Source organism: Pseudomonas poae (assembly GCF_001439785.1).
GTDB lineage: Bacteria > Pseudomonadota > Gammaproteobacteria > Pseudomonadales > Pseudomonadaceae > Aquipseudomonas > Aquipseudomonas poae.
Window position 1 is genome coordinate 230686 of record NZ_JYLI01000004.1, and the last position, 57671, is coordinate 288356.

At 61.8% G+C, this 57671-nt stretch carries 46 protein-coding genes, 2 tRNA genes and 2 pseudogenes (2 of these 50 only partly in view); 35 read left to right on the plus strand and 15 right to left on the minus strand.

Annotated elements, in window-relative coordinates; translation table 11 throughout:
• Together parC and TU75_RS06455 are read left to right on the plus strand one after the other, a co-directional pair.
• Positions 1-60 carry the 3' end of a DNA topoisomerase IV subunit A gene (gene parC / locus TU75_RS06450; RefSeq protein ID WP_003236276.1) on the plus strand. It extends 2205 nt beyond the left edge of the window, so only the last 60 of its 2265 coding nucleotides appear in the window; its start codon lies beyond the left edge, outside the window; its stop codon occupies positions 58-60.
• Positions 61-236: 176 nt separating this feature from the next.
• Entirely contained in the window at positions 237-944 is a 708-nt protein-coding gene (locus TU75_RS06455; RefSeq protein WP_080627561.1) for a PqiC family protein, read from the plus strand.
• A gap of 207 nt (positions 945-1151) precedes the next feature.
• Here the strand turns inward: TU75_RS06455 and TU75_RS06460 are convergent, their stop codons facing one another.
• Positions 1152-2684 (minus strand): AhpA/YtjB family protein, encoded by a 1533-nt coding sequence (locus TU75_RS06460; protein WP_060548485.1) that lies wholly within the window; start codon positions 2682-2684, stop codon positions 1152-1154.
• A 133-nt stretch (positions 2685-2817) separates the two neighbouring features.
• Between TU75_RS06460 and serB the strand changes: the two genes are divergently transcribed.
• Positions 2818-4032, plus strand: coding sequence for a phosphoserine phosphatase SerB (gene serB / locus TU75_RS06465; protein WP_060548486.1), 1215 nt, complete (start codon positions 2818-2820; stop codon positions 4030-4032).
• A gap of 68 nt (positions 4033-4100) precedes the next feature.
• Here serB and asd read toward each other — a convergent pair whose 3' ends face one another.
• The 3 genes from asd to TU75_RS06480 are packed head-to-tail and all read right to left on the minus strand — an operon-like array spanning position 4101 to position 7386.
• Positions 4101-4961, minus strand: a complete 861-nt coding sequence (gene asd, locus TU75_RS06470) for an archaetidylserine decarboxylase (RefSeq protein WP_060548487.1) — start codon at positions 4959-4961, stop codon at positions 4101-4103.
• A gap of 16 nt (positions 4962-4977) precedes the next feature.
• Positions 4978-5793 carry a rhodanese-like domain-containing protein gene (locus tag TU75_RS06475; protein ID WP_003236266.1) on the minus strand — a complete coding sequence of 272 codons (816 nt, stop codon included), beginning with the start codon at positions 5791-5793 and terminating at the stop codon, positions 4978-4980.
• A gap of 57 nt (positions 5794-5850) precedes the next feature.
• Entirely contained in the window at positions 5851-7386 is a 1536-nt protein-coding gene (locus TU75_RS06480) for an HDOD domain-containing protein (protein ID WP_060548552.1), read from the minus strand.
• Positions 7387-7552: 166 nt separating this feature from the next.
• On the opposite strand from TU75_RS06480, the gene motA reads away from it, so the two are divergent.
• Complete coding sequence (gene motA / locus TU75_RS06485) at positions 7553-8404, plus strand: flagellar motor stator protein MotA (protein ID WP_003236261.1); 852 nt, start codon at positions 7553-7555, stop codon at positions 8402-8404.
• Between the two features lie 3 nt (positions 8405-8407).
• Positions 8408-9424 carry a flagellar motor protein MotB gene (motB, locus tag TU75_RS06490; RefSeq protein ID WP_003236260.1) on the plus strand — a complete coding sequence of 339 codons (1017 nt, stop codon included), beginning with the start codon at positions 8408-8410 and terminating at the stop codon, positions 9422-9424.
• A 215-nt stretch (positions 9425-9639) separates the two neighbouring features.
• On the opposite strand, the gene rsgA is transcribed toward motB, so the two are convergent.
• On the minus strand, positions 9640-10671 hold the full coding sequence (rsgA, locus tag TU75_RS06495; protein ID WP_003236258.1) for a small ribosomal subunit biogenesis GTPase RsgA: 1032 nt from the start codon (positions 10669-10671) through the stop codon (positions 9640-9642).
• A 108-nt stretch (positions 10672-10779) separates the two neighbouring features.
• Between rsgA and orn the strand changes: the two genes are divergently transcribed.
• Both orn and TU75_RS06505 read left to right on the plus strand, forming a co-directional pair.
• A complete protein-coding gene (gene orn, locus TU75_RS06500) occupies positions 10780-11322 on the plus strand; it encodes an oligoribonuclease (protein WP_060548488.1) in 543 nt (180 codons plus the stop codon).
• A 140-nt stretch (positions 11323-11462) separates the two neighbouring features.
• Positions 11463-12077 carry a trimeric intracellular cation channel family protein gene (locus tag TU75_RS06505; RefSeq protein ID WP_060548489.1) on the plus strand — a complete coding sequence of 205 codons (615 nt, stop codon included), beginning with the start codon at positions 11463-11465 and terminating at the stop codon, positions 12075-12077.
• Here TU75_RS06505 and queG read toward each other — a convergent pair.
• Positions 12071-13138 (minus strand): tRNA epoxyqueuosine(34) reductase QueG, encoded by a 1068-nt coding sequence (gene queG / locus TU75_RS06510; RefSeq protein WP_060548490.1) that lies wholly within the window; start codon positions 13136-13138, stop codon positions 12071-12073. The two genes, TU75_RS06505 and queG, sit on opposite strands and share 7 nt — an antisense overlap.
• A 63-nt stretch (positions 13139-13201) precedes the next feature.
• Between queG and TU75_RS06515 the strand changes: the two genes are divergently transcribed.
• The 13 genes and pseudogenes from TU75_RS06515 to TU75_RS28490 form a co-directional block, all read left to right on the plus strand.
• Positions 13202-14062 (plus strand): NAD(P)H-hydrate dehydratase, encoded by an 861-nt coding sequence (locus TU75_RS06515; RefSeq protein WP_060548491.1) that lies wholly within the window; start codon positions 13202-13204, stop codon positions 14060-14062.
• A complete protein-coding gene (gene tsaE / locus TU75_RS06520; protein ID WP_003236251.1) occupies positions 14050-14520 on the plus strand; it encodes a tRNA (adenosine(37)-N6)-threonylcarbamoyltransferase complex ATPase subunit type 1 TsaE in 471 nt (156 codons plus the stop codon). The genes TU75_RS06515 and tsaE overlap by 13 nt, the downstream gene beginning before the upstream one ends.
• A gap of 15 nt (positions 14521-14535) precedes the next feature.
• Complete coding sequence (locus TU75_RS06525; protein ID WP_015373631.1) at positions 14536-15957, plus strand: N-acetylmuramoyl-L-alanine amidase; 1422 nt, start codon at positions 14536-14538, stop codon at positions 15955-15957.
• Positions 15957-17873, plus strand: coding sequence for a DNA mismatch repair endonuclease MutL (mutL, locus tag TU75_RS06530; RefSeq protein ID WP_060548492.1), 1917 nt, complete (start codon positions 15957-15959; stop codon positions 17871-17873). Before TU75_RS06525 ends, mutL begins: the two co-directional genes overlap by 1 nt.
• Positions 17873-18844: a tRNA (adenosine(37)-N6)-dimethylallyltransferase MiaA gene (miaA, locus tag TU75_RS06535; protein WP_060548493.1), complete on the plus strand. Its 972-nt coding sequence runs from the start codon at positions 17873-17875 to the stop codon at positions 18842-18844. The genes mutL and miaA overlap by 1 nt, the downstream gene beginning before the upstream one ends.
• Positions 18845-18938: 94 nt before the next feature.
• Entirely contained in the window at positions 18939-19199 is a 261-nt protein-coding gene (gene hfq / locus TU75_RS06540; RefSeq protein WP_060548494.1) for an RNA chaperone Hfq, read from the plus strand.
• A 12-nt stretch (positions 19200-19211) separates the two neighbouring features.
• Positions 19212-20513 (plus strand): ribosome rescue GTPase HflX, encoded by a 1302-nt coding sequence (gene hflX / locus TU75_RS06545; RefSeq protein WP_003236243.1) that lies wholly within the window; start codon positions 19212-19214, stop codon positions 20511-20513.
• A 96-nt stretch (positions 20514-20609) separates the two neighbouring features.
• Entirely contained in the window at positions 20610-21785 is a 1176-nt protein-coding gene (gene hflK / locus TU75_RS06550) for an FtsH protease activity modulator HflK (RefSeq protein WP_003236241.1), read from the plus strand.
• Positions 21785-22651, plus strand: a complete 867-nt coding sequence (gene hflC, locus TU75_RS06555) for a protease modulator HflC (RefSeq protein ID WP_003236240.1) — start codon at positions 21785-21787, stop codon at positions 22649-22651. The genes hflK and hflC overlap by 1 nt, the downstream gene beginning before the upstream one ends.
• 303 nt (positions 22652-22954) lie before the next feature.
• Positions 22955-24142, plus strand: coding sequence for an ATP phosphoribosyltransferase regulatory subunit (locus TU75_RS06560; RefSeq protein WP_003236238.1), 1188 nt, complete (start codon positions 22955-22957; stop codon positions 24140-24142).
• A gap of 54 nt (positions 24143-24196) precedes the next feature.
• On the plus strand, positions 24197-25486 hold the full coding sequence (locus TU75_RS06565; RefSeq protein WP_003236236.1) for an adenylosuccinate synthase: 1290 nt from the start codon (positions 24197-24199) through the stop codon (positions 25484-25486).
• A gap of 1115 nt (positions 25487-26601) precedes the next feature.
• A pseudogene (locus tag TU75_RS28485) lies at positions 26602-26655 on the plus strand (hypothetical protein); the annotation flags it as partial.
• A 390-nt stretch (positions 26656-27045) separates the two neighbouring features.
• A pseudogene (locus TU75_RS28490) lies at positions 27046-27561 on the plus strand (methyl-accepting chemotaxis protein); the annotation flags it as partial.
• A 107-nt stretch (positions 27562-27668) separates the two neighbouring features.
• Here TU75_RS28490 and TU75_RS06575 read toward each other — a convergent pair.
• From TU75_RS06575 to TU75_RS06590, 4 genes are all read right to left on the minus strand, one after another.
• Positions 27669-29222, minus strand: a complete 1554-nt coding sequence (locus tag TU75_RS06575) for an ABC transporter permease (protein WP_060548496.1) — start codon at positions 29220-29222, stop codon at positions 27669-27671.
• Positions 29222-30247, minus strand: a complete 1026-nt coding sequence (locus tag TU75_RS06580; protein ID WP_003236230.1) for an extracellular solute-binding protein — start codon at positions 30245-30247, stop codon at positions 29222-29224. Before TU75_RS06580 ends, TU75_RS06575 begins: the two co-directional genes overlap by 1 nt.
• A gap of 144 nt (positions 30248-30391) precedes the next feature.
• Positions 30392-30478, minus strand: a tRNA-Leu gene (locus TU75_RS06585).
• A 154-nt stretch (positions 30479-30632) separates the two neighbouring features.
• Positions 30633-30719, minus strand: a tRNA-Leu gene (locus TU75_RS06590).
• A gap of 225 nt (positions 30720-30944) precedes the next feature.
• Here TU75_RS06590 and rnr point away from each other — a divergent pair.
• The 7 genes from rnr (at position 30945) to dnaB (ending at position 38220) form a co-directional block, all read left to right on the plus strand.
• Positions 30945-33575, plus strand: coding sequence for a ribonuclease R (gene rnr, locus TU75_RS06595; protein WP_003236228.1), 2631 nt, complete (start codon positions 30945-30947; stop codon positions 33573-33575).
• Positions 33572-34333: a 23S rRNA (guanosine(2251)-2'-O)-methyltransferase RlmB gene (gene rlmB, locus TU75_RS06600; protein WP_003188074.1), complete on the plus strand. Its 762-nt coding sequence runs from the start codon at positions 33572-33574 to the stop codon at positions 34331-34333. The genes rnr and rlmB overlap by 4 nt, the downstream gene beginning before the upstream one ends.
• A 305-nt stretch (positions 34334-34638) precedes the next feature.
• Complete coding sequence (gene rpsF / locus TU75_RS06605) at positions 34639-35061, plus strand: 30S ribosomal protein S6 (protein WP_003236224.1); 423 nt, start codon at positions 34639-34641, stop codon at positions 35059-35061.
• 28 nt (positions 35062-35089) lie between these two features.
• Complete coding sequence (rpsR, locus tag TU75_RS06610) at positions 35090-35320, plus strand: 30S ribosomal protein S18 (RefSeq protein WP_002551829.1); 231 nt, start codon at positions 35090-35092, stop codon at positions 35318-35320.
• 36 nt (positions 35321-35356) lie between these two features.
• On the plus strand, positions 35357-36250 hold the full coding sequence (locus TU75_RS06615) for a YybS family protein (protein WP_003236222.1): 894 nt from the start codon (positions 35357-35359) through the stop codon (positions 36248-36250).
• An 18-nt stretch (positions 36251-36268) separates the two neighbouring features.
• Positions 36269-36715, plus strand: a complete 447-nt coding sequence (rplI, locus tag TU75_RS06620; protein ID WP_003171376.1) for a 50S ribosomal protein L9 — start codon at positions 36269-36271, stop codon at positions 36713-36715.
• A gap of 110 nt (positions 36716-36825) precedes the next feature.
• A complete protein-coding gene (gene dnaB, locus TU75_RS06625) occupies positions 36826-38220 on the plus strand; it encodes a replicative DNA helicase (protein ID WP_003236220.1) in 1395 nt (464 codons plus the stop codon).
• Here dnaB and TU75_RS06630 read toward each other — a convergent pair whose 3' ends face one another.
• Positions 38221-42084 (minus strand): dermonecrotic toxin domain-containing protein, encoded by a 3864-nt coding sequence (locus TU75_RS06630; protein WP_060548497.1) that lies wholly within the window; start codon positions 42082-42084, stop codon positions 38221-38223.
• A 184-nt stretch (positions 42085-42268) separates the two neighbouring features.
• Here TU75_RS06630 and TU75_RS06635 point away from each other — a divergent pair, with 184 nt between their 5' ends.
• From TU75_RS06635 to TU75_RS06665, 7 genes are all read left to right on the plus strand, one after another.
• A complete protein-coding gene (locus TU75_RS06635; RefSeq protein WP_003236217.1) occupies positions 42269-44572 on the plus strand; it encodes a YgiQ family radical SAM protein in 2304 nt (767 codons plus the stop codon).
• A 218-nt stretch (positions 44573-44790) separates the two neighbouring features.
• Positions 44791-45708, plus strand: coding sequence for an Ssp4 family T6SS effector (ssp4, locus tag TU75_RS06640; protein ID WP_003236214.1), 918 nt, complete (start codon positions 44791-44793; stop codon positions 45706-45708).
• Positions 45708-46151, plus strand: coding sequence for a hypothetical protein (locus TU75_RS06645; protein WP_003236212.1), 444 nt, complete (start codon positions 45708-45710; stop codon positions 46149-46151). Before ssp4 ends, TU75_RS06645 begins: the two co-directional genes overlap by 1 nt.
• Positions 46152-46295: 144 nt before the next feature.
• Complete coding sequence (locus TU75_RS06650; RefSeq protein WP_060548498.1) at positions 46296-46604, plus strand: hypothetical protein; 309 nt, start codon at positions 46296-46298, stop codon at positions 46602-46604.
• 186 nt (positions 46605-46790) lie between these two features.
• The gene (locus tag TU75_RS06655; protein WP_060548499.1) at positions 46791-50081 is read left to right on the plus strand and encodes a transglutaminase family protein; all 3291 of its coding nucleotides are present in this window, start codon (positions 46791-46793) and stop codon (positions 50079-50081) included.
• A 159-nt stretch (positions 50082-50240) separates the two neighbouring features.
• Entirely contained in the window at positions 50241-52727 is a 2487-nt protein-coding gene (locus TU75_RS06660; protein WP_003236205.1) for a circularly permuted type 2 ATP-grasp protein, read from the plus strand.
• A complete protein-coding gene (locus TU75_RS06665) occupies positions 52727-53617 on the plus strand; it encodes a transglutaminase family protein (RefSeq protein WP_003236203.1) in 891 nt (296 codons plus the stop codon). The genes TU75_RS06660 and TU75_RS06665 overlap by 1 nt, the downstream gene beginning before the upstream one ends.
• 36 nt (positions 53618-53653) lie before the next feature.
• Here the strand turns inward: TU75_RS06665 and TU75_RS06670 are convergent, their stop codons facing one another.
• Entirely contained in the window at positions 53654-53836 is a 183-nt protein-coding gene (locus tag TU75_RS06670; protein WP_003236202.1) for a hypothetical protein, read from the minus strand.
• Positions 53837-54057: 221 nt separating this feature from the next.
• On the opposite strand from TU75_RS06670, the gene azu reads away from it, so the two are divergent.
• Positions 54058-54504 (plus strand): azurin, encoded by a 447-nt coding sequence (gene azu / locus TU75_RS06675; protein ID WP_015373641.1) that lies wholly within the window; start codon positions 54058-54060, stop codon positions 54502-54504.
• Between the two features lie 109 nt (positions 54505-54613).
• Here azu and nadE read toward each other — a convergent pair whose 3' ends face one another.
• From nadE to TU75_RS06690, 3 genes are all read right to left on the minus strand, one after another.
• Positions 54614-55441, minus strand: coding sequence for an ammonia-dependent NAD(+) synthetase (nadE, locus tag TU75_RS06680; protein WP_060548500.1), 828 nt, complete (start codon positions 55439-55441; stop codon positions 54614-54616).
• A 3-nt stretch (positions 55442-55444) separates the two neighbouring features.
• Entirely contained in the window at positions 55445-56659 is a 1215-nt protein-coding gene (pncB, locus tag TU75_RS06685) for a nicotinate phosphoribosyltransferase (RefSeq protein ID WP_003236196.1), read from the minus strand.
• Between the two features lie 207 nt (positions 56660-56866).
• Positions 56867-57671 carry the 3' portion of a LysR family transcriptional regulator gene (locus tag TU75_RS06690; RefSeq protein WP_003236193.1) on the minus strand. The gene runs 86 nt beyond the window's last position, so only the last 805 of its 891 coding nucleotides appear in the window; the start codon falls outside the window, past its right edge — the gene reads right to left on this strand; it ends in the stop codon at positions 56867-56869.

The following is a 57671-nucleotide window of genomic DNA, read 5'->3' on the forward strand; positions in this document are numbered from 1 at the left end:
AACAAATTGCCACGTGGCTTCCAGCGTGTGGATGCTTTACTCGTGGAAACACCCGTTTAACGCGGTTTAGAGCCCTTGATCTAGGATTTAAGCGGTAGATCGGTGCTTTGGCGCTGGAGTCATGGCGCATATTCACGGATGATATGGCCTTTCCAGCGCCGGCGTGGCCGAGCGTGTTTAGGTTATTTTTAGTATTACATTGTGGTTCGCCTAGTGGCCGCCACCTGGATGGGATGATGACTGCTCCACGCCTTCCTCTATTTTTGATGCTCGCTGGCCTGTTGGGGCTGGCGGGTTGCAGCACGCACCAACCGGTGTCGCTGTACCAGCTGGACAGCGGAAGTCCGGCTCAGCCCGCACAAGCTGCTGGCATGGCTGTATTACTGGGTCCGGTGGTGGTCGCCGACTACCTGCAACGCGAGACCCTGCTGCAACGTCAGAACGACGGCAGCCTGCAAGGTTCCCTGGATGGTCGTTGGGCAGGCAGCCTGTCGTCCGACATCAACCAGTTGATGCTGCGCCAGGTGGCCGGTCATCTCGACAGCCAGCGCGTGGTGCTGGCGCCTGCGCCTACCGGCTTTACCCCGGATGTGCAGGTGCTGTTGACCATTACCCGGCTTGACTCCGGCGAATCGCAGCCGGCGATCCTCGATGCGCAGTGGCGCTTGATCGACCGCCGCGGTCAGGTGCGCGATAACCGTATCGTGCATCTGCAGGAACAACATGCTGGCACCACCGCGTCCCAGGTCCAGGCCCAGGGCGTGTTGTTGCAGCAATTGGCGCAGCAGTTGTCGGTGGCCCTCAAGCCGTTGGCCAACCAGCCGCCGATTGCCGAAGCCACGCGCAGGCAGGCCCCGGCACAGGCCAAGCCGGCCGCACCGGAAAAGCCGAAGATGCCGATGGCCACGCCGATTCGTACGGATATGGAAGTGTTCAGGTTCTGAGCCAACACCGCTCCAACAAAAAGGCCCGCTGAGTAAGCGGGCCTTTTGTTTGGCGAAGATTAAAGTTGGGTTGTAGATCACATGTGGGAGCGGGCTTGCTCGCGAACGCGGTGTCGCAGTCGCCTTGTGTATTGACTGTCACACCGCCTTCGCGAGCAAGCCCGCTCCCACAAAAGTCCCACTCTTTAGTGAACGCTGCCGTGGGGCTCAGGGCTTGTTGCGGGTCTCGTGCATTCGCGCCAATTGACGTTCCAGCATCGATGGGTACGGCTCCATCAACCGCTCCACGCAGCTGGCGCCCTCAGGGCTGGCGATCGGGCGAATGCGCGCGCGCTGGCGGATCAGCCCGTCTTCACTGATCTTGCGTTCCACCAGCAGCAGGTTGCGGCTGTGTTGAGACAGTGCCAGCGCATCCTGAGCGATTTCGGTCAGCAGCAGGTCGATCTGGCTCATGCCGAACAGATCGTCGCCGACGGTCAGGCCCAGCTGCAATTGCAGGGTGATGCCACTGTCGGCCACTTCGATCTGCAGTTCATGCCCCAGGGCGCGCAGCAGCTCACCGCAGCAAATGGCATTGGTCAGGTAGTCTTCGCCGCTGTCTTCGCTGTGGAACAGCATCAGCGTGCTGCCGTCGTTCAGGGTGTGCAGCTCGCTTTGGTACAGCGATGCGGCCTGGTCGAGGCAGTCGCGGTAGCGTTCCAGCAGTTCGGTCAGGCGCGCTCGGGGCAGGCGGCGCAGTTGCTCCTGGGAGCCCAGTTGTACGGCGAGAACGGCGCTGTGCTGCGGCTCGGTGTTTTTCACCACTGCCGCTTTTGGCGCCACCGCAGGGTTGGCAGCCGAGGTGTCGCGCAGATCAGCGAACGGGTCTTCGTCGTCCAGTTCGTCTTCCTGGGCCCGGATTACCTGGCGCGGTGCTGGCTTGGTGCTGGCGACCGGGGCGCTTTCGTCAAAACCGGGGTCGCGCAGGTCACGGACTTCAAACTCGGGTTCGTCGTCGTAATCGGTGTCGTCGTAATCGGGCTCGGGTTCAACCTCGGGCACCACCGGCTCCGGCGCAAAGCTGGCGTGAAGCTGGCGCGCAAGGTCGCCGATCTCATCCTGGCGGTCGGTGGCCGGGGTGTGCTCGTCGATATCGCGCAGCCAGATGCGCAGCTGCATCAATGGCGTGGAGATATGCCGCCCCAGACGCAGGCTCAAGGCCAACGCCAGTGCCAGCAGAATCGCGCTGAGGATGCCCATGCTTTGCAGGCTGATGGTCATCGGCTGCTGGAATTGCTGCATGTCCAGGCTGATTCGAAGCTGGCCGGCCTTCACATCCTGAAACGTGATATTGCTCTGGTACAGGCCTTCGGCTTCGCCCAGCAGGCCATTCTTCGGGCGCTGCCCGGCTTCGGCCATGATCCGGTTGTCCACGCTGTAAATGGCCGCGTGGGCCACCAGCGGGTTTTTGGTCAGGTTATTGAGCAGCACGTTGAGGCTGAGGATGTCATTGGACACCAACAGCTCGGTCGCCGAGGTGGCGGTCTGGGTCGTCAGGCTCTCGCCCAGGGCGTCAGCCTGCTCATGCATGGCCTGCTTGAACTGCAAGCCCATCACGCAGGCGTAGATCACCAGGGCCAGGGCGACCAGGATCACGTTATGGCTGGCGATGCGTAATGCTATCGGTACACGGCGATGGCGCAGTGCACGGAAGATCAGCAGGAAGAAGTTATCGGTTTTTACTGGCGTGGGCCGGTTCACTTGCGCTCGGCTCTTGGTCCGTGAAGTTGACGCGCAGTATAGCGACAGGCCCTGTACCGGCAAAGCGCTCGCTGTGCCCGATGGTCACTGAAAGTGGGTAGAATGCGGTTTTTTTCCAGCCTGGGGGTGCGCCTTGCGCGAAATTGTCCTGATAAACATCACCGGCGTTGACCGCCCGGGTCTCACCGCGGCCATTACCGGCGTTCTGGCCCAGGGTGGGGTGAACATTCTCGACATCGGCCAGGCTGTGATCCACGACACCCTGTCGTTCGGCATCCTGGTGGAAATTCCGGGCAAGGAACAGGCCGAGTCCCTGCGTACCGACATCCTGTCTGCCGCGCAAGAATGGGAGCAGCAGGTGCGTTTCACCGCGCTGTCCGAAGCGGACTACCAGCATTGGGTGGACGGCCAGCGCGACAAACGCCACATCGTGACGCTGCTGAGCCGCAAGGTCACGGCCGAGCAATTGCAGCGCGTCAGCGCGATCACCGCCCATCATGCCCTGAATATCGACCATATCGACCGTTTATCCCGACGCGTGCCTCTGGACATGCCGAGCGACCTGGGCAAGGGCTGCATCGAGTTTTCCGTACGCGGCGAACCGGCCGACCCGCAGGCCCTGCGCGCTGAGTTTCTCAGCGTGGCGCAGGAGCTGAATGTCGATATCGCCTTCCAGGAAGACTCGCTGTACCGTCGCAACCGCCGTTTGGCAGTGTTCGACATGGACTCCACGCTGATCGAGGCCGAAGTCATCGACGAACTGGCCAAAGCCGCCGGCGTGGGCGAACAGGTCTCGGCCATCACCGAGCGCGCCATGGCCGGCGAGCTGGATTTTCGCGCCAGCTTCAAGGAACGCCTGGCGTTGCTCAAAGGGCTGGATGTCAGCGTGCTGGATTCCATTGGCGCCTCGCTGCGCCTGACCGAAGGCGCGGAAATCCTGTTCGCCGAGCTCAAGCGACTGGGCTACAAGACCGCGATCCTGTCCGGCGGCTTCACCTACTTTGCCAAGCAATTGCAGGCCAAGCTGGGCATCGACTATGTGTTCGCCAATGAGCTGGAAGTGGTGGACGGCAAGGTGACCGGTGTGGCGGTTGAGCCTATTGTCGATGCTCAACGCAAGGCGGACCTGCTCAGGGAGTTGGCGCACAAGGAAGGCTTGCGATTGGAGCAGACCATTGCGGTGGGCGACGGCGCGAATGACTTGCCGATGCTGGCGATTGCCGGCCTGGGTGTGGCGTTCCGTGCCAAGCCGCTGGTTAAACAGTCGGCCAAACAGGCGATTTCGACATTGGGGCTGGATGGGGTGTTGTATCTACTGGGCGTTCGCGACCGCGACGGGCAGTTGTAACCCGTAATCAAAGAAATAACGCGGTCAATGTGGGAGCGAGCAAGCCCGCTCCCACATTTGGTTTTGCGTCAGGCTTTAGGCAAGGCGATACCTTGGCCCATCTGCACTGGCGTACCTGCCACCAGCTCTTCTGCCCACTTCACCTGATCCGGCCCGAACAGCACGATGGCGGTCGAACCCAGCTTGAAGCGGCCCAGTTCGGCACCTTTCTCCAGGTGAATCGGCGCGCGTGCAGCTTCGTCGTAACGGAAGGTTTTCAGCTCACGCTTTGGCGGCGTCACCAACCCGGCCCATACGGTTTCAATCGACGCCACAATCATCGCGCCCACCAGTACCACTGCCATCGGGCCGCGCTCTGTGTCGAAAATGCAGGCGACACGTTCGTTGCGCGCAAACAGCTCGGGCACGTTTTCGGCGGTGGTCTGGTTGACCGAGAAAATGCGCCCTGGAATGTAGATCATCTCGCGCAGGGTGCCGGCCAGTGGCATGTGCACGCGGTGATAGTCCTTCGGCGACAGGTACACGGTGGCGAAGTCACCGCCCATGAACGGCGCAGCCACGGCCGCATTACCGCCCAGCAGCTCCAGCACGCTGAAACTGTGGCCCTTGGCCTGGAAGACCCGGCCATGCTCGATCGGACCAAGCTGGCTGACCGCGCCGTCGGCCGGGCTCAGCACCGCGCCCGGCGTCTGGTCCAGTGGGCGCGCGCCGTCTTTCAAGGCGCGGGTGAAGAAGGCGTTGAAGTGCTCGTAAGCCGTCACGTCCTCCACCAGGGCCTGGGACATGTCCACCTGATAGCGCTTGGCGAACCAAGTGGTGAAGGCATTCTTGAACCAGCGCACACGACACTCGGCAATGCAGCCGGCCAGGCGCGACAGCAAGTGGTGTGGCAGCAAGTACTGGCTGAGGATAAACAACTGCTTTTTCATTAACTGTCCTTAAACCTTAAATCTCAACGGGGGTGTCGGGGTGGTTGCCCCATTCGCCCCAGGAACCGGCATAACCTTTGACTCGCGGATAACCGAGCGCCTTGGCCACGAGGTAGGTGAAGCCAGAGCGGTGGTGAGTCTGGCAGTGGGTGATGATTTCCTTGTCGCGGGTAAGCCCCAGGTCTTCGAGGACCTGCGGCATGTCGCGGCGGATGCGCAGGCTGCGCGCCTTGTCCATGCCGGCGGTCCATTCGAAATTGACTGCGCCGGGGATGTGGCCGCCCTTGGCTGCCAGTACCTTTTCGCCGGAGTACTCCAGCGGGCCCCTTGCGTCCCAGATGCCCAGGTCGGCGGCGCCGAGGCGGCTTTGCAGGTATTCGCGGGTGGCGATGGGGCCGTCGTGCAGTGTGAGGCTGACTGGACCGCCGGCGGGGGCGGGTACGTCGGTGGACAGCGGGTGTTTTTCTTCCAGCCAGGCCAGCAGGCCGCCGTCGAGGTAGTGGTACTTCTGGTGTCCGATCACGTCGAGCAGCCAGATGAAGCGCCCGGCCCAGCCGCCCCCTTCGTCATCGTAGACCACGTAGGTGGCGTCCGGGGTGTGGCCCAGCTCGCCGAACAGTGTTTCCAGGTCGGCTTTGTTCGGCAGCAGGCCCGGCGCCGGTGGCTGGCCCAGTTGGGTGCGCTTGGGATCAACGAAATGCGCGCCGGGGATATGCCCCTGGGCGTAGCGGGCGGCACTGGTGAGGTCCACCACAATCAGGTGCTCGGCATCCAGTTGACCAAGCAGGTCGCTGGATTCGATCACCAGCGGCAAGCCAGAGAAGTCAGGCATGTGAGGTCTCCTGGGCACAAAAGTGGGTGATAAAGGAGGGCGATTGTAGCGCAAGCATCAGGCGCTGCGGTTGGTAAAGCAGTGCAGGGCCTTCTCGATACATTGGGCGGTTTTGCCGAAGGCCTGCACGGTGGTTTCCGAAAACGGCCCGCCGCCCTGGTCGGCAATCATCAGCATGACCACCTTGCCATTGCAGCTCACCGAGCGCAGCAGCAGGTGTTCGCCGGCGAACAGGCGGCGCAGGATCGGCGGCAGCAAGGCCGAGAATTGCGCATGGTTATCGGGCGTGAGGCGCACCTGGGCGGACTTCTCCAGCAGGCGCTGCAGCAGCGTGCTGTTGACCACGTCCAGACTCAGGTTGGCTGCGTCTCGCGGCAGGCCGTCGACCTGGTGCACGCGCAAGGTGCTCTGGGCGCGATCCGTCATCAGCAGCATCACCCGTTGCATGCCGCTGGCCACCAGCGCGTCCTTGGCGCAGGTGGTCAGGTGCATCGCGTTGGCGAAGCGGCTCGGCTCCAGCAGCAACTCGGTGCAGTGCCTGCGCCACACGGCGAGCGCTTCGGCGGTGGGCGGTGGCGCCGGCAGCAGACCGCGATGAACCCTCTGCACATGCCACGGCCAGATCAGCGAGAGCGCCGGGTGCCAGAGGTCGGGCATCAGCGTCGTGCGGGCGCTGGTGACGGATTGCTGGTGAGCCTGTTGCTGCACGTCGGCCAGCGGCTGTTGCAGGTATAGCGCGGTGAGGTATTGCCAGCGCTCGGCGTGCGGGCAGGTCCAGGACTCCTGTGCCGACAGCGCCAGGCCATTGGCCAGCAACACGGTATTGGCCGGCTGGTTGAGCCAGCGACGCAGGTTGGGCTCGGCGTCGAGCAATTGCTGATGGCGCAGCGCGTCATCCTCGCGGGCAATGCGCAGGGCCTTGACCAGCAGGCGCTTCTCGTTGCGCAGCAGCGTATAACCCTGGGAGACCCAGACCGGCAGGTGCCAGGCTTCGGTCAGGCCCAGGCACAGGTCCAAAAGGCGCACGCCGAACACCTGTTGCTCGACGGCGCGGGCACTCTCGCCTTTATGGATAACCCGCAGTTCCCACTCTTCCAGCAGCTTGGGGTAGGCCACGGCCATCGGCCACAGCGGCGACAGAAAAAGCAGGCTGCCCCAATGAATGTCCTGCCACAGGCGCGCCAGACGGCTGGCGAACAAGCCGCTGGCCTGCTGGGACGCGTGTTGGCTCACCAGCAGCAATTGGCGCAAGGCCAGCGGGATTTCCTGGGCGGGCACCGAGGGCAGGCGCGCGAGCAGTTCTTCGGCGCGCTTGAGGCCCAGGCGGTTGAGCGCCACTTCGAGGTTTTCCGCCGGTTCCGTCATGCTGCCCTGGGTGTGGCTGTTGGCTTCGCGCATCACGCTGAGTACCAGCGCGGGGCTGTTTTGCATCAGTTCGGCAATATCTCGCAATGAACTGCGGCTGTCGCGAATGGCCTTGCACACGCGCTCATGGGCGGCCTGGGGCACGGGCAGCAGCACCTCGTCCAGGCGCTTGATCCAGGCGGCGAGGGTGGAGGGTTTGGCACTTGGGACGTTGGTTTCATTAGCCATCATTGGGGCGCGATCATCACTTGCGTTCAATACGCCCGGAACGGGCTGAGTTGGCTTTTCGCCTTAACGGGCTATAGTCTGGCGCAGTTTTGCCGATAAGTAGAACAAGAGTTTTCAGCTGCACCCACTATGTCCATGAACCCGACGGCGCAAGTACAGATCCCCTATGGCTAAAATTATCGGCATCATTGTCGTCATCGCAAGTGTGCTCGGTGGGTACGTCCTGTCCCACGGTAAAATTGCCGCCTTGATCCAGCCTTTCGAAGTGCTGATTATCGGCGGTGCCGCGTTTGGCGCATTTCTGCAGGCCAACCCCGGCTACATGACCATGCACGTGATCAAGAAATCGGTGGGCATGTTCGGCTCGCGCTTTTCTCACACCTTCTATCTGGACGTGCTGGGGCTGGTCTACGAGATCCTCAACAAGAGCCGTCGCGAAGGCATGATGGCTATCGAGGGCGACATCGAAGACGCCGCGGCCAGTCCGATTTTCGCCAAGTACCCGACAGTGCTCAAAGACGAGCGCCTGACCGCGTATATCTGTGATTACCTGCGCATCATGTCCTCTGGCAACATGGCTCCCCACGAGTTGGAAGGCCTGTTCGACATGGAACTGTTCAGCCTCAAGGAAGAGCTTGAGCATCCATCCCATGCCGTAACCGGTGTGGCTGACGGCATGCCCGGTTTCGGTATCGTGGCAGCGGTGCTCGGCATCGTGGTGACCATGGCCTCCCTCGGCGAAGGTGACCAGGCGGCCATCGGCATGCACGTGGGTGCGGCGCTGGTGGGCACCTTCTTCGGTATCCTGGCGGCGTATGGTTTCTTCGGCCCGCTTGCCACCTGCCTGGCCCACGATGCCAAGGAAGAGGTCAACCTGTACGAAGCCATCAAGGCCAGCCTGGTAGCGTCGGCATCCGGCATGCCGCCATCGCTGGCCGTGGAGTTCGGCCGCAAGGTGCTCTACCCCAAACATCGCCCGAGTTTCTCCGAGCTGGAGCAAGCGGTTCGCGGTCGCTAAGCCATGGAAAACAACCAGCCGATAATCATCAAGCGCGTCAAGCGCTTCGCTGCGGGGCACCATGGTGGCGCCTGGAAGATCGCCTTCGCCGACTTTGCCACGGCGATGATGGCGTTCTTCCTGGTGCTGTGGCTGATGTCCACCGCCACGCCGGAACAGAAGATCGCCATTGCCGGTTACTTCAAGGACCCGATTGGCTTCTCGGAAAGCGGTACGCCCTTTGTGATCGACCTGGGCGGTTCACCGCAGTTGGCGCCGGAACGCACCATCAATCCGGAGGTGCAGACCGAGTCGCCGCAGGACAAGATTCCCGTGGAGCGCGATACCGTCGAGAGCATGGCCGAACAGGTCGAGCAGGAGCGCCTCGAGTTGTTGCTGCAGGAATTGCAGAACAAGGTCGAAGAGAACCCTCAGTTGCTCAAGTTCAAGGATCAGATTTCGTTCGAGATCACCCCGGAAGGCCTGCGCATCCAGATCACCGACGCCGCCAACCGGCCGATGTTCGACTCCGGCAGCGCACGCCTGAAACCGTACTTTGAAGACATCCTGCTGGCCATGGCCGACACCATCAAGGCGGTGCCGAACAAGATCAGCATCAGTGGCCACACCGACGCCAAGCCCTACGCAGGGCAGGGTGACTTCGGCAACTGGGAGCTGTCGGCCAACCGCGCCAACGCCGCCCGGCGTGCGCTGGTCGCCGGCAGTTACCCCGACCCGCAAGTGGCGCGTGTGGTGGGGTTTGCCTCTTCGCAGCTGTTCGATAACAAGGACCCCTTCAATCCGGTCAACCGGCGCATCGATATTGTCGTGCTGACCAAAAAGGCCCAGCGCGCGATTGAAGGCGACCAGCCGCCACTGCCACCCGCCCAGGGTGAAGGCGCACCGGGCGAGGTGCCGACCGACCCGAATGCGATTCCGCCAGGGCAGGAGCCGTTGCCGGCCCATGAGCTGCGCCAGAAGCTGAACCTGTTCGATGATGGTGGGGTGAAGGATCCTACGGTGCCTGGGACGGGGTCGTAGGTGATTCTCACGTGCCGTATCAAGTAAAAAACGCTCCGATTGCTCGGGGCGTTTTTATTTGTGTTCAGAGGGGTAGATAAGCCTTGATGCCGCTGACGAAGCTGGCTTGCGTGTACCAGCCACCCAGTGGGTCCTGATCCTTGATGCCCACCCCTGTTAAAGCAATGGACCAGGGGGGGCACGGCTCATTTTATCTGTATCAAGAAAATGCCTGGTCAGTAACTGCTCTCAGGCAAGCTCGCAATAATCGACCGATAGCTGTTCATCCGCTGCTGTTGCACGCGCCCGTCTTCCAATGCCTTGAGCAACGCACACCCAGGTTCGCGGTCGTGTTTGCAGTCGCGGAAGCGGCAGGTGCCGATCAGGTCGTTGAACTCGATGAAACCCGCTTCCACATCGCTGCGGCTGACGTGGCCCAGGCCGAATTCACGAATGCCGGGGGAGTCGATCAACTCGCCGCCACCGGGGAAGTGAAACAGGCGCGCGGTGGTGGTGGTGTGGGTGCCCTGGCCGGACAGCTCCGACAGCGGGCCGACGCGGGTGTCGACTTCCGGCAGCAGGCTGTTGACCAGCGACGACTTGCCTACGCCAGACTGGCCGACAAACACGCTGATACGCCCGTCCAGCTGCTGTTGCAGCTGTTCCATGCCATCGCCGTGATGGGCCGACACTTCCAGCACCGGATAACCCAGTGTGCGGTACACCGCCAGCAGCGCATTGAGCGCCGGGGCATTCTGGTCGTCGATCAAGTCGAATTTGTTCAGCAGCAGCAGCGGGCGAATGCCGGCATGCTCGGCCGCGACCAGGTAGCGGTCGATCAGGTTGGCATGGGGCTCGGGCAGCGGGGCGAACACGATCACGATCATGTCGACGTTGGCCGCTACCGGCTTGAGCTGACCACGGCTGTCGGGGCGGCGCAGCTCGGTAGTGCGCGGCAGTTGCGCGACGATGACGCCGATGCCCTGGTTGCCGGCACGCCACACCACCTTGTCGCCGGTGACCAGCGCCGGCAGGTTGGCACGCAAGTGGCAGCGCGACACTGAGCCGGCGAGTTCGCCTTCCAGCGCCTCCACTTCGACCTGCACACCAAAGTGCGCGATCACCAGGCCCGTCTGTTCCGGGCCGAGGTCGCCGCCCTCAAGCGCTTCCACGGCGGAGGATTCACGTTTGGCGGCACGCGCAGCGCGTTCGCCTTGAATCTTTTCGATGCGCCAGTTTTGGCGACGGTTGAGCTGGCGTTTGGCCATTGGTGTTCCGTGTCGATAATGCAAAGATAGGGTAAAACGGTCGCGAGTCTAGCACGCCGCCGCCTGCTAAACTGCGCGGCTACGCCAAGGTGCCAAGAGAATCAAGCCATGCTGAACCCACAGAACCTGATTTGGATCGATCTGGAAATGACCGGTCTGAACCCCGACACCGACGTCATCATCGAGATGGCGACGATTGTCACCGACAGCAACCTCAATACCTTGGCCGAAGGTCCGGTGATCGCCATACACCACAGCGACGCGGTGCTGGCCACCATGGACGAGTGGAACACCCGGACCCACGGCAATTCCGGGCTGACCCAGCGTGTGCGCGACAGCCGCATCAGCATGGCCGAAGCCGAAGCCGAAACCATCGCGTTTCTGGAAAAGTGGGTGCCCAAGGGCAAGTCGCCGATCTGCGGCAACAGCATCTGCCAGGACCGGCGCTTCCTCTATACGCACATGAAGGGGTTGGAGAGTTACTTCCACTATCGCAACCTGGATGTGTCCACCTTGAAAGAGCTGGCTGCGCGCTGGGCGCCCGAAGTCAAGGACAGCTTCCACAAAGGCAGCACGCATCTGGCGCTGGATGATATTCGCGAGTCGATTGCCGAGTTGCAGCATTACCGCAAGCATTTCATCCAGGCTTGATTCCGGGGCGCCTGAACCGGCGCCATCGCAGGCAAGCCAGCTCCCACACTTGACTGTGTTCACACATCAAAAGGTGGGAGCTGGCTTGCCTGCGATGAAGTCAACGCTGTTTACCGCCCTCCCATGCAAGGACCGCCCGCATGCTGCTGATGCTCTACCTCATCGCCATCACCGCCGAAGCCATGACCGGCGCATTGTCCGCAGGCAGACGCGGCATGGACTGGTTTGGTGTGGTGCTGATCGCCTGTGTGACGGCATTGGGCGGCGGATCGGTGCGCGATGTGCTGCTCGGCCACTACCCGCTGACCTGGGTCAAGCATCCGGAATACCTGATATTGACTTCGATCGCCGCGCTGGTGACGATCTTCGCCGCACCGCTGATGCGCCGCCTGCGCTCGCTGTTTCTCGCGCTGGACGCTGTGGGGCTGGTGGCCTTTACCCTGATCGGCTGCATGACCGCCCTGGAAATGGGCCACGGCATGCTGGTGGCTTCGGTCAGCGGCGTGATCACCGGAGTGTTCGGCGGTATCCTGCGGGACATCTTCTGCAACGACATTCCGCTGGTGTTCCGCCGTGAGCTGTACGCCAGCGTGTCATTCCTCGCCGCGTGGTTCTACCTGCTGTGCCTTTACCTTGAATTACCCGGCGAACAGGCCGTTCTGCTGACGCTGTTCAGCGGATTTTTGTTACGTCTGTTGGCGATCCGTTTTCACTGGGAAATGCCCAAGTTCGTCTATAACGACGACGTTCACTGACGTTCGGCGTGTTGCTTCAGCGCCCATTCCACATGTTCGCGCACCAGCTCTGAAGGGTAAGCGCGCCGCGCCTTCAGCGCCTCCAGCACCGGAATGCTCGACGGCGCATTGCCCAGGCCCACGGCCAGGTTGCGCAGCCAGCGCTCATAACCGGCACGACGCAGCGGCGAGCCTTCGGTGCTGCTGAGGAATCTGTCCTCGTCCCACAGGAACAGTTCGGCCAGTTCTGCGTTATCCAGATTGTGCCGGGGCTTGAAATCGCTTTCGGCGGTGGGCCGGGCGAAACGATTCCACGGGCAAACGATCTGACAGTCATCGCAGCCGAACACGCGGTTGCCGATCAGCGGGCGCAGGTCCTCGGGAATGGCGCTCTTGAGTTCGATGGTGAGGTAGGAAATGCAGCGCCGGGCGTCCAGCACGTAGGGGCCGACGAAGGCATTGGTCGGGCAGATATCCAGGCACGCCGTGCAGCGCCCGCAATGTTCGGTGCTGTGGGGCGGGTCCACCGGCAATGGCAGGTCCACGAACAGCTCGCTGAGGAAGAAGTAACTGCCGGCCTTGCGGTTGAGCACCAGGGTGTTTTTGCCGATCCAGCCGAGGCCGGCCTGTTCGGCGATGGCTTTTTCCAGCACCGGCGCGCTGTCGACAAAGGCGCGAAAGCCGAACGGGCCGATCTGTGCCTGGATGCGGTCGGCCAGTTGCTGCACACGCTTGCGGATCAGCTTGTGGTAGTCGCGGCCCAGGGCGTAACGCGAGATGTAGGCTTTTTCCGGCTGTGCCAGCAGGTGAGCCATCTGGGTGTCGCCGGGTAGATAATCCATGCGCAGCGACACTACGCGCAGGGTGCCCGGCACCAGTTCCTCGGGGTGGGAGCGTTTGCTGCCATGGGCGCCCATGTAGTCCATTTCGCCATGGTAGCCCGCGTCGAGCCAGCGTTGCAGGTGCTGCTCGTGCTCGGCGAGGTCCAGGCCGCTGATGCCCACTTGTTGGAAGCCCAGCTCGCGGCCCCAGTCCTTGATCGATTGGGCAAGCGCGGGCAGGTCGGAGGTAATGGCAGGCATGAGACACGGGAAACCACGGGTTAGATGGGTATAATTCTGCCAGACATCGGAGCTTGAAGACGCATGCCTCAGACAAAAGACGAAATAACCGACGTTCAGCCACTGTTGCCCAGCGATTTGCCGCAACTGTCTGCACGTTCCCCGGACGCCCATAAAGGCCAGTTTGGCCATCTGCTGGTCATTGGCGGCGACCTTGGCGTTGGCGGCGCCGCGCTGCTGAGCACCGAAAGCGCGCTGCGCAGTGGCGCCGGCATGGTTTCCCTGGCGACCCGGCCTGAGCATGTGCCCGCCGCGCTGGCGCGATTGCCGGAAGTCATGACGCTGGGCGTGAGCTCGGCCAACCAGTTGATGGGCCTGCTGGAAAAGACCTCGGTGATTGTCATTGGTCCTGGCCTGGGCGAGGCGGCCTGGGGCAGAAGCCTGTTGTCGGTGGCGGCCAACGCCAAACTGCCGCAGGTGTGGGACGCGGATGCGCTGAACCAGCTCGCCGCCGGCCATGTCGACTTGCCGACCGGTTGCGTAATCACCCCCCATCCGGGCGAGGCCGCACGTTTGCTGGGTATTAGCACCGCCGAGGTTCAAGCTGATCGCCTCAATGCGGCACTCGCGCTGAGCTTCACATTAAATGCCGTGGTTATTCTCAAAGGTGCTGGCAGTTTGATCGCGTGCCCCGATGGGCGCGTTGCCCGCTGCGACCAGGGCCACCCTGCCATGGCCACGGCCGGGCTGGGTGATGTATTGGCCGGGTTGGTCGGCGCATTGCTGGCCCAGGGCATGCCGGCTTATGACGCCAGCTGCCTGGCCGTGTGGCTGCACGCTACGGCGGGAGATCGCCAGGGCACTTTCGGTCGCGGCCTCGCGGCCAGCGACCTGATCCCCGCCATTCGTCAATTGCTCGAGGAGCAGTCGCCGTGCCTGACGTAACCCTTTTCCTTGCCGATGAAGATGCCATGGTGGCGCTTGGGAATCGCATCGCCGCTGTCACGGCAGGCGCTGGGCTGATCTTCCTCGAAGGCGACCTGGGCGCGGGCAAGACCACGCTGTCGCGGGGGATCATTCGTGGGCTGGGGCATGCCGGCGCGGTGAAAAGTCCGACGTTTACGCTGGTCGAGCCCTACGAGATCGGCGACGTGCGCGCCTTTCACTTCGACCTTTATCGCCTGGTCGATCCCGAAGAGCTGGAATACATGGGCATTCGTGATTACTTCGACGAAGATGCGCTGTGCCTGATCGAGTGGCCAGATAAAGGTGCAGGCTTTTTGCCAAAGCCGGACATGACCATTACCATTACGCCGCATGAAACAGGACGTCAGCTGAAGTTGTTGCCCCAGAGCGTGCGTGGCCAGTCGTGGTGCGCCGCTTTGGCATTGGAATTCAAATAATTGGTGGGGTTAGGTATGCGCTTTCGCGCGTTGGTTGCTGTCGTGGGGGTGTTGCTTGCGGCAATGACTGTCAATGCTCTGGCTGCTTCACAGGTGAAAAGTGTTCGCCTGTGGCGAGCGCCGGATAACACGCGACTGGTGTTCGACCTGTCTGGCCCTGTCCAGCACAGCGTCTTTACCCTGGCGGCGCCTGATCGCCTGGTGATCGACATCAATGGCGCGACCCTGGCCGCACCGCTCAAGGTGTCCACCGCCAACACGCCGATTACCGCCATGCGCTCGGCCCAGCGCACGCCCACCGACTTGCGCGTGGTCATCGACCTGAAAAAGGCCGTGACCCCGAAAAGTTTCTCCCTGGCGCCCAACGCCCAATACGGCAACCGGCTGGTGGTTGACCTGTTCGACAATGCCGCCGACGCCAATCCGACGCCTGCGCCGACGCCGAGCGTGGCAACGGTGCCCGCGGTACCGGTCAACCCTTCGCAGCCCCAAGTGAAATTGCCGCCGCCGCCACCCGCGCCGCCGGGCAAGCGCGACATCATTGTGGTGATCGACGCCGGCCACGGCGGCGAAGACCCGGGGGCCTCCGGCTCGCGCGGCCAGCATGAAAAAGACGTGGTATTGGCCATCGCCCGCGAGTTGCAGCGCCAGGTCAACGGCATGAAGGGCTATCGCGCCGAGTTGACCCGCACCGGCGACTACTTCATTCCGCTGCGCGGCCGTACGGAAATCGCGCGCAAGAAGGGCGCCGACCTGTTCGTTTCGATTCACGCCGACGCCGCGCCCTCCAGCGCGGCCTTCGGTGCCTCGGTGTTTGCCCTGTCCGATCGCGGCGCCACGTCCGAAACCGCACGCTGGCTGGCCGACAGTGAAAACCGTTCTGACTTGATCGGCGGGGCTGGCAATGTGTCCCTCGATGACAAGGACAAGATGCTCGCCGGCGTACTGCTCGACCTGTCGATGACCGCCTCGCTGACCTCCAGCCTCAACGTTGGCCAGAAAGTCTTGAGCAACATCGGCCGGGTTACCTCGCTGCATAAACAGCGCGTGGAGCAGGCCGGTTTCATGGTGTTGAAGTCGCCGGATATCCCGTCGATCCTGGTGGAAACTGGCTTTATCTCCAACGCCAATGAAGCCTCCAAACTGGCCAGCGCCAGCCATCAGCAGGCCCTGGCGCGCTCCATCAGCGCCGGCGTGCGTCAGTTCTTCCAGCAGAATCCGCCGCCGGGCACCTACATTGCCTGGCTGCGTGACTCCGGCAAAATCGCCCAGGGCCCGCGCGACCATCGCGTGCAGCCCGGCGACACCCTGGCCATGCTGGCGGTGCGCTTCCAGGTGTCGCCCGCTACGTTGCGCAGTGCCAACAACCTGAAAACCGACGAGCTGAAAGTCGGCCAGGTATTGACCATCCCCGGCACTGAATTGGCGGCGCAGTAATGAGCGAGTCCTTGTTGAACAGCGGCTCGCGCATTGAATTGCTCAGCCCGCGCCTGGCCAACCAGATTGCCGCCGGTGAGGTGGTTGAACGCCCTGCCTCGGTGATCAAGGAGTTGCTGGAAAACAGCATCGACTCCGGCGCCAAACGCATTGATGTCGACGTGGAGCAGGGCGGCGTCAAGCTGCTGCGCGTACGCGACGACGGCAGCGGTATTTCCTCGGATGACCTGCCGCTGGCCCTGGCGCGGCACGCCACCAGCAAGATCCGCGATCTGGAAGACCTGGAACGTGTGATGAGCCTGGGTTTTCGCGGTGAGGCCCTGGCCTCGATCAGCTCCGTGGCGCGCCTGACCCTGACCTCGCGCACCCGCGACGCCGAGCAGGCCTGGCAAGTGGAAACCGAAGGCCGCGACATGGCTCCGCGCGTGCAGCCGGCGGCGCATCCGGTGGGCACCTCGGTGGAAGTGCGCGACCTGTTCTTCAACACCCCGGCCCGACGCAAATTCCTCAAGGCCGAGAAAACCGAATTCGATCACCTGCAGGAAGTCATCAAGCGCCTGGCCCTGGCGCGCTTCGACGTGGCGTTTCACCTGCGTCATAACGGCAAGACCATCCTCAGCCTGCACGAAGCCCATGACGATGCCGCGCGTGCCCGGCGGGTTTCGGCGATCTGCGGCGCGGGGTTCCTCGAACAGGCACTGCCCATCGAGATCGAGCGCAATGGCCTGCGCCTGTGGGGTTGGGTGGGCCTGCCGACGTTTTCGCGCAGCCAGGCGGACTTGCAGTATTTCTTCGTGAATGGCCGTGCGGTGCGCGACAAGCTTGTGGCGCATGCGGTGCGTCAGGCGTATCGCGACGTGTTGTTCAACGGGCGGCATCCCACCTTTGTGCTGTTCTTTGAGGTAGACCCGTCGGTGGTCGACGTCAATGTGCACCCGACCAAGCATGAAGTGCGCTTTCGCGATGGGCGCATGGTGCATGACTTCCTGTATGGCACCTTGCACCGCGCCCTGGGCGATGTGCGCCCGGACGATCAACTGTCGGCGCCGATCGTGACGGCGGTGGTGCGGCCGACCGGCCCCGAGGCTGGCGAGTTCGGGCCGCAGGGCGAAATGAGCCTGGCGGCCAACTTGCTGCAATCGCCGCAGCCACAGCCTTCGTACGCTGCACCGGGCTCGGGTGCTGGCGCGGGCTATCAGTATCAATACACGCCGCGCCCGCAATCGACCGTGCCGGTGGCCGAGGCCCAGGCGGCGTATCGCGAATTTTTCGCGCCCCTGCCGGGTGCCGAGGCGGGCGCCGCTGTTGCGTTGCCCGAAGGTGGCGGTGATATTCCGCCGCTGGGTTACGCGCTGGCCCAGCTCAAGGGTATCTATATCCTTGCGGAAAACGCCCACGGCCTGGTGCTGGTGGACATGCATGCCGCCCATGAGCGGATCATGTACGAACGCCTCAAGATCGCCATGGCCAGCGAAGGCCTGAGCGGCCAGCCGCTGCTGGTGCCCGAATCCCTGGCCGTGAGCCAGCGCGAAGCCGACTGCGCCGAAGAACACCATGGCGTGTTCCAGAAACTGGGTTTTGAACTGCAACGTCTGGGCCCGGAAACCCTGGTGATCCGCCAGATTCCGGCGCTGCTCAAACAGGCCGAGGCCAACCGCCTCGTGGCCGACGTTTTGGCCGATCTCATGGAATATGGCACCAGTGACCGTATCCAGGCGCACATCAATGAGCTGCTTGGCACCATGGCCTGCCACGGTGCGATCCGCGCCAATCGCCGCCTGGCCTTGCCGGAAATGAACGGTCTGCTGCGCGACATGGAAAACACCGAGCGCAGCGGCCAGTGCAACCACGGCCGACCGACCTGGACCCAGATGGGCCTGGACGATCTGGACAAACTGTTCCTGCGCGGTCGCTGATGAGTGCCTTGCCCCCCGCGATCTTTCTGATGGGCCCTACAGCCGCTGGCAAGACCGACCTGGCCATCGAGCTGACCAAGGTGCTGCCGTGCGAGCTGATCAGTGTCGACTCTGCCCTGGTTTACCGGGACATGGATATCGGCACCGCCAAGCCTTCCAGGGCGCTGCTGGCCGAGCATCCCCATCGGCTGATCGATATCCTCGACCCGTCGATGAGCTATTCGGCTGCGGACTTTCGCGCTGACGCCTTGGCGGCCATGGCCGAAATCACCGCGCGGGGCAACATCCCGTTGCTGGTGGGCGGCACGATGCTCTACTACAAGGCTTTGCAGGAAGGACTGGCCGACATGCCGCCCGCCGACGCCCAGGTGCGCGCCGAGCTTGAGGACGAAGCTGCCCGCCTTGGCTGGCAATCCCTGCACGACCAACTGGCGGCCGTGGACCCGGTGTCCGCCGCGCGTATCCATCCCAACGACCCGCAGCGCCTTACGCGCGCGCTGGAAGTGTGGCGTGTGAGTGGTCAGACCATGACTGAACACAGGCTGAAACAAACTGCGCAAAGTGCTGATGCAGACGCGTCTGGTCAATCACAATTGCCCTATACTGTCGCGAATCTGGCCATTGCCCCGGCAAATCGCCAGGTGCTGCATGAGCGAATTGCGCAAAGATTCACGATTATGTTGGAACAGGGGTTTGTGGACGAGGTCGTAGCTTTGCGTTCCCGAGGTGACCTGCATGCCGGGCTGCCTTCGATACGCGCTGTAGGCTACCGCCAAGTCTGGGATTACCTGGATGGCAAGCTGACGTCAACCGACATGCAGGAGCGCGGCATCATCGCCACGCGCCAATTGGCGAAGCGCCAGTTCACCTGGCTGCGCAGCTGGAGCGATTTGCACTGGTTGGACAGCCTGGACAGCGACAATCTGTCACGCGCCTTGAAATACCTGGGGTCGGTCTCCATATTGAGCTGAGTCCCTGCAATTGCCGTCTATCCTTGGGGGTGTGACGGCCACAAGCTACCCATTTTCCGATTTTTCATTATTGATCCTTAAAGGAGTGCGGCACATGTCAAAAGGGCATTCGCTACAAGACCCTTACTTGAACACTTTACGTAAAGAGAAAGTGGGGGTTTCCATCTACCTGGTCAACGGTATCAAGCTGCAAGGCACGATCGAGTCGTTCGACCAGTTCGTGATCCTGCTGAAAAACACCGTCAGCCAGATGGTCTACAAGCACGCTATCTCGACAGTCGTTCCAGTTCGTCCAATCCGTCTGCCTAGCGCAGCAGGTGATGATGCAACTGACGCTGAGCCAGGTAACGCCTGATAGGAGTCTCCTTTGTTCTTTGAGCGCCACGGTGGTGGTGAGCGAGTGATCCTCGTTCACTTGGATGGACAGGACCCTGAGGCGCGCGAAGATCCGCAGGAGTTTCAGGAGTTGGCAAATTCGGCCGGCGCCGAGACCGTTGCGTTTTTTAACGTGCCGCGTCATCGGCCAACCGCCAAATACCTGATCGGCAGCGGCAAGGTCGAGGAACTGCGCGATCTGGTCCACGCCGAAGAAGCCGATCTGGTGATCTTCAATCACACTCTTACGCCCAGTCAGGAACGCAACCTCGAACGTGTCTTCGAGTGTCGCGTGATCGACCGTACCGGTCTGATTCTCGATATTTTTGCCCAGCGCGCCCGAACCCATGAAGGCAAGCTGCAGGTCGAACTGGCCCAGCTTGACCACATGAGTACGCGTCTGGTGCGTGGCTGGACTCACCTTGAACGTCAGGGTGGCGGCATCGGCATGCGTGGGCCGGGTGAAACCCAGCTCGAAACCGACCGACGCCTGCTGCGGGTTCGCCTGCGCCAGATCAAGGGGCGCCTGGAGAAGGTCCGCAGCCAGCGTGAGCAATCGCGCCGGGGTCGTTCGCGTGCGGATATTCCCACCGTGTCGCTGGTGGGCTATACCAACGCCGGTAAATCCACACTCTTCAACAACGTGACGAAGTCGGACGTGTACGCGGCCGACCAACTGTTCGCCACCCTCGACCCTACCCTGCGCCGCCTTGATATAGGCGACCTGGGGCCGATTGTCCTGGCCGACACCGTAGGCTTCATTCGTCACTTGCCCCACAAGCTGGTCGAGGCCTTTAGGTCTACGCTCGAAGAGTCGAGCAACTCCGACCTGCTGCTGCATGTGATCGATGCGGCCGAGCCGGACCGCATGCTGCAGATTGAACAGGTGATGGTGGTGCTGGGCGAGATTGGTGCCCAGGACTTGCCGATCCTCGAGGTCTATAACAAACTCGATTTGCTTGAGGGCGTTGAGCCACAAATCCAGCGCGACGAGAACGGCGTACCTCAACGGGTGTGGCTGTCGGCGCGTGATGGCAGTGGTCTGGAGCTGCTTGAACAAGCGATTGCCGAACTGCTCGGCAGTGATTTGTTCGTCGGCACCTTGCGCTTGCCGCAGCGTTTTGCTCGACTGCGTGCACAGTTTTTCGAACTGGGCGCGGTACAGAAAGAAGAACACGACGAAGAAGGTGTCAGCTTGCTGGCCGTTCGGTTACCGCGCTCGGAGCTCAATCGGCTGGTCAGCCGCGAGGGTGTGGTGCCGGAGGAGTTCATCGAGCAACACACTTTGCAATAAAAGCCTCCTAAAGCGGTTGTGCCGCAATGGCAGGCATTCTGTAGCATTGGTCGGCGCGCCGTGGGCGCGTCTTTGCTTTATCAGATGGAGAGCGCTATGGCTTGGAATGAGCCGGGTGGCAACTCGAATAATCAGGATCCTTGGGGTGGTAAGCGCCGCAATAATGGCGACCGCAAGGGGCCACCAGATCTCGACGAGGCCTTCCGAAAGCTGCAGGAAAGCCTGAATGGGTTGTTCGGTGGTGGGAAAAAACGCGGTGGTGACGACGGCGGTCGCACAAGCAAGGGCGGTGGCTATGGCCTGCTGGGCCTGGGTCTTGTCGTACTGGCGGCCGTATGGCTTTACAGCGCCGTTTACGTGGTGGACGAGCAGGAGCAAGCCGTGGTGCTGCGCTTCGGCAAGTACTACGAGACGGTCGGGCCGGGCCTGAACATCTACTTCCCGCCGATCGACAAGAAGTACATGGAGAACGTTACGCGTGAACGTTCCTACACCAAGCAGGGCCAGATGCTGACCGAAGACGAGAACATCGTCGAAGTGCCGCTGACCGTGCAGTACAAGATCACCAACCTGCAGGACTTCGTGCTGAACGTCGACCAGCCGGAAATCAGCCTGCAACACGCCACCGAAAGCGCCTTGCGCCATGTGGTGGGTTCCACCGCCATGGACCAGGTGCTGACCGAAGGTCGTGAGTTGATGGCCAGCGAAATCAAGGAGCGCCTGCAACGGTTCCTGGATACGTATCGCACCGGTATCACCGTAACCCAGGTGAACGTGCAGAGCGCAGCCGCACCGCGTGAAGTACAGGAAGCCTTCGACGACGTGATCCGCGCCCGTGAAGACGAGCAGCGTTCGCGCAACCAGGCTGAAACCTACGCCAACGGCGTCGTGCCGGAAGCCCGTGGTCAGGCCCAGCGCATCCTTGAAGATGCCAACGGTTACCGCGACGAAGTGGTCTCGCGCGCCAAGGGTGAGGCGGATCGCTTTACCAAGCTGGTCGCCGAGTATCGCAAGGCACCCGAGGTCACCCGTGAGCGTCTGTACCTGGACACCATGCAGGAAGTCTTCAGCAACACCAGCAAGGTTCTCGTGACCGGCAGCAAGGGTGGGCAGAACAACCTGCTGTACCTGCCGCTGGACAAGATGATCGAAGGTGGTCGTAGTGGCGCCAGCGCACCGTCCACCGGTTCGAACGCCGCTGCCAACGAAGCGAGCGCCCGTGCGGCCGCTGACCTGCTGCAACAGCAAACACGTACCAGGGAGAGTCGTTGATGAGCAATAAATCGCTGACCGCCCTGATTGTGGGCGTCGTCGTGGTCATCGCTGCCTGGAACTGCTTCTACATCGTGGCTCAGACCGAGCGCGCGGTGCTGCTGCAATTCGGTCGCGTGGTCCAGGCGGATGTCCAGCCCGGCCTGCATGTGAAGGTCCCCTACGTGAACCAGGTGCGCAAGTTCGACGCACGCCTGATGACCCTGGATGCACCGACGCAGCGCTTCCTGACCCTGGAAAAGAAAGCCGTGATGGTTGACGCCTACGCCAAGTGGCGCGTCAAGGACGCCGAGCGTTACTACACCGCGACCTCCGGCCAGAAGCAGCTTGCCGATGACCGTTTGTCGCGGCGTCTCGAGTCGGGCCTGCGTGACCAGTTTGGCAAGCGCACCCTGCACGAGGTGGTATCCGGTGAGCGTGATGCGCTGATGGCGGATATCACCCGCTCGCTGAACACCATGGCGGAAAAGGAACTGGGTATCGAAGTGGTCGATGTACGCGTCAAGGCCATTGACTTGCCCAAGGAAGTGAACCGCAGCGTGTTCGAGCGCATGAGCACCGAGCGTGAGCGTGAGGCGCGTGAACACCGCGCCAAGGGTAACGAGCTGGCTGAGGGGATCCGTGCGGATGCCGACCGTCAGCGTCGTGTCCTGCTGGCGGAAGCCTATCGCGAGTCTGAAGAGGCCCGCGGTGATGGCGATGCGCAAGCGGCTGCGATCTACTCCAAGGCCTACGGCCAGGACCAGGAGTTCTACGCGTTCTACCGTAGCTTGCGTGCCTACCGTGAAAGCTTCGCGAACAAAACCGACGTGATGGTGCTGGACCCAAGCAGCGATTTCTTCCGCTACCTGGAAAAAGCCAAGTAATCAGCTCGTCACTGTGCAGGAACCACTCCGTCGGGCGGCTAAAATGCCTGGCGGGGTGATCCTTTCAGAAAACGGGTGTATGATGCGGCAGCCGGGAAATTCCCGGCTTTTTTGCGTCTGCATGTTTGATTGTTGATGGCCGCGCAGGCGCCACCGGTTTTTCGAGGAAAGTGCCCGACGAGGCCAGTTGCAGGTCGTTCGTCACGTCGCTCTTGCGCGTGTTTTATGCAAGGGGCGGGTGTTTTCTGCTTCACTCAAGGTTCGGCCGAGGGCTGGCCGCCCGGATCATAGGGGAATGGCGTAATGGCAACGGTAGACCGCTGGCTGCTGCCAGATGGCATCGAAGAAGTACTGCCACCGGAGGCTGCGCGCATTGAAGTAGCGCGTCGCCAGGTGTTGGATCTGTTCCAGAGCTGGGGTTACGAGTTTGTCGTGACTCCCCATATCGAGTACCTGGAATCCCTGCTGACCGGCGCGGGCCAGGACCTGGATCTGCGCACCTTCAAGGTTATCGACCCGCAATCGGGCCGGCAGATGGGCTTTCGTGCCGACATCACGCCGCAGGTTGCGCGCATCGACGCGCACACCCTGCGCCGCGAAGGCCCGAGTCGCCTGTGCTACGCCGGCAGTGTGTTGCATGCTCAGCCGCGTGCCTTGTCGTCTTCGCGCAGCCCGATCCAGTTGGGGGCCGAGCTGTATGGCGACGCCAGCCCGAGCAGCGACGTTGAAGTGATCAGTCTGATGCTGGCCATGCTGCAGCTGGCGGATGTGCCGGATGTGCACATGGACCTGGGCCACGTCGGGATCTACCGTGGCCTGGCCCGTGCCGCCGGGTTGTCCGGCGAAGTCGAGCAGCAGTTGTTCGATGCCCTGCAACGCAAGGCCATCGATGAAGTCATTGCTCTGACCGAAGGCGTGCCTGCAGACCTCGCCGGCATGCTGCGTGCGCTGGTCAACCTGTGCGGTGGCCGTGAAGTGCTGGTGGCCGCGCGTGAGCGCCTGGCCAATGCGCCGGCGTCCGTATTGGCTGCACTGGACGACGTGCTGGCCATCGCCGAGCAGTTGTCGGCGCGTTTCCCGCAGTTGCCGCTGTACTTTGATCTGGGCGAGTTGCGCGGCTACCACTACCACACCGGCGTGGTGTTCGCCGTGTTCGTTCCGGGTGTTGGCCAGGCCATCGCCCAGGGCGGTCGTTATGACGATATCGGCGCTGACTTTGGTCGCGCGCGTCCGGCCACCGGCTTTTCCACCGATTTGAAAACCCTGGTGACCCTGGGGCGTGCTGAGGTCGAGCTGCCGTCTGGTGGCATCTGGATGCCCGACAGCACGGACGCAGCACTCTGGCAGCAGGTTTGCCAGTTGCGCAGTGAGGGTCAGCGTGTGGTCCAGGCGTTGCCTGGGCAGCCATTGGCCGCCGCCCGTGAAGCGGACTGCGACCGGCAATTGATTCAGCAGAACGGGCTTTGGCAAGTATCGCCACTGGCTTCTTGAGTTTTCCTGCCGGCCATCGCCGGCACCAAGTTTGCGCGAATGAGGACAAGTGTTATGGGTAAGAATGTCGTAGTCCTGGGCACCCAATGGGGTGATGAGGGCAAAGGCAAGATCGTTGATCTGCTGACCGAACATGCTGCCGCCGTAGTGCGCTACCAGGGCGGCCACAACGCTGGTCACACCCTGGTTATCGATGGCGAAAAAACCGTCTTGCACCTGATCCCGTCGGGCGTGCTGCGCGAAGGCGTGCAGTGCCTGATCGGCAACGGCGTGGTGGTAGCCCCCGACGCCCTGCTGCGCGAGATCACCAAGCTGGAAGAAAAAGGCGTGCCGGTGCGCGAGCGCTTGCGTATCAGCCCGTCCTGCCCGTTGATCCTGTCTTTCCACGTTGCCCTGGACCAGGCCCGTGAAAAAGCGCGTGGCGAGCTGAAGATCGGCACCACCGGTCGCGGCATCGGCCCGGCCTACGAAGACAAGGTCGCCCGCCGCGGCCTGCGTGTGGGCGACCTGCTCAACATGCCGCGCTTTGAAGACAAGCTGCGTGAACTGGTGGATTACCACAACTTCATGCTGGTGGGTTATTACAAAGAGCCTGCCATCGAGTTCGACAAGACCCTGGCCGAGTGCAAGGAATACGCCGAGCTGCTCAAGCCGCTGATGCTGGACGTGACCGCCGAGCTGCACGACCTGCGTCGCGCCGGCAAGGACATCATGTTCGAAGGTGCCCAAGGCTCGTTGCTGGACATCGACCACGGCACCTACCCGTACGTGACCAGCTCCAACACCACCGCCGGCGGCGTTGCCACCGGTTCCGGCGTTGGCCCGATGTTCCTCGACTACATCCTGGGCATCACCAAGGCCTACACCACCCGCGTGGGTTCGGGGCCGTTCCCGACTGAGCTGTTCGACGCAGTCGGTGCGCACTTGGCCAAGCAGGGTCACGAGTTCGGCGCCACCACCGGCCGTGCCCGTCGTTGCGGCTGGTTCGACGCCGTTATCCTGCGTCGCGCCATCGATGTGAACAGCATCTCCGGCATCTGCCTGACCAAGCTGGACGTACTCGACGGTCTGGAAGCCATCAACATCTGCATCGGCTACAAGGATGCACAGGGCAATGACGTGGCGCCGACTGACGCTGATAGCTATGTCGGCCTGCAGCCGGTGTATGAAGAAGTGCCGGGCTGGAGCGAGTCGACCGTGGGTGCCAAGACCCTGGAAGAACTGCCGGCCAATGCCCGTGCCTACATCAAGCGTGTCGAAGAGTTGATCGGTGCGCCGATCGACATTATTTCGACGGGCCCGGACCGCAACGAAACCATCGTTCTGCGCCACCCGTTCGCTTGATAAGCGATTGATGTAAAAAGCAAAAGGGCTCCTTCGGGAGCCCTTTTTCATGGGCATCTGCCAGACGGCACGACACTTGCTGTGATTCTCTCTTTCGGAGTGCTATCAAATTAATGGCACCTGTGGTGGAGGGATTCCCGATGTCTGCCGTTCTCTCGGTGTTACAAAGTCGTCTGTTGCGTCCGGTGTTCGTTACTCTGGGTATCGCCCTTTTGGTGCAAGTGCTGGTCGCCGTCGCGCTGACGCGGAGCACGGTCACGGCGTTGGAGGCAGATTTGGCCGCGCGTCTGGGCATCGACAGCCAGAAGCTCTCAGGCGAACTGGCCCAGGCCGGCAAAGAGGTCACGTCGAGCCTGGACAGCTTGTCCACCAGCACGCGGCAGCGCCTGACTGCAGGGCTTTCGACGCGGCTGCAGGAAGAGCAGAAGCAACTGCGTGCGACCCTGGAAAAAGACCTGCAAGACTCTGCCAGCGACATGGCGCAGTTGCTGGCCTCGGTGGCGCCGCGCGCCATGTGGGACAGCGACGTGCCGGCGCTGTCGGAGTTCGCCCGGCGTGCGCAGCGCAATCCCAACGTGTTGTTCGTGGTCTATGACGACGCCACGGGCGAGCATCTGACCCGCTACCTCAACCGTGAAAACCCGATCAACCAGGCGCTGCTGGCCAAGGGCGCTGGTGAGCGCGCCCTCGACAAAGTGCTGGATGCGGCCAGGTCCGATCCTGCCGTGTACTACGTGGAGGCGCCCATCAGCCCCAATGGGGTCGAGATCGGCAAGGTGCGCATGGGTGTTTCCACCGCCTCGGTGGAGGCGAATCTGCAAGCCCTCGATAAACGCTTCGCCGCGTTGATTGCCAGCGGCGATCAACTGGTGGGCGACAGCCTCAAGGGCGCAGCGGCCGACAGCGCGTCCGCCATGGGCGCGCGCCTGCAATCGGCCCAGGCCACCGCCAATCAGATGACGGCCAACACCACCGATGCTGTGCAGGACGCGGCGGGCACCCTGCGCTGGCGCATCGGCATGGGGCTCGCCATCGTGGGCTTGGCGGTGTTGCTGCTGATCGCCGTCGTGCTGGGGCGGCGTGTGGTCAATCGCCTGAAACTGTTGATTGCCGCCATGGATGACCTGGCGGCGGGCGACGGCGACCTGACCCGGCGCGTGCAAATCAACAGCAAGGACGAAATCGGCGCCATGGCCTCGGCGGTCAATCGCTTTGTGGATAAGTTGCAGCCGATCGTGCGCGAGGCGGGCGATGTGGCCCAGCGTACCGGGCTGGAAATCGGCGCCATGACCCTGCGTAATGCCGGTGCCGATGCCGCGGCTGGCTTGCAGCGTGATGAGGTCGCCGAGAGCCTGCGCGAGCTTTCGCAGATGGCTGATGAGGCCCAGGCCGAAAGTCAGGCGATGCAGGCGGCGTTGCAGCAGGTGGTGGATATTCGCCAGGCCACCGACGAAAATGCGCGCACGTCGGCCGAAGTCGGCAGTTTGATCGAGGCACTGGCCGGGCAGGTGCAGGCTGGCTCCCAGGTTATCGAACGGCTGGCGCAGCAAAGCGAACAGATCGAGGTGGTGCTGACCGTGATTCATGGCATTGCCGAACAGACCAACCTGCTGGCGCTCAACGCGGCGATCGAAGCGGCGCGCGCCGGCGAGACCGGGCGTGGCTTTGCGGTGGTGGCGGACGAGGTGCGTGCGCTGGCCAGCAAGACCCAAAGCTCTACCGGGGACATCCAGGCGCATATCGTCGCGTTGCAGCAAGGCGCGCGCGAGGCGGTGGAAACCATCGGCAAGGCCGGGCGCCAGGCCAGCGAAGGCTTGCTGGTGTTGCGCGACAGTGAGCGTTTACAGCAGACGGTACAGGCCTCGGTGGAGCAGGTGCACGCGGCCATTGGCCTGGCGACGCGCGCGGCCGAGCATCAGGCTCAGGGCGCGCATGCGGTGCGGGGGCGGGTTGAGGTGATCCATGCGCAGGCCGAGCGTGCTGCGCAGGCGGTGGTGGAGACCACGGCCAGTGGCAAGGTGCTGGATGGGCTGGCGGCGCAACTAAAGGCCAGCCTGGGGCAGTTTCGGGCTTAGCGGTGCTTGTACCGGAGCCATCGCAGGCAGCCAGCTCCCACATTGAACTGCATTCCAGCGCTGGAACTCGTTCAACTGTGGGAGCGGGCTTGCCTGCGATAGCTCTTTCAGCGGCTCAGATACATCCGTGTCGTCAGCAAATACACCGGTAACCCCGATACCAGAATCAACAACGCCGCATAGGGTGCCGCCGCCGCAAATTCGATATTGGAGGTATGTGCCCAAACGGCAGTCGCCAGGGTATTCAGCCCGGTCGGACTGAGCAGCAGCGTCGCCGTCAATTCCTTCATCGCATCCAGAAACACCAGCGCAAATGCCGCACCCAGCGCCGGGAAAATAATTGGCAGGGTCACGCGGCAAAACGCACTGAACGACGACGCGCCCAGAGTGCGTGCAGCCTCTTCCAGCTGCGGCGCAGCCTTGTTCAGGGCCGTACGAATCGGCGCCTGGGCCAGTGGCAAAAACAGCAGCGCATAAGCAATCAGCAAGAGCGCCGAGGTTTGATACAGCGCCGGCACGTAATGCAGCGCGAAATACACCAGTGTCAGGGCGATGACCAGCCCAGGCAGGGCGTGCAGCAGATAGGGCAGACGCTCGGCCCAGATCGCCAGTTGACCTTTGTAGCGCACCACCAGGAGCCCCACCGGCACCGCCAGCACAAGGCACAGCGCCGCGCCGCCCAGCGAGAGCGCCAGGGACGAGAGCAACGCCTCGCCAATGTCGGTTAGCGGAAACGCCGCCGACGAACCCACCGCCAGCCAGTACCCGAGCATGCCCAGCGGAATGCCGCTGCCGATTACCGCCAACGCCAGGCAATACAGCTGGCCCAGCGGTGCCCACTGGCCCAGCTTCACCTGCCCGGCATGCCGTGCCGCGCCCTGGCCGATACGCACATGTCGGCCCTTGCCGCGCACGCGCAGCTCAAGCCACAGCAGGGTCAGGCACATCACCAGCAACACCGCCGACAGCATCGCGGCATTGGCATTGCTGAACTCCAATTCGAATTGCTGGTAAATCGCCGTGGTGAAAGTCTGCAGGCCGATGATCGACAGGGCGCCGAACTCCACCAGCATGTGCAGCGCGATCAGCAACGCACCGGCCAGCAGGGACGGCCACAGCAAGGGCAGGGTGACGCGCACGAACACGCGCCAGCGATTCATGCCCAGCGTGCGCGCGGACTCTTCAAGGGAGGGATCCAGGTTGCGCAGGGTCGCTGCCACCGGCAGGAACACCAGCGGGTATTTGGACAGCGTCATCACCAGGATCGCCCCGCCGAGCCCTTCGAAACTGGCGCTCAGCGACACCCAGGTAAAGCTGCTGACAAACGCTGGCACCGCGAACGGCAGGCACAGGATCACGCCCCAGATACGCCGTCCCGGCAGGTTGCTGCGTTCGAGCAGCCAGGCCAGGGACAGGCCGATGACGCCACACGCCACGGTAACGCCGACCATCAGCGCCAACGTATTGCGCAGCAGGCCGAACACGTAAGGCCGCCACAGCAAGTGCAGGGCCTGGGCCCAGCCGGCCTGCCAGGCCTTGAGTCCGACATAGACCAGCGGCAGCAGGCTCAGGCCAACCAGCAACAGCACGGGCAACAGCAGCCAGATCGACGGTCGTTTGCGCCGGGGCATGAGCCTCGACGCCGATAGCGATGGGCTCATCAGTTCAAGCCAACCTCGCGTTCCAGCTCAAGAGCTTCCTCGGCATTGCCAAGATCGGCGGGCGTGACTTTCGGCGGTTGCAGCTCATTGAACGGCTTGAGGCCACGGCTCGATTGCATCCCCTTGCGCAACGGGTATTCGGCCGAGGTATTGGTGATCACGCGTTGGCCTTCTTCACTGGCCATGAATGCCAGTAACTGCTGGGCTTCTTTCGGGTGTTTGCTGGACTTGAGCGCGGCGGCCGAGGACACCGTGATCAGGCCACCGGCATCGCCGTCAGTAAAATAATGCAGCTGCGAATCCAGATTGGTTTTTTCTTTCTTCAAGGCAAACCAGTAGTAGTTGTTCACCAGCACGGTGGCCACTTCGCCATTTTCCACCGCTTTGAGTGCCACCATATTGTTGCTGTACACCTTGCCGAAGGCGCGCAGGCCGGTCAGCCATTCTTCAGCCGCCTCGCGCCCGTGCAGCTTGATGATCGCCACGGCCTGTTCCTGAAACGCGCCGCTGGTGGGCACGAAGCCGACTTTGCCTTGCCACTCCGGGCCGGCGAAATCCAGCACCGATTTGGGCAGGTCTTTTTCCGCAATCAGTTTCGGGTTGAAGGCCACCACGCGGGTGCGCGCGGTCACGCCCATCCAGTTGCCGTTGCGGCCCACATAGTCCTTGGGCAGCACGTCGAGGGTGCTGGCGTCGATATTGGCCAGCAGGCCTTGCTCGCCGAGCTTATTGAGTGGCGGGGATTCCTCGGTGTAGATCACGTCGGCCGGTGAACGCTCGCCTTCTTCGACGACTTGGCTGGCCAACTGATTGCTGCTGCCTTTGCGCACGTTGACGTGAATGCCGGTTTTGGCTTCGAACGCCTTGGCGAGTTCATCGCCGACTTCTTTGTGTTGGCCGTTGTAGAGGGTCAGGGAGACTTTGTCGGCGCTGTGAGCTGAGGGTGAGAGCAGGGTCAGGCTGAGCAGGGTGAGTGTCAGGCCACGCAGAAAGGATGTTTTGAGATGGGTAGAGCGGATAGTCATCCGACGGTTTCCTCGCTTGAATGCAACAAATCGTTGCAAGGATAAACGATAAAACTTCTCAAGTACGGGCGAGGAGGGTGAATCGCCGGAAGTTTTCAAACCCCGGAAACGAAAAAACCCGCTTTCGCGGGTTTGATCTGAATTTGGTGCCCAGGAGAAGACTCGAACTTCCACGACCTTGCGATCACCAGCACCTGAAGCTGGCGTGTCTACCAATTTCACCACCTGGGCATTATCAAGCAACGTTGCCGCTGTTGATGGGGCGAACTATACGGCGGGCTTTTTAATCTGTAAACCCCTGCCTCGAAAAATATAAATCAATTTTTTCGTTAAAAATCAAAGGCCTGAAACGAAAAAACCCGCTTTCGCGGGTTTGATCTGAATTTGGTGCCCAGGAGAAGACTCGAACTTCCACGACCTTGCGATCACCAGCACCTGAAGCTGGCGTGTCTACCAATTTCACCACCTGGGCAGCATCAACCACGTTGCCGTCGTCGATGGCGCGCACTATACGGAGCCGATTTTAAGCTGTAAACCCCCGCTATCAAAAAACTCTGGAAAACTTCGCCAGTGGTCGTGCAAGGTGTGCAATCGATGGCACAAAAGGCCTTTTAAGGGCTTGTTGACGCCTGAAATTTCCCGTTTCAATACGCGTATGCCAAACTAACCCCTATATAGACAAGGTGAAAACTCTCTAATGGCCGATTGGCAGTCCCTCGATCCCGAGGCCGCTCGTGAAGCGGAAAAATATGAAAACCCTATTCCTAGCCGCGAACTGATCCTGGCGCACCTCGCCGATCGGGGTTCGCCTGCTAGCCGCGAGCAACTGGTTGAAGAGTTCGGTCTGACCACCGAAGACCAGCTCGAAGCCCTGCGCCGCCGTCTGCGTGCCATGGAGCGCGACGCTCAGTTGATCTACACCCGCCGTGGCACCTATGCGCCCGTGGACAAACTCGACCTGATCCTGGGCCGCATTGCCGGTCACCGTGACGGCTTCGGCTTCCTGATCCCGGATGACGGCAGTGATGACCTGTTCATGAGCCCGGCGCAAATGCGCCTGGTATTCGATGGCGACCGTGCCCTGGCGCGTGTTTCCGGGCTGGACCGCCGCGGTCGCCGCGAAGGTGTGATTGTCGAAGTGGTGTCCCGCGCCCACGAGTCCATCGTCGGCCGGTACTTCGAAGAAGGCGGCATCGGCTTCGTGGTGCCGGATAACCCCAAGGTCCAGCAGGAAGTGCTGATCACTCCGGGCCGCAATGGCGCCGCCAAGGTCGGTCAGTTCGTCGAGGTGAAAATCACCCACTGGCCAACGGCACGCTTTCAGCCTCAGGGCGACATTGTTGAAGTGGTCGGCAACTACATGGCGCCGGGCATGGAGATCGACGTCGCGCTGCGGACCTACGATATTCCGCATGTGTGGCCCGAAGCCGTTATCAAGGAAGCGCGCAAGCTCAAGCCGGAAGTGGAAGACAAGGACAAAGAGAAGCGCATCGACCTGCGCCATCTGCCGTTCGTCACCATCGATGGCGAAGACGCTCGCGACTTCGACGATGCGGTCTACTGCGAAGCCAAGCCTGGCAAGCTTCGCCTGTTCTCCGGCGGCTGGAAGCTGTATGTCGCGATTGCCGACGTGTCCAGCTACGTGAAAATCGGTTCTGCGCTGGATAACGAAGCCCAGGTGCGCGGCAACTCCGTGTATTTCCCTGAGCGCGTTATCCCGATGCTGCCCGAGCAGCTGTCCAACGGCCTGTGCTCGCTGAATCCGAAAGTCGACCGCTTGGCCATGGTGTGCGAGATGACCATCTCGAAAACCGGCGAAATGACCGACTACCAGTTTTACGAAGCGGTGATTCACTCCCAGGCGCGCCTGACCTACAACAAGGTCAGCACCATTCTGGAAACGCCGAAGACCAGCGAAGCCAAGGCCCTGCGTGGCGAATATGCCGGCGTGGTTCCGCACCTCAAGCAGCTCTACGCGCTGTACAAGGTGTTGCTGGGTGCCCGTCACGTGCGTGGCGCGATCGATTTTGAAACGCAGGAAACCCGAATTGTCTTCGGTTCCGAGCGCAAGATCGCCGCAATCACCCCGACCACTCGTAACGATGCGCACAAGCTGATCGAGGAGTGCATGCTGGCGGCCAACGTGGCCACTGCTGAATTCCTGAAAAAACACGAAATCCCTGCGCTGTACCGGGTGCACGACGGCCCGCCGCCGGAGCGTCTGGAAAAACTGCGCGCGTTCCTTGGTGAGCTCGGCCTGTCCCTGCACAAAGGCAAGGACGGCCCGACGCCGAAGGATTACCAGGCACTGTTGGCCAGCATCAAGGACCGTCCGGATTACCACGTGATCCAGACCGTGATGCTGCGCTCCCTGAGCCAGGCGGTGTACAGCGCCGATAACCAGGGCCACTTCGGCCTCAATTACGAGGCGTACACCCACTTCACGTCGCCGATTCGCCGTTATCCGGACCTGCTCACACACCGAGCGATCCGCAGTGTGATCCATTCCAGGCAGGACACCCCGCACGTCAAGCGCGCCGGTGCCATGAGCATTCCGAAAGCACGGATTTATCCGTACGACGAAGCCGCTCTGGAACAGCTCGGCGAGCAATGCTCCATGAGCGAACGCCGCGCCGACGAAGCCACGCGCGATGTGGTGAACTGGCTCAAGTGCGAGTTCATGAAGGACCGCGTGGGCGAGTCGTTCCCGGGTGTGATCACCGCCGTGACCGGCTTTGGCCTGTTTGTCGAGCTGACCGACATCTACGTCGAAGGCCTGGTGCACGTCACCGCCTTGCCGGGCGACTACTACCACTTCGATCCTGTGCATCACCGCCTGGCGGGCGAGCGCAGCGGTCGCAGCTTCCGCCTGGGCGATACGGTGGAAGTGCAGGTCATGCGCGTCGACCTCGACGAACGCAAGATCGATTTCGGCATGCCCGACAAGCCGACCGAGCCGGCTGGCCGTAAAAAACGCGGCAGCGAAACCACAGCCCAGTCCTCGAAAGGCAAGGCGGCGGCTGCAACCGCGACGACGGAGTCTGCGCCTGCCAAGTCTGGCCGTCGTTCCTCTGCCAAGGACAAGGCCCCGGAAGCCTACCGTCCGAGCGATGCTGCGGCGAAGAACGCCGAGCTGCGCAAGAGCCGCGAGTTGAAGCAGCAGTTGCTCAACGAAGCCAAAAGCGGCGGTAAAGCGGCGTCTGGGGGAAAGTCCCAGGCGGCGGAAAAAACGTCGAGCAAGACCAGTAAACACCGTAAAGGCCCGTCCAAGACGGGTTCGGCCCCTGCCAAGAGCGGCGGGTCGCGCAAACCTAAGGCCAAGTCATGAGTCTGGAAAAAATCTACGGCGTGCACGCCGTAGAAGCACTGCTGCGTCACCATCCCAAGCGCGTCAAGCAGGTATGGCTGGCCGAAGGTCGCAGCGAGCCGCGCGTTCAGGCGCTGGTCGAGCTGGCGACCCAGAATAAAGTCGCCATTGGCCAGGCCGAGCGTCGTGAAATGGACGTCTGGGTCGAAGGTGTGCACCAGGGTGTGGTTGCCGATGTCAGCCCGAGCCAGGTGTGGGGCGAGGCCATGCTCGACGAGCTGCTCGACCGTACCGAAGGCGCGCCCCTGTTGCTGGTGCTGGACGGCGTAACCGACCCGCACAACCTCGGCGCCTGCCTGCGCTCGGCGGATGCCGCTGGCGCTCTGGCAGTGATCGTGCCCAAGGACAAGTCGGCCACTCTGACGCCGGTGGTGCGCAAGGTTGCTTGTGGTGCGGCGGAAGTGATCCCGCTGGTGGCCGTGACCAACCTGGCGCGCACCCTGGAAAAGCTCCAGCAGCGCGGCCTGTGGGTTGTGGGCACGGCAGGGGAGGCCGAGGTCAGTATTTATGACCAGGATCTCACCGGGCCGACCATCCTGATCATGGGTGCTGAAGGTAAGGGCATGCGTCGCCTGACCCGCGAGCATTGCGATTACCTGGTCCATCTGCCGATGGCCGGTAGCGTCAGCAGCCTCAACGTGTCGGTCGCCACCGGCGTGTGCCTGTTTGAAGCCCAGCGCCAGCGGGGCGCCAAAGCTAAGGCCAAGCCGAAGAAGTAGCCAAGTCTGGCTCAGTTCAAAATGTGGGAGCTGGCTTGCCTGCGATAGCATCACCTCGGTATCACTGAAACACCGAGGTGCCTGCATCGCGGGCAAGCCCGACTCCCACATTTGTTTTGTGGTGCTTGGAAGATTGTTCAAATAATCACCAATCACCTTGCACGCTTCCTCCCCCTTCTCTACAATTGCGCCCCTTGCCTTCCCGGCAGGCACCGATGTGCCTCCCCTGCGGCAAGTCCATAAGTGTCATTCACTCCTTGTCTGACCGTTTTTGAGCGGCAGGCTACAACCCGTAAGGAGCATTCATGCGTCATTACGAAATCATCTTTTTGGTCCACCCGGATCAAAGCGAGCAAGTCGGCGGCATGGTTGAGCGTTACACCAAGCTGATCGAAGAAGACGGCGGCAAAATCCACCGTCTGGAAGACTGGGGCCGTCGTCAATTGGCCTATGCAATCAACAATGTTCACAAGGCTCACTACGTGATGCTGAACGTTGAATGCACCGGCAAGGCCCTGGCCGAGCTGGAAGACAACTTCCGCTACAACGATGCAGTGATCCGTAACCTGGTCATCCGTCGCGAAGAAGCCGTTACCGGCCAATCCGAGATGCTCAAGGCTGAAGAAAACCGCAGTGAGCGCCGTGAGCGTCGCGACCGTCCTGAGCACGAAGGCGCTGATAGCGCTGACAGTGATGACAGCGACAACAGCGATAACGCTGACGAGTAATCCACGGACCTTTTAAGGAGCCTATCAAATGGCACGTTTCTTCCGTCGTCGTAAATTCTGCCGTTTCACCGCTGAAGACGTGAAAGAGATCGACTACAAAGATCTCAACACTCTGAAAGCCTACGTATCCGAGACCGGCAAAATCGTTCCAAGCCGTATCACCGGTACCAAAGCACGTTATCAGCGTCAGCTGGCCACCGCTATCAAGCGCGCCCGCTTCCTGGCCCTGCTGGCCTACACCGACAGCCACGGCCGCTGAGACCGGGCAGTCGACAAGTAGTAAGGGATTGAATGCATGCGCGCCTTGGCTGAGTTCATCATGCGCGGTCGTATGCAGGCCACTCTGGTAGTGGCCGGCTGTGCGGCATTGCCGTTGTTGTATTGGTTGGGTGCTGCCGCGGGATGCCTTGTGCTCCTGCGGCGCGGTTTGCAGGATGCCATTGGCGTCCTGGCCCTGGGATTGCTGGCCGGCCTTGTCTGGTGGCTGCAATTGGGCGAACCCAAGGTGCTTATGGTGCTGTTGGGGTCGTCGTGCCTTGCGTTGGTTCTGCGCGCAAGTGAGTCCTGGGTCCGCACGCTGCTGGTCAGCGTGGCAGTGGGGTTGGTGTATTCAGTGTTGCTTGGCGCGGCTTTCCACCCGCAAATCGAGGCGCTGGCGCAAGAGATCGTCAAGGTCCTGCCGCAAGCCCTCGGGGAGCTCTACCAGCAATTGTCGGTAGACGAGCGAGCGCGTCTCGCAGCATTGATAGCACCGGTCCTGATCGGCCTGATGGCGGTAGTGTTGCAGGTGGTCAGCCTGCTGAGCCTGATGCTTGGGCGTTATTGGCAGGCGTTGTTGTACAACCCGGGTGGTTTTGGTCGCGAGTTTCGCAGTATCAGAATCCCCGCGGGCCCGGCGATGTTGCTGCTGGCATGCATGGTGGTCGGACCGAACTTCGGTCCACAGGCAGCCCTGTTATTGCTGTTTTGCAGCGTACCGCTGGTGTTTTCCGGGCTGGCCCTGATTCACGGGCTGGTGGCGCAGAAGCGCCTGGCCAGGTTCTGGCTGGTGGGGTTGTACGTGACGCTGGTGCTGTTCATGCAGCTGATTTATCCGTTACTCGTGGTTTTGGCCATTGTCGACGGCCTGATTGATTTTCGCGGTCGTCTGGCGCCGAAAGACGCCGACAACGCGAACGGTGAAGGTTAAAAGTTAGAGGATTTTCACATGCAACTGATCCTTCTGGAAAAAGTCGCCAACCTGGGCAACCTGGGCGACAAAGTGAACGTTAAGGCCGGTTACGGTCGTAACTACCTGCTGCCATACGGCAAAGCCACCGCTGCAACCGCTGCCAACCTGGCTGCGTTTGAAGAGCGTCGTGCCGAGCTGGAAAAAGCCGCAGCAGACAAAAAAGCGTCGGCCGAAACTCGCGCTGCCCAACTGGCCGAGCTGGAAGTGACTATCACTGCCACCGCTGGCGACGAAGGCAAGCTGTTCGGTTCGATCGGCACCCACGACATCGCTGATGCACTGACCGCCTCCGGCGTTGAAGTGCAGAAGAGCGAAGTTCGTCTGCCGAACGGCACCATCCGCAACGTAGGCGAATTCGACGTAGCCGTGCACCTGCACGCCGAAGTTGAAGCCACCGTACGCGTTGTCGTGGTAGCAGCTTAAGCCGCACCCAACTGACTGGCACCTCGCGTGCCAGACGGTTAACATCGGGCACGATCCTGTTCACAGGTCGTGCCTTTTGTTTTTCTACACACCCCTAATTCCAAGTGGCCATGAACGATATCTCCGCTCCTGAGCAATACGATCTGCAAACCGCTGCCCTGAAGGTGCCGCCGCATTCCATCGAGGCCGAACAGGCCGTGCTCGGTGGCCTGATGCTGGACAACAACGCCTGGGAGCGCGTGCTGGATCAAGTTTCGGATGGCGATTTCTATCGGCATGACCACCGTCTGATCTTCCGCGCCATCGCCAAGCTGGCCGACCTGAACTCACCGATCGACGTCGTGACCCTCGCCGAGCAGTTGGACAAGGAAGGCCAGACCTCACAGGTTGGTGGCCTGGGTTACCTCGGTGAGCTGGCGAAAAACACGCCGTCCGTCGCCAACATCAAGGCCTATGCACAGATCGTTCGCGCCCGGGCCACGTTGCGTCAGTTGATCGGCATCGCCACCGAAATCGCCGACAGCGCCTTCAACCCCGAAGGCCGCACCGCCGAAGAAATCCTCGACGAGGCCGAACGGCAGATCTTCCAGATCGCCGAAGCGCGTCCCAAGACCGGCGGCCCGGTCGGCGTCAATGAGCTGCTGACCAAGGCGATCGATCGCATCGACACCTTGTTCAACACCGATAACGCCATTACCGGCCTCTCCACCGGCTACACCGACCTCGACGGCATGACCAGCGGCCTGCAGCCGGCGGACTTGATCATCGTGGCCGGCCGTCCGTCCATGGGCAAGACCACCTTCGCCATGAACCTGGTGGAAAACGCCGTGTTGCGCAGTGACAAGAGCGTGTTGGTGTACTCCCTCGAGATGCCAGGTGAATCGCTGATCATGCGGATGCTTTCGTCGCTGGGCCGAATCGACCAGACCAAAGTCCGTGCCGGTCGCCTGGAAGACGACGACTGGCCGCGCCTGACCTCGGCCGTCAACCTGCTCAACGACCGCAAGCTGTTCATCGATGACACCGCCGGCATCAGCCCCTCGGAAATGCGCGCGCGTACTCGACGCCTGGTGCGCGAGCATGGCGATGTGGCACTGATCATGATCGACTACCTGCAGCTCATGCAGATTCCGGGTTCGGGGGGCGACAACCGTACCAACGAGATCTCCGAGATTTCCCGTTCCTTGAAAGCCCTGGCCAAGGAGTTCAACTGCCCGGTGGTTGCGCTGTCCCAGCTCAACCGTTCCCTGGAGCAACGTCCGAACAAACGCCCGATCAACTCCGACTTGCGTGAATCCGGCGCGATCGAGCAGGATGCCGACGTGATCATGTTCGTGTATCGCGACGAGGTGTATCACCCGGAAACCGAACACAAGGGCATCGCCGAAATCATCATCGGCAAGCAGCGTAACGGCCCGATCGGCACCACGCGCCTGGCGTTTATCGGCAAGTACACGCGATTCGAAAATCTTGCGCCGGGCAGTTACAACTTCGACGACGAGTAATTATTCCGCTGGTAACGGGAACAGTTGCCTGATGGTTGCTTCGTTGTATTGGTAATTCCAGCGCAGTTCGGCGCCCGCCGGGATGTCCTCGCTGGCAAACATGGCGGTGAGGATCATTTGTTCCTGTGGCGCATCGCCAACCTGGGTATTGACTCGAAACCGCGCAGCTTCAACGTTGTAACCTGCGGTGGCCTGACGCACTGGATGGCCGGCCTCGTACTCAAAGATCGTGTTGATCCTCGACAGCACGTTGTCGCCCGACAGAATCGGTTGCGTGTTCACGGCGTAAGGCGAAGTAGTCCTGACGTCTTTGATGGCCATCAGATAAGGGTCTTGTCGAAGCTGCGCGATGTACAGCGGCAGTATTTCCCCGCCATATACCCCCAAGGCTTCGCCTTTGCCGAGCGGTTTACGGGTGATGACCGTGGCTTGTCCGATCAGCGCCGACTCCTGCGCAAACTTCTGATGGGCCGCCGTGAAAGACGTGACCTCAAGCTTGTCCTCGTACAGCCGCGCGACGCTTTCATAACCTTCCCACTGGATATAAGGCCGAATCAACGTGCTGGGGAATACCGCGTTGGACGTTAACGATTTCCCCTGTGCCTGGACATGCCGGATGCGCATGGGCTGGCCTGTCAGATTACGCAGTGGGTATCGACCGTTATTGGCTCGGTCGTAGATGCGCTGGTAGTTCGAACTGTATTGATAGCCTCGTTCGGCACGCATGCTGTTCAACTCTTGCTGCGTATACACCGGCCGCACACCGTTCTCTTCGGCTGACCCGTAGTCGCTGGAAGAAGGCATTGATTCAAACTCATCACTGGATTCCATGCCTTCAAGTGACGGGGTAGGGGATTCTCCGCCGCCGTGCAGTGCCCCAATGGCCTGATCAATCTCCCAGCCGCCCCCTGTTTTTTGACGAACGTAGGGCTTATAGGCCCGGAAACGATTGCGCGCATCGACCAGCCACCAGCCCAGCGCGTCAGCTTTGACCTCGTAATAGGTTTGCTGGTCCTGAATGTAATAACGATAACTGCCGTCTGACGCGGGGCGGCTGTGATAAATGCCATCCTTGCGTGACGTCAGCTCGGTCGGGGGGCTTTTTTGTGCAAAGGACGGATCAAGTGGCAAGCCTGGCTCCGTTGCCGCTGGCCTCGAAAGCATGCCGCCCCGGTAAGCCGGAGCAGGCCTCGCCATCAGCGACGCGCCGGTCTTGTGCAGCGCCGCGTCAAGGGAGGTGACGTCTGATTGGCTGAAGAGCGTACTGCGTTCGGATTCGGTGAGCGTGCGCTCGATAGCGCCAGGCAGGTCGGTGGGTGCGCCTGGTGGCGCTGCGTACAACTCCCCCTCACGCACCAGCGTGTGGCTTGCGCTGCTATCCGCACCGCCGATGCTACCCAGCAGTGGGCCGCTTGGGCTGGCGTCATGTACGCTGATTTTTCGTGACTTCGGCCAGCCGGGCGTTTGCTCCAGGGTGTAAAGAACCAGTGGCACGCTCTCGGGGCCGCGCCTGGTGTCGAGAAAAATCCCTGCCTGCAAACGGGCTGCTTGAGCCGCATCGCTATAGGCCTTTGCCTCCATTTGCAGGGTTGGCAGAGTACTTTTTTCCGTCGACGTCACCGCTGTGTCATCGGGCTCGTTGAGCAGGTCAAACAGCCGCTGCTTTTTACGCGGAACGTCATCGGCCAGCCGTGCTGCCAGATTTTCGATTCTGGTCAAATAGTCGACATAGAACCTGGGTAGCAGCTTGTTGAATTCAACCTGCGGCATTTGCTCGTCCACCGCATGCAGAAGCTCTCCTTTTCTGAAGCGCGCTTCGCTGATCTTTATTTCGACTGTTCCCGTGCCGTGGCTCATCACCACCTGTTGTTGTTCGCCGACGATCTTCAATACATGGTTGGCCGGCCATTCAGGCAGGGACGTGAGCAGATGGAATTGAATCTGCGGTGAATAGGGGGTGACCGAGCTGCCTTCGGCGCGTTCCAGATTGAAGTCGGCCAATTCCTGGTCCAGGTTGAAGTCCCTGACCGTATCGCTCAGCAAGGGCGGCGGGCGCTGCATGTCCTGGTGGATTTCACGCAGGCTGGTCTTGTCCAGGCCGCTGAGCAGGAGGATCGGTTCAATCTTGGGCTGGGTGATATTTGCGGCGTCCGGCCCCAGACGCTTGATCAGTTTCAGTTCGTCCCAGTCGTGTGGTGTCTCATGGGCCTGGCGCCAACCGCCAACACCATTGCTGCGCAGCGCAGGGCGGTAGGCGTCCGGTTCGGTGGGGTGGTACAGCTCCCATTGCTGCGCATCGGGCGTGCGTTGGATAGCGTGGGGGTGGTCATCCAGTTTCAGGTAGTGCCGCTGTTCATGGGTGTACACGCCCTGTTTATCGGCCACCAGGTGGTCCGGTAATGCCTCGGGATGGCGGTAGGGCTTGAGATCGGCGTTCCACAAGCGCCAACCCTTGTTACGCACCTTGACCTTGACCAGCCTGGCACCGAAACCGACGGTGCGTATGGCGCCAGCCGTGGCCACCGCCAGGGCAGCGGTGTCCACCAGGTCGAGCAAGTCATTCAAGGCTTCGTCGCTGTCGCCCCGGCTCCAGGCCGCGAACCCTTCATACACGGTGTGGATCACCTGCGCAGCCGTGACCACCAACAGCACCTGACCCACGACGGGAATAAAGGAGGCAGCAAAAAACAGGGCGGACTTGCCCAGATCGATCCAGCTCTGCAGGCGTTTTTGCCGGCTTATCAGGTCGACCTCGGCGGTGGGCACGGCCACGATGCGTGCATCGTTTTTGATCTGGGCGATTCGTTGTCGGGCAATGGCTGTGAACGGGTCTCCCTCTATCCTCGTGAGGCTGACCGCCGCCTGCAGTTTGGCCGGAAGCCTTTTTTGCGCGATCGGGAATTCGGAATGACGAAGCCTGGGCGGTAGCACGTCCAGCACGGTCCCCTGATGTTGCAGCGGCACCAGGTGTTTGAAGAACGCCAGATAATCGGCCTTCAGCAGGCGCACCGCCAACTGTGCTTCAAGCTCATCCAGGGAACCGTATTGACGCAGCACGGCGCTCGGATCCTCGGGCGTGTACAGCAGGAGCGGGTTATTGATGCCGGTGGTCGTGATCACCAGAACGTTGGGCAATACCACCTCATCGAGGGTCAGGTGGTTGCAGGTTATCTTCAGGTTATGTTCCGTTTCCTGAAGGGTCTTCAATTGCGAATACTGACAAGGCGTTATCTCCTGGCGCATGCTGGCACCGTGCAGCGCAACGCCGAAGGCATGCTGCGCCTGGTCCCTGAAAATCCCCCGCACCCTGTCGGCAGACGCCGGCTCGAGGACATGGCTGATGTGTTTTGAATACTGGCCGCCGATATCCAGTTCGCGACAAAAGCGCGCGAACAGGGGGGCGCAAACAGTACTCGGCACCTCTCCCGAGTCCGTCTGATTGAAAATTACCGTACCGATTTCCATGCCGCCCGTCTCGGCCTCCGAGGCTTCGAAGTTTTGCAGGGCGGCTTCCAGCAGTGTTTGTCGGGTGGTCCTTGCGTGGTTTTTGATCAAGCCCAGCAGGTGATGATTTTTCCATTCGCGGGACAGGATGGCGTCTTCGTTCGTGACGAGGCCAAAGAACCAGGTTCGTATTTTTCCGTGCAGCAGCGCGCGTGCAAACTCTTGCGGGCTTTGTATCGTGCCAAGCAGATCCTTGAGGTCGTGCCTGGCCTGGTTGCTCTTGATCAGGCTGTTGCGAAAATCCTCACGGACCTGTGTGGGCGCCTTGATCAGCCAAGTGGGTATCTGCTCCTTGATGAAGTCCAGGTGGGGCGTGAGCGGCGAGCGTGACGGGGTGAAAGCGGGCGGTTGTTGAGTCATGGGTCGAGCCCTCATGGGCTGTGGTTGATCACGCTCAGCCTACTCATGGTTTTTTTGCCGGGGCCCTAGCCCGCTAGCCCCTGCCAACGCATTCATGTAAAAGCCGACCATTGCCGTCGGAATTGGTCAAAATTTGTGCTATATTCCGCGCCCGCGATTTTTCATCTCAACACCGGTTATCGTCATGCAAACAGCCAAGCCGTTATTTGACTATCCCAAGTACTGGGCCGAATGTTTCGGCCCGGCGCCATTCCTGCCGATGAGCAGGGAGGAGATGGATCAGCTTGGCTGGGATTCGTGCGACATCATCATCGTCACCGGTGATGCGTACGTGGACCACCCATCGTTCGGCATGGCCATCATTGGCCGGCTGCTGGAGTCCCAGGGCTTTCGCGTGGGGATCATTGCCCAGCCGAACTGGCAGTCCAAAGACGACTTCATGAAGCTCGGCGAGCCGAACCTGTTCTTCGGCGTCGCGGCCGGCAACATGGACTCCATGATCAACCGCTACACCGCCGACAAGAAAATCCGTTCCGACGACGCCTATACCCCCGGCGGCATGGCCGGCAAACGCCCGGACCGTGCGAGCCTGGTGTACAGCCAGCGCTGCAAGGAAGCCTACAAGAACGTGCCGATCGTGCTTGGCGGCATCGAAGCCTCCCTGCGCCGCATCGCCCACTACGACTACTGGCAGGACCGTGTGCGCAACTCGATCCTGATCGACGCCACCGCCGATATCCTGCTGTACGGCAACGCCGAGCGGGCCATCGTCGAAGTTGCCCAGCGCCTGTCGTGGGGCCACAAGATCGAAGACATCACCGATGTGCGCGGCACCGCGTTCATTCGCCGCGACACCCCGGCCGGCTGGTACGAAGTGGACTCCACGCGTATCGACCGTCCGGGCAAGATCGACAAGATCATCAACCCGTACGTGAACACCCAGGACACCCAGGCCTGCGCCATCGAGCAGGAAAAGGGGCCGGTGGATGATCCGGAAGAAGCCAAGGTTGTGCAGATCCTGGCCAGCCCGCGCATGACCCGCGACAAGACCGTGATTCGCCTCCCGTCGGTGGAAAAAGTCCGCGGTGATGCCGTGCTATACGCCCACGCCAACCGCGTGTTGCACCTGGAAACCAACCCGGGCAACGCCCGCGCCCTGGTGCAGAAGCACGGGGAAGTGGACGTGTGGTTCAACCCGCCGCCCATCCCGATGACCACCGAAGAAATGGACTACGTGTTCGGCATGCCTTACGCACGTGTGCCGCACCCGGCGTACGGCAAGGAAAAGATCCCGGCCTACGACATGATCCGCTTCTCGGTAAATATCATGCGTGGCTGCTTTGGCGGCTGCACCTTCTGCTCGATCACCGAGCACGAAGGCCGCATCATCCAGAACCGTTCCGAAGAGTCGATCATTCGTGAGATCGAAGAGATCCGCGACAAGGTGCCAGGCTTTACCGGCGTGATCTCCGACCTCGGCGGCCCCACCGCGAACATGTACCGCATCGCCTGCAAGAGCCCGGAGATCGAATCCGCGTGCCGCAAGCCGTCCTGCGTGTTCCCCGGCATCTGCCCGAACCTGAACACCGACCACTCGTCGTTGATCCAGCTTTATCGCAGCGCCCGTGCGTTGCCGGGTGTGAAGAAGATCCTGATCGCTTCCGGCTTGCGCTATGACCTCGCGGTCGAGTCGCCGGAGTATGTGAAAGAGCTGGTCACCCACCATGTGGGTGGTTACCTCAAGATCGCCCCGGAACACACCGAGGAAGGTCCGCTCAACCAGATGATGAAGCCGGGCATCGGCAGCTATGACAAGTTCAAGCGCATGTTCGAGAAGTACACCAAGGAAGCGGGCAAGGAGCAGTACCTCATCCCGTACTTCATCGCCGCCCACCCCGGCACCACCGATGAAGACATGATGAACCTGGCCCTGTGGCTCAAGGGCAATGGCTTCCGCGCCGACCAGGTGCAGGCGTTCTACCCGTCGCCGATGGCCACCGCCACTGCGATGTATCACTCGGGCAAGAACCCGCTGCGCAAGGTCACCTACAAGAGCGACGCGGTGACCATCGTCAAGAGCGAAGAACAACGCCGTCTGCACAAGGCCTTCCTGCGCTACCACGACCCGAAAGGCTGGCCGATGCTGCGTGAAGCCTTGACCCGCATGGGCCGCGCCGACCTGATCGGGTCGGGCAAGGACCAGTTGATCCCGCTGCACCAGCCGAGTACCGACAGCTACCAGAGCGCGCGTCGCAAGAACTCGACGCCGGCCGGCAGCCATAAGGTCGCCAAGGAAACCACCACCAGGATCCTTACCCAGCACACCGGCCTGCCGCCCCGTGGCAGCGACGGCAGCAACCCCTGGGACAAGCGCGAACAGGCCAAGGCCGCCGCGCAAGCGCGCAACAAGCAGGCGGCCAAGGAACGCACGGATGCGGCGAAGGGCAAAGGCGGCAAGCCAACGCGCAAGCCGGTAGTGCCGCGTTGATCGCAGCCTGAATATGCAAAACGCCAGCCTCGTGCTGGCGTTTTGCTTTCTAGTCGGTGGGTAGCCTGTTTGTTAAGGTGGTGCGCAATCGCCTTCGCGAGCAAGCCCGCTCCCACATTTGAACGCGTTCTCCATTTGGAATGCGGCCAAATGTGGGAGCCGGGCTCGCCCGCGAAAGCGCCAGTTCAGTCACCACCTATATCAAGGAAGATCACCCCATGAGCAACCCCTTGCTCAACATCGGCATGGACTTCAACCGCTCCCGGTTCCTGGCCCGCCAGCGCATCGAAAGCCAACTCAATCTGCCCCGCCTGTTTGCGGCCATCGATGGCGATCCCGGCATCGTCGGCGCGGGTGTCGTGTACATCGACGCTGATTTTAATGTCGTGACGCTGCGCGAATTCAAGCCCATCTGCAGCATCAAGCCCAAGCGCATCATTTTGCGTGAGGCGCAGAAGTACATAGCCCCCGCGCAGTTTGCCGATCAGGTGACCAACAATCCGCGTGAGTCTCGACTCGTGGGGGAGGCCGTCAATACGACATTGTCTTGTGCCGGCGCGATTCTGGGTTGGATTGTGGTGTTCAGCGGCACTGTCGCCGTACCGTTCACGGGTGGCGCGAGCTTGGTGGTGGCGGGCCTGGGCGCCACCGCTGCGGCGGCCAGTACCGCGCAGTGCGTGGTTGGAGGCATGAGAACGTTCAACGAACTCAACGACCCGACCGCCAACGACGATATGGACAACGAGGAATGGTATCGCTATGCGATGCCGGTATTGGACGCGGCCTCGCTGTTGGGCGCCGGCGCCTCTACCCTGACGACTGTTCGACTGTTGCAGGCTCGAAAAGCAACGACCGGTAGAAGCTGGTACGAGCTGTCCAAGGGTTTGACTCGCCAGCAACGCAAGGCGCTCACCAAAGAGTTGCTAAGCCTGAAAGACCCAAGCCTGAGCAATAAGCTGCTGAAGTTGCGCCAGCGCTCCGGTGAGTTGGTGAAGCGCTATTCGGCGACCGAGATCAATCACGCGACTATTACGCAGATCAGGGACTCCCTCGGTGCCGCCATTGGTTTCACCGGCAGTGCAGTGTCCGGCAACATTCGAACCATCGCAGTAGGGTTGTACGAGGAGCTTGAGTGATGGTGCGCCAAGTCTCGTTAAAAGCTTTTTTGGCTGACTACTTCCCTGCGTTTATTTGTGCATTTTTCCTTGCCTGTTTTTCCCTGTCCGCTGCCATTTCATTGGCATCCAGTACCTTTTTCCGCGGTGAACCAGAGCGAGCGCGTTACTCCTTTGTGGCGGCGGTAGTCTTGGGTCTGCTCTTGGCGGTCAGTCACTTCTTCATGATCCGGGGGAGAGCCTGGGGCGTTTGGGCCATCGTCGCCTTCTACGCGGTGTGTTTTTTGATCGTATTACCAACCTATGGCTATCGGCCCCATATGGCTGCCTATGTCATTGGGTTACTGTTTCCAATGCTGGGACTGCTGTTGCTCAACAGTAAGCGTCATCGGGAAATGCGTCGTCAGCTACGGGAAATCCGTCACCTGCGTGAAGCCAAGAGCGCCAGGCACAAAGCTCGCTGAATGGGTAGATTCACGCCCCCCAGCCTCGCACGCGCGCCATAAATATGTTCAGCGCGTGCAACGAATCGCCTTCGGGAGCGGGCTTGCTCGCGAAGGCGTCAGTTCAGTCATCGCCGTTTTCTGGCGCAGTACTTTCCGGTCTTCATGGGCGCGATTTTCGCGGCGGTATTCAGCCTGGTGTTCGCCGTCCCGCTGGTGGTCGACAGCTATTTCCCGCATCTGCCGCTGGAAGACAACCTCAAGTATTCCTTTTTCGGCGGCCTGGCGCTGACGTGGGCGGTGCTGCCCACTATCGCCTCCGGACCGCATTGGCTGTCGTTTGGCTTGAGCCTGCTGTTTCCCCTGCTGGGATTGTTGCTGCTCAACAGCAAGCGCCACCGCGAAATGCGCGGCAAACTGGTCGACGTGCAGCGGCTGCGCCAGGCCATTATCGCCACCCGCAAAGCCCGCTAGTTGGGTAGATTCACCACTGATCCCACACGGGCGCCACAAATACGTGCAGCGCTCGCACCACGATTCACCCATTGGCGCCGTTTTGGTGCTGTACTGCACCGGGTCCATTGAGAAAGCGCAATGACCGCCGCGCTGGCATAAGTCTTGCGCGCGTTGTTCCCATGCTCTGGCTCGCAGGAGGCCGCCGTGTCGATTCATGTCGCGTTGCACCACGTTACGCATTACCGCTACGACCGCGCTGTCGAACTCGGCCCACAGATCGTGCGTTTGCGCCCCACACCCCATAGCCGCACGCGGATCCTGTCCTACGCGCTCAACGTGCAGCCCGAGCAGCACTTCATCAATTGGCAGCAGGACCCCCAGGGCAATTACCTGGCGCGCCTGGTGTTCCCGGAAAAAACCACCGAGCTGCGCATCGAAGTCGACCTGGTCGCCGAAATCGCGGTGTTCAATCCGTTCGACTTTTTCCTTGAGCCCTACGCCGAGAACATCCCCTTCAGCTACGCCGCCGATGAGCAGCGCGAGCTGGCGCCGTACCTGGAAACGCTGCCGCTGACGCCAACGTTTGCCGCCTACCTGGCCGGTATCGACCGCACGCCCTTGCCGGCGGTGGATTTTCTGGTGGGCCTCAACCAGCGCCTGGCCGCCGATATCGGTTACCTGATCCGCATGGAGCCGGGTGTGCAGACCCCTGAATTCACCCTGCAGAACGCCTCCGGTTCCTGCCGCGATTCGGCCTGGCTGCTGGTGCAATTGCTGCGCAACCTCGGGCTGGCCGCGCGGTTTGTGTCCGGTTACCTGATCCAGCTCACGGCAGACGTCAAGGCCCTCGATGGCCCCTCCGGTACCGAGGTGGACTTCACCGACCTGCACGCCTGGTGCGAGGTGTATCTGCCCGGCGCCGGCTGGATCGGCCTGGATGCGACCTCCGGCCTGTTCGCCGGTGAAGGCCATATCCCCTTGGCCTGCAGTCCCGACCCATCGTCCGCCGCGCCGATCAGTGGGCTGGTGGAGCCATGCGGCTGCGAATTCACCCACGAGATGTCAGTGGAGCGCATCTGGGAAGCCCCACGGGTAACCAAACCCTACACCGAAGCACAGTGGCAGGAGATCCAGGCCCTGGGTCAGCAGATCGATAGCGACCTGCTCAAGCACGACGTGCGCCTGACCATGGGCGGTGAGCCCACCTTCGTCTCCATCGACGACCCCGACGGCGCCGAGTGGAACACCGCCGCCCTGGGGCCGGACAAACGGCGTTTGTCCGCCGAACTGTTCCAGCGCATGCGCCAGCACTACGCGCCCCAGGGCCTGGTGCATTTCGGCCAAGGCAAGTGGTACCCCGGCGAGCAACTGCCGCGCTGGTCGCTCAACTGCTACTGGCGCCGCGATGGCGTGCCGATGTGGCACAACAGCGCGCTGATCGCCGATGAGCAGCAGAGTTATGGTGCCGACAGCGAGATGGCCGGGCGTTTCCTGGCCAGTGTGGCCGAACGCCTGAAATTGCCGGCGCGCTTCGTGTTCCCGGCCTTCGAAGACAACTTCTACTACCTGTGGCGCGAAGGGGCGCTGCCGCAGAACGTCACTGCCCAGGACCCGCGTTTGAGCGACGAGCTGGAACGCGAACGCCTGCGCAAGGTATTCGCCCAAGGGCTGGATAAAGTCATCGGCCAGGTGCTGCCGCTGGCGCGCACCGCTGCCAATGATCGCTGGCAGAGCGGGCGCTGGTATTTGCGCGACAGCCACTGTCGCCTGGTGCCGGGCGATTCGCCATTGGGTTACCGCTTGCCGCTGGCCTCGCAACCTTGGGTCACGGCGGCCGAGTACCCGTTTGTGCACCCCACCGACCCCAACCAGGACCTGCCGGAGTTACCCACCACCGCCCAACTGCACCAGCACGGCGAACCCGCGCCCAGCGATGAGCGTGTGCCCGAGGTGGACGAGTCCGCCGATTGGCTGACGCGCACCGCGCTGTGCGCCGAAGCCCGTGAAGGGCGGCTGTACCTGTTCATGCCGCCGCTGGAACGGGTTGAGGATTACCTGGAGCTGGTGGCCGCCATTGAAGCCACCGCCGATGAGCTGCAGTGCCCTGTGTTGCTCGAAGGTTACGAGCCGCCGGCCGATACGCGCCTGAGCAACTTTCGCGTCACGCCCGACCCCGGGGTGATCGAGGTCAACGTACAGCCGTCCGCCACCTGGAACGAGTTGGTGGAGCGCACCGAATTCCTCTACGAAGAGGCACGGCAAACCCGTCTGACCACCGAAAAATTCATGATCGACGGGCGCCACACCGGCACCGGCGGTGGTAACCACTTCGTGCTCGGCGGCGCGACACCCAAGGACTCGCCGTTCCTGCGCCGGCCCGACCTGCTGCGCAGCCTGATCAGCTATTGGCACAATCACCCGTCGTTGTCGTACCTGTTTTCCGGGCTGTTTATCGGCCCGACCTCCCAGGCGCCACGGGTGGACGAAGCGCGCAACGACGCGTTGTACGAGCTGGAAATCGCCTTTGCGCAAATGCCCGCACCGGGCGAAGAATGCCCGCCGTGGCTGGTCGACCGTCTGCTGCGCAACCTGCTGATCGACGTGACGGGCAACACCCATCGCGCTGAATTCTGCATCGACAAACTCTACTCACCGGACGGCGCCACCGGGCGGCTGGGCCTGCTGGAACTGCGCGCGTTCGAAATGCCACCCCATGCGCGCATGAGCTTGACCCAGCAATTGCTGCTGCGCGCCCTGGTCGCACGCTTCTGGCGTGAGCCTTACGCGCCGGCGAAACTGGTGCGCTGGGGCACCGAGCTGCATGACCGCTTCCTGTTGCCGCAGGTTATCGCGCAGGACTTTGCCGACGTGATCGACGAGCTCAACACCGCCGGTTACCCACTGCGCACCGAGTGGTTTGCCGCGCACCTGGAGTTCCGTTTCCCCAAAGTCGGCGACTATGCCGTCAGCGGCATCGAGCTGGAACTGCGCCAGGCCCTGGAGCCCTGGCATGTGCTGGGCGAGGAAGGCGCGGTGGGCGGCACGGTGCGTTATGTGGATTCGTCACTGGAGCGCCTGCAAGTGAAGTTGACCGGTCTGGCGCCGCAGCGCTACCTGCTGACCTGCAACGGTATTGCCGTGCCCCTGCAGCCCACCGGCCGCGTCGGCGAGTTCGTCGCCGGGGTGCGTTATCGCGCCTGGCAACCGGCCAACTGCCTGCAACCGACCATCGCAGTGCACGCACCGCTGGTGTTCGACCTGCTCGACACCTGGATGCAACGCTCCCTGGGCGGTTGCCAGTACCACGTCGCCCATCCGGGCGGGCGCAACTACGACAGCCTGCCGGTGAATGCCAATGAGGCCGAGAGCCGGCGCATGGCGCGGTTTTTCCGCCTGGGCCATACGCCAGGAAAGCTCACGGTGCCGACTGTGGTGCTCAACGATGAATTGCCGATGACGTTGGATCTGCGCCGCTTCCCCAATAAAAATGACTGAATGCAGTTCAACATGTGAGAGGGGGCTTGCTCCCGATCGCGGTACATCAGCCGATACATAAGTGACTGATCCACCGCCATCGGGAGTAAGCCCCCTCCCACATTGGATTGCGGCAAGTTTGAATTACACTGACTCCCCTTTGCCTCTGCCGAGCGTTCCATGTCCGATTTGCTCGACCGTTACCCGCTGACCGCGGGCACTTACCACGAACTGCTCGATGACAGCGGCGCCGTGCGTGCCCATTGGCAGCGCCTGCTCGACCATCTGCAACGCAGCACGCCCAACCAGTTGGCTCAGCGTCAGGCGCTGCTCACCCGGCAGATCCAGGAAAACGGCGTGACCTACAACGTCTACGCCGACCCCAAAGGCGCCGACCGTCCGTGGGAGTTGGACCTGCTGCCCCATGTGCTGGCCGCCGATGAATGGCAGCACCTGGCGGCCGGTATCGCCCAGCGTGCGCGCCTGCTCAATGCCGTGCTCGCCGACCTGTACGGCCCGCAACGCCTGATCGCCGAAGGCCTGCTGCCGGCCGAGCTGGTATTCGGGCATAACAATTTCCTGTGGCCGTGCCAGGGCATCCAGCCGCCCGACGGCGCGTTCCTGCACCTGTACGCGGTGGATCTGGCGCGCACCCCCGATGGCCGCTGGTGGGTGACGGCAGACCGTACCCAGGCACCCTCGGGCGCCGGCTATGCCCTGGAAAACCGCACCATCGTGTCCCGCGCCTTTCCGGACCTGTACCGCGATCTGCAAGTGCAGCACCTCACCGGTTTTTTTCGCACGCTTCAGGAAACCCTGGCGCGCCAGGCACCGGGCGACAACCAGCCGCCACTGATCGTGCTGCTCACCCCGGGGCGCTTCAACGAAAGTTATTTCGAACACCTTTACCTGGCCCGCCAGCTTGGCTATCCGCTGGTGGAAGGCGGCGACCTGACCGTGCGCGACAGTACCGTGTTCCTCAAGACCCTCAGCGGCCTGCGCCGGGTGCACGCAATCATGCGCCGCCTGGACGATGACTTCTGCGACCCGCTGGAGCTGCGCACCGACTCGGCCCTCGGCGTGCCCGGCCTGCTCGACGCCGTGCGCCAGGGCAATGTGCTGGTGGCCAATGCCCTGGGCAGTGGCGTGCTGGAGTCCCCGGGGCTGCTGGGCTTTTTGCCGAAGATCAACGAGTTTCTGTTCGGCGAAACGCTGATCCTGCCGTCGATTGCCACCTGGTGGTGCGGCGAGGCGCCGGTGCTGGCCGAAGCCCTGGAGAAACTGCCCGAGCTGCTGATCAAACCGGCGTTTCCTTCGCAGAGTTTCGCCCCGGTCTTCGGTCGCGACCTCAACCCCGCGCAGCGCCAGGCTCTGGCCGAGCGCATGCGCGCGCGGCCCTACGCCTACGTTGCCCAGGAGCTGGCGCAGCTGTCCCAGGCGCCGGTGTGGCACACCGTTGACGATCACCTGCAACACCGCGCCATCGGCATGCGCGTGTACGCCGTTGCCAGCGAAGACGGTTATCGCGTGTTGCCCGGCGGCCTTACCCGCGTGGCGGCCGATGCCGACGCCGAAGTGGTGTCGATGCAACGCGGCGGCGCGAGCAAGGACACCTGGGTGCTCGGCGAGCGCGCCGCCGGTGGCGAACTGTGGCGCGCACAACGCACGATTGGCGCCCATGACCTGGTGCGCCGAGACCCCTATTTGCCTTCGCGTGTGGTGGAAAACCTGTTCTGGTTCGGCCGCTATTGCGAGCGCTGCGATAACAGCGCGCGCTGGTTGCGCATCGTGCTCGCGCGCTATGTCGACGGCGACGACCCGCTGGCCTTGCAGGCGGCGGTGGAGCTGGGAGAAAACCTGCGCCTGCTGCCGGAGGAGGGCGAGTTGCCGCAGCGCCTGCTCGCGGCCTTGTTGGGGGATGACTGGCCGTCGAGCCTGCGCGCCAACCTGCAACGCTTGCAGTGGGCGGCGTCTCAGGTGCGCGGCAAATTGTCCCGCGAGAACTGGCAGGCGCTGGTGGAGCTGCAGCGCGAAGCCATGGCGCTGGAACGCGACGCTGCGGATGTCGGCGAGCTGCTGGACTTCCTCAACCGCCTGGTGATGTCCCTGGCGGCGCTGTCCGGCTTTGCTCTGGACGACATGACCCGCGACGAAGGCTGGCGCTTTCTGATGATGGGGCGACGCATCGAGCGCCTGCAGTTTCTGAGCAGCAGCCTGGCAGCGTTCCTGCGCGGCGTGGCGGTGTTCGATCAGGCCGGGCTTGAGTGGTTGCTGGAGCTGGGCAACAGCAGCATCACCTACCGCTCGCGCTACCTGGCGGTGCCGCAGTTGATCCCGGTGCTCGACCTGTTACTGCTCGATGAGCAAAACCCCCACGCGGTGCTGTTCCAGCTCAAACTGGTGAGCCGTACCTTGCGCCGCTTGAACGACGACTTCGGCGTGCCGCGCGAAACCGGCCTGGCTCCGTTGGTGGAGCGCCTGGCGCGTTTCGACCTGGCGTGCCTGGAGAACCCGCTGTTCGGCGAACCCGGCGTGCGCGCCGCACTGAACGGCTTGGCCGACCTGTTGCAGGCGGTCGCCGATGAGAGCGGGCAGGTATCGGATCGCCTGGCCCTGCGCCATTTTGCCCATGTGGATGATGTCAGCCAGCAAACGGTGTCGGTGTAATGAGCGCGCGCTATCAGATTTTTCACGATACCCATTACCACTACGACAGCCCGGTGTCCCTGGCCCAGCAGTTGGCCCACCTGTGGCCGCGGCCCTGCGCCTGGCAGCGTTGCAGCTCGCAGCAACTGGACATCAGCCCCGAGCCGTCCTCGCGGCGCGATGAGCTGGACGTGTTCGGCAACCCGATCACTCGGCTGGCGTTTGAGCGGCCTCACGATGAATTGCTGGTCAATGCCAGCCTGAGCGTGGAAGTGCTGGCCCGGCCGGCGCTGGATTTTCGGCAGTCGCCGGCCTGGGACCACACCCGTGACAGCCTGGCCTACCGCAGCCAGCCGCTGTCGCCAGAGCGCATCGAAGCCTGTCGCTATCGGTTCGAATCGCCTTACGTGCACCTCAAACAAACGTTCGTCGAGTTCTCTGCCAGCTGTTTCCCGCCCGGCGCGCCGTTGCTGGTGGGCGTGCAGGCATTGATGGAAAAGATCTTCAGCGAGTTCACGTTCGATGCCGAGGCCACCCAGGTCGCCACGCCGCTGGTGGAAGTGCTGGAGCGCCGGCGCGGCGTGTGCCAGGACTTCGCCCACCTGATGCTCGCCTGCCTGCGCTCGCGCGGCCTGCCGGCACGCTACATCAGCGGCTACCTGCTCACCCAGCCGCCGCCCGGCCAGCCACGGCTGATCGGCGCCGATGCGTCCCACGCGTGGGTTTCGGTGTTTTGCCCGGTGTCGGGCTGGGTCGATTTTGATCCGACGAATAATGTGCAGCCGGCACTGGAACATATCACCCTGGCCTGGGGCCGGGATTTCTCCGATGTGTCGCCGTTGCGGGGAGTGATTCTGGGAGGGGGGAGCCATGACCCGGAGGTGCGGGTGACGGTGATGCCGCTGGAATGACTGTGGCAAGCCTGCTTGCCACAGCATGGGGAATACTTATTCAGCCGGATCTTTTGGTGTTTCGCTCTCGTCGCTCGTTACTTCAGCATCTGCATCCGGGTTTACGCCGCCGGCTTCTTCGTCTGCAGCGGCTTTCTTGCGTTGCAGTTTTTCCTCTTTCTTCTGTTCCTTGGCCAAGTCTCTCTGACGTTTGGCGAAGGAGTAATTAGGTTTGGCCATGGGCGATCCTCTAGGGTCGAAGGTGAGGGGGGCGGCGCGCAGCTGCCTTTGGGTCGCTATGGTAGCAGCTTAGCGGCGCGGTTGGCGGCTGGCTGATTGTGCTGATCAATCTGATAGCCTAAAGTTGTATACAATCTGCCGGTGCAGATCATAAGAATTCGAGCCTGTCTGAGGCACCCTTTACCGCATTACACGTTTTAAACCTTGCCATGGAGATTCACATGTTTGCCAAAATCGTTGCTGTTTCCCTGCTGACTCTGGCCAGCGGCCAATTGCTTGCAGCAGAGTGCGCGGTCACTGTTGATTCCACCGATCAGATGTCCTTCAACACCAAGGAAATCACCATCGACAAAAGCTGCAAGACCTTCACGGTTAACCTGGAGCACTCGGGCAGCCTGCCAAAGCAAGTGATGGGGCATAACTGGGTGCTCACCACCAAAGCCGACATGCCGGCCGTTGCCAGCGACGGCATGGCGGCCGGTATCGACAAGGGCTACCTGAAAGAAGGTGACACCCGCATCATCGCGCACACCAAGCTGATCGGCGCGGGTGAAAAAGACTCGGTGACTTTCGATGTGTCCAAGCTGGCGGCGGGTACCGAGTACGAGTTCTTCTGCTCGTTCCCTGGGCATAATTCGATGATGAAAGGCGCGGTGGTGCTCAAGTAGGACCGCGTTATCGTTTATCGCAGGCAAGCCAGCTCCCACACTTGACCGGGTTCCGACAGGAAAATGCGGTCAAATGTGGGAGCTGGCTTGCCTGCGATAGCGGTCTACCTCACGGCGCGAACGGCATCACCCGCTTGTGCTCGGTCTTGCGATACGTCTCGCAGATGATCCGGAACGCCTCTTCGCGCACGGGCTCACCGTGCAGGAACGCATCGATCTCAGCATAGGTCACGCCATGTGACGCCTCATCCGGTTTGCCCGGCGACAAGTCTTCAAGGTCCGCCGTCGGTACTTTCTCCACCAGCGACTCTGGCGCGCCGAAGTGCCGCGCAATCGCGCGTACCTGGTTTTTCACCAGCCCGCTCAAGGGGGCCAGGTCGCAGGCGCCATCGCCGAACTTGGTGAAAAAACCCATCACCGCTTCCGCTGCATGGTCGGTGCCGATCACCAGGCCACCGGCCGCGCCGGCGATGGTGTATTGCGCCACCATGCGCATGCGCGCCTTGGTGTTGCCCAGCACAAAATCGCGGGACGCGGCGGGCTTGTCTTCAAACGCCGACACTTCCGTGGCCAGGGCCTTCACCGCCGGGCCGATGTTCACGGTGTGACGCTCATGCGGGTTGATGAAATCCACCGAGGCCTGGGCATCGAGTTCGTCGAACTGGGTTTCGTAGGGCAGGCGCACCGCGATAAAGCGGTAGGCCTCGTCACCGCTGCTGGCGCGCAGTTCCTGCATCGCGCGCTGGGCCAAAAGGCCCGCCGTGAGGGAGTCGACGCCGCCGCTGATGCCCAGCACCAGAGCCTTGAGCCCGGAATTGCGCAGGCAGTCCTGGATAAACGTTATGCGCCTGGTCACTTCGGCCTCAAGGGCCGCCTGATCGTTGAACGGTGCTTGGACCTTGAGCTGCTGCGCAATTTCACGCTGTACGGCTTGCATGGTTCACTCCTTGCTGGATAGGGCAGGTACTTTGAAAACGTGACGCAAATAGGCGACGAAATTAGGGTCGGTGCAGTGGGTCTTGCCCGCTTCATCGGAAATCTTCGCGACGGGCTGGCCATTGCAGGCGGTCATTTTAAGCACGATGCTCATCGGTTCCACCCCTGGAATATCGCAGGTCAGGTTGGTGCCGATACCAAAGCTCACATTGATGCGACCGCGCAGCGCACGGAATATCTCCAGCGCCTTGGGCAGCGTCAGACTGTCGGAGAACACCAGGGTCTTGCTCATCGGCTCGATGCCCAGTTTGTGATAGTGGGCGATGGCTTTTTCGGCCCATTGCACCGGGTCGCCGGAGTCGTGGCGCAGACCATCGAACAGTTTGGCGAAGTACAGATCGAAGTCGCCCAGGAACGCGTCGGTGGTGATGCAATCGGTCAGGGCGATGCCGAGCAGGCCACGGTATTCACGCACCCAGCAGTCGAGCGCGGCGATCTGGCTATCGATCAGGCGCGGGCCGAGTTGCTGGTGGGCCATGATCCACTCGTGGGCCATGGTGCCCAGCGGCTTCATGTCCAGTTCGCGGGCCAGGTGCACGTTGCTGGTGCCCACGAAGCGTCCCGGAAAATCGTGCTTGAGCACGCTCACCACTTCTTCCTGCACGCGGTAGGAAAAGCGTCGGCGCGTGCCGAAATCCGCCACTTGCAGCTCCGCCAGCTCATCGCTGCTCGCGTTGGCGGTCAGCCAGTCGAACTTGCGATACAGCTGCTCGCGCGCCTGTTCGAGGATCACGCTCTGGTAGCGGTAGCGGTTACGCACTTCGCTGACAATCGCCAGCATCGGCACTTCAAACAGGATTACATGCAGCCACGGCCCGCGCAGGCGGATAAACAGCTCGCCGTTTTCGATACCGGTCTGCACGTAGCGCAGGTTGAAGCGAAACAGCCCGAGAAAGCGCAAAAAGTCCGGCTTCATGAAACTGATGCGTTCCAGAAAGCCCAGTTGATCTGGGCTCAGGCTCAACTCGGCGAGGCGCTCGATCTGGTAGCGGATCTCTGCCAGGTACGGACGCAGGTCTTCGCTGTTGCGGCAACGAAACTCCCATTCAACTTCCACGTTCGGGTAGTTGTGCAGCACCGCCTGCATCATGGTCAGCTTGTAGAAGTCGGTGTCGAGCAGGTTCTGCACGATGCGATCGGCAAACACACTCTCGCTCATAACGGGAATCTCCAGACGGGTCGGCGATGGAGGCCGGCCTTTACGCACAATTGAGGAAGGGGGTTAGTGGCGCATAGACCTGTGGGGGATTGCCAGTGATTTTTTCAGTGAGGCCATTGGCGTCATCGCAGGCAAGCCAGCTCCCACAGGTTAAAATGCATTCCAATGTGGGAGCTGGCTTGCCTGCGATGGCGGTTTTCCAGGCGACTAAATAACCTGCTCCATCATCCACTTTACAAACTCTCTTACCTTGGGCACCTCCGCCGAATGCTCAGGATACGCCAGATAGTAAGCATCCAGGCTCGGCATCCCATGCTGCCAGGGAATCACCAACTTGCCCTCGGCCAATTCCTCCTCCACCAGGAAACGCGGCAACAGCGCCACGCCACACCCCACCTGCGCCGCACGGATGCACATATAGAACGTGTCGAACCGCGGCCCATGGTAGCTGTGCTCGGTATGGAAACCCTGGCTGGCGAACCAGTCATGCCAGCCCTGGGGCCGTGACGCGTTTTGCAGCAGCACCAGCTCGCTCAGTTGCGTGGGGTCGGTAAAGGGGCGGGCGGGCAGGCTGTCGGGCGAACAAACCGGTACCAGCTCTTCACTGAACAGTTTCAGGCTCTCGGTGCCGGGACGTGCGCCCTGGCCGAAGTAGAACGCCATGTCGGCCTTGCCTTGCAGCAGTTCGTCCGGTTCCTGTTCGTTGCACAGGTCCAGATGGATCTGCGGATGGCGCAGGCGCCACCCCTTGAGGCGCGGCACCAGCCAGCGCGCGCCGAAGGTATAGGGCGTGGACACGCGCAGTACTTCGGTCTCGCCGCCGTAGGAGCGCAGGTAATGCGTGGACATCTCCACCTGCGTGAGGATCTTGCGCACTTCCACCAGGTACAGATCCCCTGCCGGCGTCATTTGCAGGCGGCGACGCACGCGGCGAAACAGCAGGTGTTGCAGCAACTCTTCCAGCTGCGCCACCTGCTTGCTCACCGCGCTTTGCGTGAGGTTGAGCTCCTCG

What these genes read in the sequence shown, in the direction of transcription:
- TU75_RS06575 (WP_060548496.1), bottom strand. Translation starts at nt 29,222, where the DNA reads ATGAGCCCATCGCTATCGGCGTCGAGGCTCATGCCCCGGCGCAAACGA.
- TU75_RS06650 (WP_060548498.1), top strand. Translation starts at nt 46,296, where the DNA reads ATGGGCGCGATTTTCGCGGCGGTATTCAGCCTGGTGTTCGCCGTCCCG.
- ssp4 (WP_003236214.1), top strand. Translation starts at nt 44,791, where the DNA reads ATGAGCAACCCCTTGCTCAACATCGGCATGGACTTCAACCGCTCCCGG.
- rlmB (WP_003188074.1), top strand. Translation starts at nt 33,572, where the DNA reads ATGAGTCTGGAAAAAATCTACGGCGTGCACGCCGTAGAAGCACTGCTG.
- TU75_RS06560 (WP_003236238.1), top strand. Translation starts at nt 22,955, where the DNA reads ATGGCAACGGTAGACCGCTGGCTGCTGCCAGATGGCATCGAAGAAGTA.
- rpsR (WP_002551829.1), top strand. Translation starts at nt 35,090, where the DNA reads ATGGCACGTTTCTTCCGTCGTCGTAAATTCTGCCGTTTCACCGCTGAA.
- TU75_RS06455 (WP_080627561.1), top strand. Translation starts at nt 237, where the DNA reads ATGACTGCTCCACGCCTTCCTCTATTTTTGATGCTCGCTGGCCTGTTG.
- rplI (WP_003171376.1), top strand. Translation starts at nt 36,269, where the DNA reads ATGCAACTGATCCTTCTGGAAAAAGTCGCCAACCTGGGCAACCTGGGC.
- TU75_RS06615 (WP_003236222.1), top strand. Translation starts at nt 35,357, where the DNA reads ATGCGCGCCTTGGCTGAGTTCATCATGCGCGGTCGTATGCAGGCCACT.
- TU75_RS06645 (WP_003236212.1), top strand. Translation starts at nt 45,708, where the DNA reads ATGGTGCGCCAAGTCTCGTTAAAAGCTTTTTTGGCTGACTACTTCCCT.
- TU75_RS06515 (WP_060548491.1), top strand. Translation starts at nt 13,202, where the DNA reads ATGCCTCAGACAAAAGACGAAATAACCGACGTTCAGCCACTGTTGCCC.
- orn (WP_060548488.1), top strand. Translation starts at nt 10,780, where the DNA reads ATGCTGAACCCACAGAACCTGATTTGGATCGATCTGGAAATGACCGGT.
- TU75_RS06660 (WP_003236205.1), top strand. Translation starts at nt 50,241, where the DNA reads ATGTCCGATTTGCTCGACCGTTACCCGCTGACCGCGGGCACTTACCAC.
- TU75_RS06565 (WP_003236236.1), top strand. Translation starts at nt 24,197, where the DNA reads ATGGGTAAGAATGTCGTAGTCCTGGGCACCCAATGGGGTGATGAGGGC.
- TU75_RS06580 (WP_003236230.1), bottom strand. Translation starts at nt 30,247, where the DNA reads ATGACTATCCGCTCTACCCATCTCAAAACATCCTTTCTGCGTGGCCTG.
- motA (WP_003236261.1), top strand. Translation starts at nt 7,553, where the DNA reads ATGGCTAAAATTATCGGCATCATTGTCGTCATCGCAAGTGTGCTCGGT.
- TU75_RS06670 (WP_003236202.1), bottom strand. Translation starts at nt 53,836, where the DNA reads ATGGCCAAACCTAATTACTCCTTCGCCAAACGTCAGAGAGACTTGGCC.
- motB (WP_003236260.1), top strand. Translation starts at nt 8,408, where the DNA reads ATGGAAAACAACCAGCCGATAATCATCAAGCGCGTCAAGCGCTTCGCT.
- rnr (WP_003236228.1), top strand. Translation starts at nt 30,945, where the DNA reads ATGGCCGATTGGCAGTCCCTCGATCCCGAGGCCGCTCGTGAAGCGGAA.
- asd (WP_060548487.1), bottom strand. Translation starts at nt 4,961, where the DNA reads ATGAAAAAGCAGTTGTTTATCCTCAGCCAGTACTTGCTGCCACACCAC.
- hfq (WP_060548494.1), top strand. Translation starts at nt 18,939, where the DNA reads ATGTCAAAAGGGCATTCGCTACAAGACCCTTACTTGAACACTTTACGT.
- hflK (WP_003236241.1), top strand. Translation starts at nt 20,610, where the DNA reads ATGGCTTGGAATGAGCCGGGTGGCAACTCGAATAATCAGGATCCTTGG.
- TU75_RS06525 (WP_015373631.1), top strand. Translation starts at nt 14,536, where the DNA reads ATGCGCTTTCGCGCGTTGGTTGCTGTCGTGGGGGTGTTGCTTGCGGCA.
- TU75_RS06505 (WP_060548489.1), top strand. Translation starts at nt 11,463, where the DNA reads ATGCTGCTGATGCTCTACCTCATCGCCATCACCGCCGAAGCCATGACC.
- mutL (WP_060548492.1), top strand. Translation starts at nt 15,957, where the DNA reads ATGAGCGAGTCCTTGTTGAACAGCGGCTCGCGCATTGAATTGCTCAGC.
- hflC (WP_003236240.1), top strand. Translation starts at nt 21,785, where the DNA reads ATGAGCAATAAATCGCTGACCGCCCTGATTGTGGGCGTCGTCGTGGTC.
- miaA (WP_060548493.1), top strand. Translation starts at nt 17,873, where the DNA reads ATGAGTGCCTTGCCCCCCGCGATCTTTCTGATGGGCCCTACAGCCGCT.
- TU75_RS06630 (WP_060548497.1), bottom strand. Translation starts at nt 42,084, where the DNA reads ATGACTCAACAACCGCCCGCTTTCACCCCGTCACGCTCGCCGCTCACG.
- TU75_RS06475 (WP_003236266.1), bottom strand. Translation starts at nt 5,793, where the DNA reads ATGCCTGACTTCTCTGGCTTGCCGCTGGTGATCGAATCCAGCGACCTG.
- queG (WP_060548490.1), bottom strand. Translation starts at nt 13,138, where the DNA reads ATGCCTGCCATTACCTCCGACCTGCCCGCGCTTGCCCAATCGATCAAG.
- rsgA (WP_003236258.1), bottom strand. Translation starts at nt 10,671, where the DNA reads ATGGCCAAACGCCAGCTCAACCGTCGCCAAAACTGGCGCATCGAAAAG.
- rpsF (WP_003236224.1), top strand. Translation starts at nt 34,639, where the DNA reads ATGCGTCATTACGAAATCATCTTTTTGGTCCACCCGGATCAAAGCGAG.
- dnaB (WP_003236220.1), top strand. Translation starts at nt 36,826, where the DNA reads ATGAACGATATCTCCGCTCCTGAGCAATACGATCTGCAAACCGCTGCC.
- TU75_RS06635 (WP_003236217.1), top strand. Translation starts at nt 42,269, where the DNA reads ATGCAAACAGCCAAGCCGTTATTTGACTATCCCAAGTACTGGGCCGAA.
- nadE (WP_060548500.1), bottom strand. Translation starts at nt 55,441, where the DNA reads ATGCAAGCCGTACAGCGTGAAATTGCGCAGCAGCTCAAGGTCCAAGCA.
- pncB (WP_003236196.1), bottom strand. Translation starts at nt 56,659, where the DNA reads ATGAGCGAGAGTGTGTTTGCCGATCGCATCGTGCAGAACCTGCTCGAC.
- TU75_RS06480 (WP_060548552.1), bottom strand. Translation starts at nt 7,386, where the DNA reads ATGGCTAATGAAACCAACGTCCCAAGTGCCAAACCCTCCACCCTCGCC.
- azu (WP_015373641.1), top strand. Translation starts at nt 54,058, where the DNA reads ATGTTTGCCAAAATCGTTGCTGTTTCCCTGCTGACTCTGGCCAGCGGC.
- TU75_RS06665 (WP_003236203.1), top strand. Translation starts at nt 52,727, where the DNA reads ATGAGCGCGCGCTATCAGATTTTTCACGATACCCATTACCACTACGAC.